Source organism: Asticcacaulis aquaticus (assembly GCF_028550415.1).
GTDB classification, from domain to species: Bacteria; Pseudomonadota; Alphaproteobacteria; order Caulobacterales; family Caulobacteraceae; genus Asticcacaulis; species Asticcacaulis aquaticus.
In genome coordinates, this window is the sequence record NZ_JAQQKX010000009.1 from 111501 (window position 1) to 169171 (window position 57671).

53 protein-coding genes (2 of these 53 cut by a window edge) are annotated in these 57671 nt (G+C 62.0%); 19 read left to right on the forward strand and 34 right to left on the reverse strand.

Going from position 1 to position 57671, the window contains the following annotated elements:
• Positions 1–270, reverse strand: partial view of an ABC transporter permease gene (locus tag PQU92_RS12140; RefSeq protein WP_023461465.1) — the 5' end (the start) only. The gene continues 861 nt to the left of window position 1, outside the view; only the first 270 of its 1131 coding nucleotides appear in the window; its start codon is at positions 268–270; its stop codon lies off the left edge, out of view.
• 349 nt (positions 271–619) lie between these two features.
• Here PQU92_RS12140 and flgF point away from each other — a divergent pair, with 349 nt between their 5' ends.
• The 5 genes from flgF to PQU92_RS12165 all read left to right on the forward strand — a co-directional run bounded on the left by flgF (position 620) and on the right by PQU92_RS12165 (position 5064).
• Entirely contained in the window at positions 620–1369 is a 750-nt protein-coding gene (gene flgF / locus PQU92_RS12145) for a flagellar basal-body rod protein FlgF (protein WP_272748485.1), read from the forward strand.
• Positions 1370–1382: 13 nt separating this feature from the next.
• Positions 1383–2171, forward strand: coding sequence for a flagellar basal-body rod protein FlgG (flgG, locus tag PQU92_RS12150; protein ID WP_272748486.1), 789 nt, complete (start codon positions 1383–1385; stop codon positions 2169–2171).
• 11 nt (positions 2172–2182) lie between these two features.
• Positions 2183–2947, forward strand: a complete 765-nt coding sequence (gene flgA / locus PQU92_RS12155; protein ID WP_272748487.1) for a flagellar basal body P-ring formation chaperone FlgA — start codon at positions 2183–2185, stop codon at positions 2945–2947.
• Positions 2948–2956: 9 nt separating this feature from the next.
• On the forward strand, positions 2957–3679 hold the full coding sequence (gene flgH, locus PQU92_RS12160) for a flagellar basal body L-ring protein FlgH (RefSeq protein WP_272748488.1): 723 nt from the start codon (positions 2957–2959) through the stop codon (positions 3677–3679).
• Between the two features lie 74 nt (positions 3680–3753).
• A complete protein-coding gene (locus PQU92_RS12165; protein WP_272748489.1) occupies positions 3754–5064 on the forward strand; it encodes an O-antigen ligase family protein in 1311 nt (436 codons plus the stop codon).
• A 195-nt stretch (positions 5065–5259) separates the two neighbouring features.
• On the opposite strand, the gene PQU92_RS12170 is transcribed toward PQU92_RS12165, so the two are convergent.
• Positions 5260–6336, reverse strand: a complete 1077-nt coding sequence (locus PQU92_RS12170; RefSeq protein ID WP_272748490.1) for a quinone-dependent dihydroorotate dehydrogenase — start codon at positions 6334–6336, stop codon at positions 5260–5262.
• Positions 6336–6845: a SixA phosphatase family protein gene (locus tag PQU92_RS12175; RefSeq protein ID WP_272748491.1), complete on the reverse strand. Its 510-nt coding sequence runs from the start codon at positions 6843–6845 to the stop codon at positions 6336–6338. The genes PQU92_RS12170 and PQU92_RS12175 overlap by 1 nt, the downstream gene beginning before the upstream one ends.
• Before the next feature lie 370 nt (positions 6846–7215).
• Between PQU92_RS12175 and PQU92_RS12180 the strand changes: the two genes are divergently transcribed.
• Positions 7216–9459 (forward strand): outer membrane beta-barrel family protein, encoded by a 2244-nt coding sequence (locus PQU92_RS12180; protein WP_272748492.1) that lies wholly within the window; start codon positions 7216–7218, stop codon positions 9457–9459.
• 68 nt (positions 9460–9527) lie between these two features.
• Here the strand turns inward: PQU92_RS12180 and PQU92_RS12185 are convergent, their stop codons facing one another.
• Positions 9528–10283 carry a class I SAM-dependent methyltransferase gene (locus PQU92_RS12185; RefSeq protein WP_272748493.1) on the reverse strand — a complete coding sequence of 252 codons (756 nt, stop codon included), beginning with the start codon at positions 10281–10283 and terminating at the stop codon, positions 9528–9530.
• 75 nt (positions 10284–10358) lie between these two features.
• On the opposite strand from PQU92_RS12185, the gene gloB reads away from it, so the two are divergent.
• Positions 10359–11105 (forward strand): hydroxyacylglutathione hydrolase, encoded by a 747-nt coding sequence (gloB, locus tag PQU92_RS12190; protein ID WP_272748494.1) that lies wholly within the window; start codon positions 10359–10361, stop codon positions 11103–11105.
• 35 nt (positions 11106–11140) lie between these two features.
• On the opposite strand, the gene PQU92_RS12195 is transcribed toward gloB, so the two are convergent.
• The 3 genes from PQU92_RS12195 to PQU92_RS12205 form a co-directional block, all read right to left on the reverse strand.
• On the reverse strand, positions 11141–11932 hold the full coding sequence (locus PQU92_RS12195) for a DUF4908 domain-containing protein (protein WP_272748495.1): 792 nt from the start codon (positions 11930–11932) through the stop codon (positions 11141–11143).
• 221 nt (positions 11933–12153) lie between these two features.
• Complete coding sequence (phbB, locus tag PQU92_RS12200) at positions 12154–12879, reverse strand: acetoacetyl-CoA reductase (protein ID WP_272748496.1); 726 nt, start codon at positions 12877–12879, stop codon at positions 12154–12156.
• 148 nt (positions 12880–13027) lie between these two features.
• Positions 13028–14221, reverse strand: coding sequence for an acetyl-CoA C-acetyltransferase (locus PQU92_RS12205; RefSeq protein WP_272748555.1), 1194 nt, complete (start codon positions 14219–14221; stop codon positions 13028–13030).
• A 411-nt stretch (positions 14222–14632) separates the two neighbouring features.
• On the opposite strand from PQU92_RS12205, the gene phaR reads away from it, so the two are divergent.
• Positions 14633–15265, forward strand: coding sequence for a polyhydroxyalkanoate synthesis repressor PhaR (phaR, locus tag PQU92_RS12210; RefSeq protein ID WP_272748497.1), 633 nt, complete (start codon positions 14633–14635; stop codon positions 15263–15265).
• Between the two features lie 75 nt (positions 15266–15340).
• Entirely contained in the window at positions 15341–15595 is a 255-nt protein-coding gene (locus tag PQU92_RS12215) for a hypothetical protein (RefSeq protein ID WP_272748498.1), read from the forward strand.
• A gap of 199 nt (positions 15596–15794) precedes the next feature.
• On the opposite strand, the gene PQU92_RS12220 is transcribed toward PQU92_RS12215, so the two are convergent.
• Both PQU92_RS12220 and PQU92_RS12225 read right to left on the reverse strand, forming a co-directional pair.
• Positions 15795–16247 carry a hypothetical protein gene (locus PQU92_RS12220; RefSeq protein ID WP_272748499.1) on the reverse strand — a complete coding sequence of 151 codons (453 nt, stop codon included), beginning with the start codon at positions 16245–16247 and terminating at the stop codon, positions 15795–15797.
• A 99-nt stretch (positions 16248–16346) separates the two neighbouring features.
• Positions 16347–17078 carry a glycosyltransferase family 2 protein gene (locus tag PQU92_RS12225; protein ID WP_272748500.1) on the reverse strand — a complete coding sequence of 244 codons (732 nt, stop codon included), beginning with the start codon at positions 17076–17078 and terminating at the stop codon, positions 16347–16349.
• 148 nt (positions 17079–17226) lie between these two features.
• Between PQU92_RS12225 and PQU92_RS12230 the strand changes: the two genes are divergently transcribed.
• The 3 genes from PQU92_RS12230 (at position 17227) to PQU92_RS12240 (ending at position 21701) form a co-directional block, all read left to right on the forward strand.
• A complete protein-coding gene (locus PQU92_RS12230) occupies positions 17227–18966 on the forward strand; it encodes an ArnT family glycosyltransferase (RefSeq protein ID WP_272748501.1) in 1740 nt (579 codons plus the stop codon).
• Positions 18967–19028: 62 nt separating this feature from the next.
• Positions 19029–20510, forward strand: coding sequence for a DUF1800 domain-containing protein (locus PQU92_RS12235; protein ID WP_272748502.1), 1482 nt, complete (start codon positions 19029–19031; stop codon positions 20508–20510).
• Between the two features lie 3 nt (positions 20511–20513).
• Entirely contained in the window at positions 20514–21701 is a 1188-nt protein-coding gene (locus PQU92_RS12240) for a DUF1501 domain-containing protein (protein WP_272748503.1), read from the forward strand.
• A 181-nt stretch (positions 21702–21882) separates the two neighbouring features.
• On the opposite strand, the gene PQU92_RS12245 is transcribed toward PQU92_RS12240, so the two are convergent.
• The 4 genes from PQU92_RS12245 to fumC all read right to left on the reverse strand — a co-directional run bounded on the left by PQU92_RS12245 (position 21883) and on the right by fumC (position 24992).
• Entirely contained in the window at positions 21883–22218 is a 336-nt protein-coding gene (locus PQU92_RS12245; protein WP_303657378.1) for a DMT family transporter, read from the reverse strand.
• Positions 22219–22494: 276 nt separating this feature from the next.
• Positions 22495–22725, reverse strand: a complete 231-nt coding sequence (locus PQU92_RS12250; RefSeq protein ID WP_272748504.1) for a hypothetical protein — start codon at positions 22723–22725, stop codon at positions 22495–22497.
• Between the two features lie 204 nt (positions 22726–22929).
• Complete coding sequence (locus PQU92_RS12255) at positions 22930–23601, reverse strand: phytanoyl-CoA dioxygenase family protein (protein ID WP_272748505.1); 672 nt, start codon at positions 23599–23601, stop codon at positions 22930–22932.
• Positions 23598–24992: a class II fumarate hydratase gene (gene fumC, locus PQU92_RS12260; protein WP_272748557.1), complete on the reverse strand. Its 1395-nt coding sequence runs from the start codon at positions 24990–24992 to the stop codon at positions 23598–23600. The genes PQU92_RS12255 and fumC overlap by 4 nt, the downstream gene beginning before the upstream one ends.
• A 429-nt stretch (positions 24993–25421) precedes the next feature.
• On the opposite strand from fumC, the gene PQU92_RS12265 reads away from it, so the two are divergent.
• On the forward strand, positions 25422–26354 hold the full coding sequence (locus PQU92_RS12265) for a hypothetical protein (RefSeq protein ID WP_272748506.1): 933 nt from the start codon (positions 25422–25424) through the stop codon (positions 26352–26354).
• Positions 26355–27029: 675 nt separating this feature from the next.
• Positions 27030–27632 (forward strand): hypothetical protein, encoded by a 603-nt coding sequence (locus PQU92_RS12270; protein ID WP_272748507.1) that lies wholly within the window; start codon positions 27030–27032, stop codon positions 27630–27632.
• A 180-nt stretch (positions 27633–27812) separates the two neighbouring features.
• On the opposite strand, the gene PQU92_RS12275 is transcribed toward PQU92_RS12270, so the two are convergent.
• Positions 27813–29657 carry an ABC transporter ATP-binding protein gene (locus PQU92_RS12275; RefSeq protein ID WP_272748508.1) on the reverse strand — a complete coding sequence of 615 codons (1845 nt, stop codon included), beginning with the start codon at positions 29655–29657 and terminating at the stop codon, positions 27813–27815.
• A gap of 91 nt (positions 29658–29748) precedes the next feature.
• On the opposite strand from PQU92_RS12275, the gene PQU92_RS12280 reads away from it, so the two are divergent.
• Complete coding sequence (locus PQU92_RS12280; protein WP_272748509.1) at positions 29749–30174, forward strand: MAPEG family protein; 426 nt, start codon at positions 29749–29751, stop codon at positions 30172–30174.
• A 51-nt stretch (positions 30175–30225) separates the two neighbouring features.
• On the opposite strand, the gene PQU92_RS12285 is transcribed toward PQU92_RS12280, so the two are convergent.
• Positions 30226–31056: a hypothetical protein gene (locus PQU92_RS12285; protein ID WP_272748510.1), complete on the reverse strand. Its 831-nt coding sequence runs from the start codon at positions 31054–31056 to the stop codon at positions 30226–30228.
• 93 nt (positions 31057–31149) lie between these two features.
• Between PQU92_RS12285 and PQU92_RS12290 the strand changes: the two genes are divergently transcribed.
• From PQU92_RS12290 to PQU92_RS12305, 4 genes are all read left to right on the forward strand, one after another.
• Positions 31150–32019 carry a 50S ribosomal protein L11 methyltransferase gene (locus PQU92_RS12290; RefSeq protein WP_272748511.1) on the forward strand — a complete coding sequence of 290 codons (870 nt, stop codon included), beginning with the start codon at positions 31150–31152 and terminating at the stop codon, positions 32017–32019.
• A 61-nt stretch (positions 32020–32080) separates the two neighbouring features.
• Entirely contained in the window at positions 32081–33013 is a 933-nt protein-coding gene (locus PQU92_RS12295; RefSeq protein WP_272748512.1) for an SHOCT domain-containing protein, read from the forward strand.
• A gap of 69 nt (positions 33014–33082) precedes the next feature.
• The gene (locus PQU92_RS12300) at positions 33083–34906 is read left to right on the forward strand and encodes an aminopeptidase P family protein (protein ID WP_272748513.1); all 1824 of its coding nucleotides are present in this window, start codon (positions 33083–33085) and stop codon (positions 34904–34906) included.
• A gap of 118 nt (positions 34907–35024) precedes the next feature.
• Positions 35025–35279 carry a hypothetical protein gene (locus PQU92_RS12305; protein WP_272748514.1) on the forward strand — a complete coding sequence of 85 codons (255 nt, stop codon included), beginning with the start codon at positions 35025–35027 and terminating at the stop codon, positions 35277–35279.
• Between the two features lie 306 nt (positions 35280–35585).
• On the opposite strand, the gene ligA is transcribed toward PQU92_RS12305, so the two are convergent.
• The 19 genes from ligA to ruvB all read right to left on the reverse strand — a co-directional run.
• The gene (gene ligA / locus PQU92_RS12310) at positions 35586–37670 is read right to left on the reverse strand and encodes an NAD-dependent DNA ligase LigA (protein ID WP_272748515.1); all 2085 of its coding nucleotides are present in this window, start codon (positions 37668–37670) and stop codon (positions 35586–35588) included.
• A 190-nt stretch (positions 37671–37860) separates the two neighbouring features.
• Positions 37861–39570, reverse strand: a complete 1710-nt coding sequence (gene recN / locus PQU92_RS12315; RefSeq protein ID WP_272748516.1) for a DNA repair protein RecN — start codon at positions 39568–39570, stop codon at positions 37861–37863.
• A 49-nt stretch (positions 39571–39619) separates the two neighbouring features.
• Positions 39620–40525 carry an outer membrane protein assembly factor BamD gene (locus PQU92_RS12320; protein ID WP_272748517.1) on the reverse strand — a complete coding sequence of 302 codons (906 nt, stop codon included), beginning with the start codon at positions 40523–40525 and terminating at the stop codon, positions 39620–39622.
• Between the two features lie 108 nt (positions 40526–40633).
• On the reverse strand, positions 40634–41527 hold the full coding sequence (gene lpxC / locus PQU92_RS12325) for a UDP-3-O-acyl-N-acetylglucosamine deacetylase (RefSeq protein WP_272748518.1): 894 nt from the start codon (positions 41525–41527) through the stop codon (positions 40634–40636).
• Between the two features lie 304 nt (positions 41528–41831).
• Complete coding sequence (gene ftsZ / locus PQU92_RS12330) at positions 41832–43481, reverse strand: cell division protein FtsZ (protein WP_272748519.1); 1650 nt, start codon at positions 43479–43481, stop codon at positions 41832–41834.
• A gap of 478 nt (positions 43482–43959) precedes the next feature.
• Positions 43960–45243, reverse strand: a complete 1284-nt coding sequence (gene ftsA / locus PQU92_RS12335) for a cell division protein FtsA (protein ID WP_438263823.1) — start codon at positions 45241–45243, stop codon at positions 43960–43962.
• Positions 45244–45409: 166 nt separating this feature from the next.
• Positions 45410–46291: a cell division protein FtsQ/DivIB gene (locus PQU92_RS12340; protein WP_272748521.1), complete on the reverse strand. Its 882-nt coding sequence runs from the start codon at positions 46289–46291 to the stop codon at positions 45410–45412.
• Positions 46292–46503: 212 nt separating this feature from the next.
• Positions 46504–46833 carry a HepT-like ribonuclease domain-containing protein gene (locus PQU92_RS12345; RefSeq protein ID WP_272748522.1) on the reverse strand — a complete coding sequence of 110 codons (330 nt, stop codon included), beginning with the start codon at positions 46831–46833 and terminating at the stop codon, positions 46504–46506.
• Positions 46833–47129: a nucleotidyltransferase family protein gene (locus tag PQU92_RS12350; RefSeq protein WP_272748523.1), complete on the reverse strand. Its 297-nt coding sequence runs from the start codon at positions 47127–47129 to the stop codon at positions 46833–46835. Before PQU92_RS12350 ends, PQU92_RS12345 begins: the two co-directional genes overlap by 1 nt.
• Positions 47130–47195: 66 nt before the next feature.
• On the reverse strand, positions 47196–49106 hold the full coding sequence (gene ftsH, locus PQU92_RS12355) for an ATP-dependent zinc metalloprotease FtsH (RefSeq protein ID WP_272748524.1): 1911 nt from the start codon (positions 49104–49106) through the stop codon (positions 47196–47198).
• Between the two features lie 80 nt (positions 49107–49186).
• Complete coding sequence (gene tilS, locus PQU92_RS12360) at positions 49187–50518, reverse strand: tRNA lysidine(34) synthetase TilS (protein WP_272748525.1); 1332 nt, start codon at positions 50516–50518, stop codon at positions 49187–49189.
• An 11-nt stretch (positions 50519–50529) separates the two neighbouring features.
• Positions 50530–51423, reverse strand: coding sequence for a tetratricopeptide repeat protein (locus PQU92_RS12365; protein ID WP_272748526.1), 894 nt, complete (start codon positions 51421–51423; stop codon positions 50530–50532).
• A 197-nt stretch (positions 51424–51620) separates the two neighbouring features.
• Positions 51621–52184: a peptidoglycan-associated lipoprotein Pal gene (gene pal / locus PQU92_RS12370; RefSeq protein WP_272748527.1), complete on the reverse strand. Its 564-nt coding sequence runs from the start codon at positions 52182–52184 to the stop codon at positions 51621–51623.
• Between the two features lie 272 nt (positions 52185–52456).
• Complete coding sequence (tolB, locus tag PQU92_RS12375) at positions 52457–53776, reverse strand: Tol-Pal system beta propeller repeat protein TolB (protein ID WP_438263822.1); 1320 nt, start codon at positions 53774–53776, stop codon at positions 52457–52459.
• Positions 53777–53802: 26 nt separating this feature from the next.
• The gene (tolA, locus tag PQU92_RS12380) at positions 53803–54609 is read right to left on the reverse strand and encodes a cell envelope integrity protein TolA (RefSeq protein ID WP_272748528.1); all 807 of its coding nucleotides are present in this window, start codon (positions 54607–54609) and stop codon (positions 53803–53805) included.
• A 2-nt stretch (positions 54610–54611) separates the two neighbouring features.
• Positions 54612–55085, reverse strand: a complete 474-nt coding sequence (locus PQU92_RS12385; protein WP_272748529.1) for an ExbD/TolR family protein — start codon at positions 55083–55085, stop codon at positions 54612–54614.
• Positions 55086–55100: 15 nt separating this feature from the next.
• A complete protein-coding gene (gene tolQ, locus PQU92_RS12390; protein WP_272748530.1) occupies positions 55101–55808 on the reverse strand; it encodes a protein TolQ in 708 nt (235 codons plus the stop codon).
• 269 nt (positions 55809–56077) lie between these two features.
• Entirely contained in the window at positions 56078–56572 is a 495-nt protein-coding gene (gene ybgC / locus PQU92_RS12395) for a tol-pal system-associated acyl-CoA thioesterase (RefSeq protein ID WP_272748531.1), read from the reverse strand.
• 129 nt (positions 56573–56701) lie between these two features.
• Positions 56702–57671, reverse strand: the 3' portion of a protein-coding gene (gene ruvB / locus PQU92_RS12400) for a Holliday junction branch migration DNA helicase RuvB (protein ID WP_272748532.1). The gene runs 77 nt beyond the window's last position; the window shows 970 of its 1047 coding nt (coding positions 78–1047); its start codon lies off the right edge, out of view; the stop codon is at positions 56702–56704.

Consider the following 57671-nt stretch of genomic DNA (forward strand, 5'->3'; position numbering starts at 1 on the left):
GACGTTGAACGGCGTCGCCTCGACGACCTCGCTATGCTGGAACAGCAGCGGGATATTGCGGCGCGGCTGGCTGGTGCCGAGCCCTTCGGAATCCGGCGGCAGGATCATGATATGCGCCGGCGAGCGGTCGATCGTGGCGCTGAAGTTCTTGCCGATGCCCATGAACATGCCGACCAGCGCCAGCACCAGCAGACCGGCCACGGCCAGCGCGATCACAGCGGCCATATAGCGCCGCCATTCGTAGATCAGCGTGGATAACGCAAGTGACATAAAACAGGTGTCCCCAAACAGGCTTTCGGGGAGGCAACGATCCGCGATCTAAAGATACAGATGGCACCCCGCCCCTCGTCCCGCCACCTTGGATAGTTTCAATCCATACGTCCAATTAAATCGCTGTAACCCAGCCGCCATCTTCCGGAATTGAGCGGTCTGTCATCTGAAAGCCCCAGACGGAGTCGCGGCAGAATCTGCCGCCCTTTCGCCACGCCGAATTCGAACACCCATCATTATTCATTATTTTCAACGTATTACGATTTTTTATCCATCTGGCACGGCTCTTGCTTCTTGAAAAACATGGTTAACGCCGTCGCTTGAGACGCGTCATGAAAGGAGAGCCCGCATGGATAACGCTACCTACGTCGCCTTGTCGCGTCAGCTCGTCCTGCGCCGCGAACTGGACGTCACCGCCAACAATCTCGCCAATATGAACACCAGCGGCTACAAGTTCGAGCAGCTGCTGGTCGAGGCCGAGCCCGGCAAGCCCGCCTATAACCTGCCGATCCGCGCCCCCGCCAACTTCGCCTTCGACAAGGGCATCGGCCGCGACTTCTCGCAAGGCGCGTTCATCCAGACCGGCAGCGATTACGACCTCGCTATCGAAGGCGAAGGCGCGTTTTTCGTCGTCAATGGCCCGAACGGCCCGCTCTATACCCGCGACGGGGCCTTTACCGTCAATCAGGAAGGCGTCCTGACCACGCAGGAAGGCCTGCCGGTGCAGGGCGACGGCGGTGAAATCCGCCTGAACGCCGAATTCGGCGCGCCGAGCATCTCCGCCGACGGCATCGTCTCGCAACGCTCCGCCGACGGTACGATCCGCGTCGGCAAGATCAATGTCGTGCGGTTCGCCAATCTGTCCGACGTCGAAAAGCGCGGCGACAACATGTTCGCGGCGACCACCAACGCCACCCCCGACCCGGCCGCCGATGTCCGCATCCGTCAGGGGATGCTTGAGGCATCGAACGTCAACGCCCTCAGCGAAGTCACCCGGCTGGTCGAGATCAACCGGTCCTACGCCTCGATCTCGAAGGTCATCGACCAGAATCAGGAACTCAACCGCAGCGCCATCGAGCGTCTGGGCCGAGTGGCCTAAGGAGTAAGAACACATGCGTGCTTTAAGAACCGCCACCACCGGCATGGCCGCCCAGCAGATGAACGTCGACGTCATCTCGCACAACATCGCCAACATGAACACGGTCGGCTACAAGAAGCAGCGGGCCGAGTTCCAGGACCTGATGTATCAGAATGTCGAGCGCATGGGCGCGCAGTCGTCCGAAGCCGGGACCGTCGTGCCCACCGGCATTCAGATCGGTGCCGGTGTGAAGACGGGCAGCGTCTATCGTATCCTGACGCAGGGCTCGGTCACCCGTACCGACAATTCCTACGACCTGATGATCGACGGTCGCGGCTATTTTCAGGTGCTGATGCCGTCGGGCGAAACCGCCTATACGCGCGCCGGGAACTTCGCCATCAACGATCAGGGGCAACTGGTTACCGACGATGGCTACCTCGTCCAGCCGCAGATCACCCTGCCGCAGGACACCAAGGAATTCACCGTCTCCAAGACCGGTCAGGTCTCGGTGACTCAGGACGGCGTCACCGCCCCCACCGTCATCGGTCAGCTTCAGCTCGCCACCTTCTATAACGAGGCCGGCCTTGAGGCCATCGGCGACAACCTGTTCCTCGAATCCGGCGCATCGGGCGCGGCGACCATCTCGGCCCCCGGCGACACCGGATACGGGACGCTGTTGCAGGGCTATACCGAAGCCTCGAACGTCGACGCGGTGTCGGAAATCACCGCCCTGATCGTCGCCCAGCGCGCCTATGAAATGAATTCGAAAGTCATCACCACCGCCGACGAAATGCTGTCGGTGGCCGGCAGCCTGCGTAACTAGGGAAATACCTGATGCACCGTTCGGTTTACATGCTGATGCTGGCTGGCGCGGCCACCGTGTTCGCCGCCGGTCACACCGCAGCGCAAGACGCCGTCACCCTGCGCGCGCCGGTCACCGACGCCGACGGTCGCGTCACGCTGGGCGACCTGTTCGATGGCGCCGGCAAGGCTGCGGACGTGGTCGTCGCGCAACGCCCGGGCCAGACCATCGTGCTCGATGCCGGACAGGTGCAGGCAAAGGCGCGTCAAGCGGGCCTGTCGTGGAGCAACCCTCAGGGCCTGCGCCGCATCATCGTCTCCGGCGGGTCCGAAGGCGTATCGAATACGCCAGCCAAGGCGCAGGCCGGGGCCACGAAAGACGTCCTCGTCTTTACGCGCACCATGAGCGCCGGTGAAATCGTCAGCGCTGACGACATCGCCTTCAAGCCGGTGCAGGCCCATATGGCGTCGGGCGCGCTGATGCTCGATCCGCAAACGGCCATCGGCAAGAGCGTCCGCCTGCCTGTCCGTGAAGGCGGCATCGTGAAGACGTCGGACCTCGCCTCGCCGATCGTCATCAAACGCGCCGAACTGGTCAAGGTGACCTGGGCGATGAACGGCATCAGCCTGAGCATGACCGGTCAGGCGCAAAAGGACGCGGCCATCGGCGACATCGTCATGGTGCAGAACCCTCAGTCGAAAAAGCTCATCGAGGCCGTCGTCACCGGTCCCGGCACGGCGGTCACCGGCGAAGCCGCGCTGGCGCTGCGTTCCGACAAACTCTATTCCAGCCGATAGGTGAACAGTATGCGTATCCCCTCCCTCGCCGCCCTTGTTATCGCCGCCGCCTCGCTTACCGCCTGTGCCAGCGTCAACGAAGCCGTTTCCGGCCCGCAGCTCAATCCGATGGGCTATCCGGCGCAACTGGTGCCGCAGCAGCAGGTCTATGCGCCTACCCCGCCCGCCGCCTCGGCCAATTCCCTGTGGCGCAGCGGTGCCAAGGCCTTCTTCAAGGATCAGCGCGCCCGCAATGTCGGCGACATCCTGACGGTGCAGGTCGATATCGACGACAAGGCCCAGACCCAGAACACCACGGCCCGCTCACGCGAGAGCGATTACAACGCCTCGATCCCCAAGGTCTTCGGGCTGGAATCGTCGCTGGGGAAAATTTTGCCGAGCGAGTATAATGCGTCGAACGGCTTGTCGACCAATGGTTCGGCGAACTTCAGCGGCTCGGGCAGCGTCAATCGCGCGGAAAAGATTTCCCTGACCATCGCCGCCGTCGTCACCGGCGTCCTGCCGAACGGCAATCTGATCGTGCAGGGCTCTCAGGAGGTGCGCACCAACCGCGAAGTGCGCGAACTGACCGTGTCGGGCATCGTGCGGCCCGAGGATATTTCGTCGGCCAACACCGTCCGCCATGCTCAGATGGCCGAGGCGCGTATTTCCTACGGCGGCCGCGGCGACGTGACCCGGATGCAGGCCGCCCCGGTAACACAGAACCTGATGGAAAAGTTCTCGCCGTTTTAATCCCCCTCTCCCCGTAAACAGGGAGAGGGCAAACCACGGTAAGCTTTTTTACCTTTTGCCTTTACCCTAAGGCCATGCCCGCCACGCCCGCCTACGAAGATGACGACTATGTCGCGCCCGCCGCGCGGCGAAGCCTCGTGCCATCGACGCAGGATGCCCCGCTGGACGGGCTGGCCCTGTGGATCTATCGCGCCGAAATTCTGCTCGCCTGTGTTTGCGTTTTCATGTTCACCGAGGCCCTGTGGGCGCCATTGTTCGCGCCCAATCAGGAAAACGGCGGCGACGTGGCCTGGATGCGTTTGCTCTGGCTGCCGGTCTATGGCCTGACCCTGATGCTATGCGCGCTCAGGGCCGACAAGTTCCTGCGCATTTTACCGGCCCTGTTCATGGGCGGGCTGCTGATCGGGCTTTGCTATGCGTCGGGCTGGTGGTCGATCGACCCGGCGGTGACCAGCCGACGGTCATTGGCGCTCGCCTTTACCACCCTGTTCGGGCTTTATCTGGGGATGCGGTTCAAGGGGCCGGACCTGACCCAGATCGTCGCGCTGACCTTCACCGTTCTGGCGGTGGGCAGTATTCTGGCGGCGTTGTTCTATCCCACCATGGGCGTCCACCACGACATCAATGCCGGGGCCTGGCGTGGGCTGTGGCACGAAAAGAACCAGATGGCCTCGCTGATGACCTTCGGCTTCGTCGCCGCCTGCGCCAGCGCCTTCATCGTCCCCGAACGCCGCACGGCGTGGATCGTGGCGGCGGCCCTGATCTTCTTCCTTGTCGTCATGTCGCGGTCGAAAACGTCGCTGCTGGCCTGTATGCTCAGCCTGTTCGCCATGCCGGTCCTGATGGCGCTGAAACGCGGCGGTATCCTCAGCGTCCTGTTCGTCTGGGCCGCCGCGACAATCTCGCTGATCGGTGGCACGATCTTCTTCCTGATGCCCGAAGCGATCTTCAAGGCGCTAGGCAAGGACCCGACGCTCACCGGCCGCACCGAAATCTGGGAGTCGCTGCTGCGCCTGTCGGACAAGCGCCCGTGGCTGGGCTATGGATACAAGGCCTTCTGGGGACCGGACTCGGTGCCCAACAAGATCGTCAAGATGGAGACGCACTGGGACGTGCCGTCGGCGCATAACGGCTGGCTCGATCTGCTGGTGCAACTGGGCTGGCTGGGCGTCATCCTGTTCGGCAGCGTTCTGGCCATCACCTTCTTCTGCGCCCTGTTCCGCTTTGCGCGGGTGAAGGACGGGTTCTTCTCGGTGCTGACCCTGTGCCTGTTCAGCTTTCTCATCCTATCGGAGAGCTTTATTCTGGGGCAGAACAATCTGATCTGGGTGTTGTTTGCCTGCGCGATGGCACGGCTGACGGCGAACCGGTTGCAGGATTCATAGCGCCTACTCCCCCGGCGTGCCGGGGGAGGTGGCATTTGCGCAGCAAATGACGGAGGGGGGCTCGCGTAAGCATCGCGAATAAATCGGCTGGCCCGATGTGTATCTTACGGCGGCTAAGCAGGCCCCCACCACCACATCTCACTCACTGCGTTCGTTCGTGCGGTCCCCCTCCCCAACACGTTGGGGAGGTATGATTCAGGCGTCGGTTCCCACGGCCTGCGACACATGCGTGAAGCCGTCGCGCAACAAAAGCGTGATCAGATCGCGCTTGATCTCATCGACCAGACCCGGCCCTTTGAACACCATCGCGGAGTACAATTGCACCGCCGAGGCCCCGGCCCTGATCTTGGCATAGGCGTCCGCGCCCGATGCGATCCCGCCCGCGCCGATCAGCAGCAACCGCCCCTCCGATACCTGCCGCGCGGTACGCAGCGCCGCCGTCGACAGTGCAAACAGGGGCGCACCCGACAGGCCGCCGGTCTCGCCCTTCTGCGCCGATTGCAGGGTTTCGGCCCGCTCGATCGTCGTGTTTGACACGATCAGCGCATCGAGCCCGTGCGCCATGGTCGATTGCACCGTGTCGGCGATTTCGTCCTCAGTCAGATCCGGGGCGATCTTGAGGAAGATGGGATAGTTCTGCCCCGTCACCCGCACCAGATCGGCGCGCGTCGCGGCAATCTGCGCCAGAAGCTCATCCAGATGCGACTTGCCCTGAAGCGCGCGCAGGCCCGGCGTATTCGGCGAGGAAATATTGGCGGTGAAATAGCTCGACAGACCCCACAGACGCTTAAGCCCCGTGACGTAGTCGGCCATGCGGTCAGTCGCGTCCTTATTGGCGCCGATATTGGCCCCCAGCACAGGCCGGTTCGACCGTCCGACATAACGCTCCAGATGCCCGGCGAACACGTCGAGCCCCTTGTTATTGAAGCCCATACGGTTGATCACCGCCTCGTCCTCGCTCAGGCGGAACAGACGCGGGCGCGGATTGCCGTCCTGCGGCAGGGGCGTCACCGTGCCGCATTCGACGAAGCCGAACCCGGCGCGCGACATGGCCAGCGGCACGTCGGCGTTCTTGTCGAACCCGGCGGCCAGCCCGACGCAGTTGCGCGCCGACACGCCACCGCCGTTGCAGGGAAATTCGACCGTCAGTTCCGGCGGATCGTAGGACGACTGCGGTCCTAACCCGGACTTCAGCGCGAGAATCGTCGCCGCGTGGGCGTCTTCCGGATCAAGGCCGTGCAGGGCCTTGGTGGCCAGTTTATAGATATCCATTATTCCGCACCGATAAGGTCTTTGGGCTTGAGCACGCCGTCGTAGAGCGGGCGGCCCGCCACATCGACGTCGAACACGGTCGCCGCCGCCGTCGGATAGGTGCCGCGCACCTTGTCGATCTCGGTCATTGAGGCCGCGCCCTCGGTCATATAGTCGAGGATCAGGTACTGGATGCCCGGATTGTGCCCGATGACCAGCAGGCAGTCGCCCGCCTCTTCGTGCGCCTCGACCAGACGGCGCAGGTCGTTGGCCCCGGCATTGTACAGATCGTCGCGACGCTCGACGGGGATTGGCCCCAGCACAGCGCTCACCGCATCGAAGGTCTGCGACGTGCGATGAGCCGAGGAGACCAGCGCGAAGTCGGGCTTCAGACCCCGCGCTTTCAGGGCTTCGGCAACCGCGGTGGCTTCACGTATCCCGCGCTGCATCAGGTCGCGGTCGAAATCCTCGCCCGACTCCGCGTCCTTTTCGGCCTTGCCGTGGCGCATGACGATCAGATGCTTCATCATATCAACTATCCTTATTCCCGCGCATATGGCCGCGACTCCATGCGGGTTTCAAGCCTGTTTTATATGCGTTTTATAAGGCCGTGCGACAGAGCTGATTTACCAAGTAATAAAGCCCCTCCGCCCAAATGCAGCCCGCGCGCAGACCTTACATTGCGAAAAAAACTTACCGATATGTAATCTATCGACACCAAAAAGCCTTTGTGGGGCGGTGCTTTATTACGCTTCACATTACAAAAACTTAAATCCCGCCCCGCTTCACATAAATCCGACAAAACTATATAAGGCAGGTAACGACGGGGGCGGTAAAAACGCGCGTAAAACAGTTTTGCGCCCTCCCGGCACCTTATTTCGTTTTACAGAGACCGCTTCCATGTCCTCCTCCAAACTGTCCACCCTGGCCTCCACGGCCAGCTTCGCCGTTCTGGCCTCGCTCCTGCTGGCGTCCGGCACACAGGCCCAGACGGCTCAATCTGATCCCAAGGCCGACCCCAAGGCTGAGGTAAAGACCGAGGCGAAGAAGGCCGACGAGGAAACCACCACGGTCACCGTAACGGGCGCCAAGGCGCAGAACCGCATCGACCGTCAGGTCTATGACAATACCAAGAACGCCGACGCCGCCGTCGGCACGGCGGGCGACACCCTGAACAAGGTGCCGGGCGTCACGGTCGACGCCAACGGCAACGTCGCCCTGCGCGGCAACACCAATGTTCAGGTCTATGTCGACGGCAAGCCCTCGGCCATGATGTCGGGCGACAACCGCGCCGGCGCCATTCAGGCCATGTCGGGCGGCGACATTGCCTCGGTCGAGGTCATGAACCAGCCGGGCGCGCAGTTTTCCTCCGAAGGGTCGGGCGGCATCATCAACCTTGTCATGAAGAAGAACCGTCGTCCGGGCGGCTACGGTTCGGCCAATGTCGCCGTCGGCGACGGACGCTATAATGGCGGCGTCAGCGGCAGCTATACGGCGGGCAAGGTGTCGGTCAATGGCGGCATCAACTACCGCGAAGACGGCGGCACCGGCAAGCAGACGCGCCGTCAGCGCGCGCTCGACGCCAATGGCAACACCACCTCGCGCACGGAATCGAACACGCTGGGTTCGGCCAAGTTCAAAAATCTGGGCGTCAATGCGGGCGTCGATTTCAATCTGGACGACACCAATACCCTGAGCGCCGCCGTCTCGTACAGCAAGCGCGACGTCACGATCACCGGCGCCGGCGACAACGCGACCTATAACGCTGCCGGTGTGGCGACGCGCAAATATACGAACTTCCTGCGCGCCGAAAGCCCCGGTCAGGACCAGAGCCTGGCCCTGACCTGGAGCCACATGGGCAAGCTGGCGGGCGAAACGCTCAAGGCCGACCTGCGCATCAGCCGCTCGACCGGCGAGAACGTCACGACCAACGCCTTCAGCTACACCCTGCCCAGCGTGTCGACCGCCACCGATCGCAAGACCTCGGCGCGCGACCTGTCGAGCGCCGTGTTCAGCCTCGATTACAACCGCCCGATCGGCACCGACCAGCTGACCACCGGCATCCAGATCACCCGCGACGACAGCGATGTGCGCAACGAATCGACCGGCACCGGTGCCGACGGCCTCGGCAATGCGCTGCTGACCAACGCCTTCCAGTACAAGCAGACCCTCGCCGCCGCCTATATGACCTATCAGAAGCCGTTCGGCGAAAAGTGGGTCGTGCTCGGCGGGCTGCGCATGGAAAACCTCGACCTCGACACCTATCTGGTCAATACCGGCACCTACACCAATATCAACTACACCAAGTACAGCCCCAGCCTGTTCGCGACCTATCTGATCTCGGACACCGCCAAGCTGCGCTTCTCCTATGCCCGCCGCCTGCAGCGCCCCAGCCCGCAATCGCTGAACGCCGCCCTGACCTATAACGACCCGACGAACGTTACCCAAGGCAATCCGAACCTCAAGCCGCAGGAAACCGACTCGTTCGAACTGGGCTACGAAGTCGCCAAGGGCAAGATCAACTACCAGATCCGCGGCTATTACCGCGACAATCAGAACGTCATCACCCAGACCAGCCGCTTCCTGACCGGCAATGTGCTGCTGACGACGCAGGAAAACGGTGGCGAGAGCCAGGCCGGCGGTATCGAGTTCAACTTCAACGGTCAGATCACGCCCAAGCTGAACCTGACTCTGGGCGGCGATGTGGCGCATACGGAACTGACGACGCCGTCCACCGGTTCGCAGGAAGCCGATTCGCTCAACGGACGCGTGAACTTCACCTACACCCTGACGCCGAAGGATTCGTTCCAGGTCTTCTTCTTCTCGCGCGGCAAGACCCTCACCGGTCAGGGCTATACCGAGCCGTTCGGCATGGGCAACTTCACCTATGTCCGCAAGCTGACCCCGAAGGCGAGCCTGACCCTGACGGTGCGCGACCCGCTCAATACCGGCAAGTCGGTCACCTATACCCAGACCAAGACCGTCTATTCGGAATCGAGCCGCAGCCAGCAGGCCTCGGTCATCTATCTCGGTCTGCGTTACAACTTCGGCGGCGCGGCGCCGGCCAATGCCAACCAGCCGCAGATGCGCATCATGGGCGGCCCCGGCGGTCAGGGCGGCGGCCCGCGCCCCGGCGGCTTCTAAAGAGATGAGCCTCAGATTCGTGGTCTGATGCTCTATGTAAAACGCCCGGCCTCATCCGCCGGGCGTTTTTATGTTTGCGTTCTGCCGGCCACCGGCTGAGCGGGTTGCGGCACCGGCACCCCCAGCGCGTCGCGCAGATCGTCGATGACCGAGGTCGCCGTGCCGCGGATATTGGAGCGGATGGCGCGCTTACCCGCCTCCATCAGGATCAGTCCGCCCGGATAGGGCCAGATGCGCGGTGCCCAGGTCTCGAACGTCTGGGCCCAGCGCAGGAAAGACCGCATCGGCGGCACGAACAGGGCGTGCGACCAAGCCAGCGGCTCAAGCTCCGCCGCGCGCAGCAGGTTTTCAAGCTGCGAGCGCGAAAAGGGCTGACCATGGCCGAACGGCGTCTTTTCGGCGTGGGTCCACAGGCCGCCGCGCGCCGCCACCCCCAGAATCAAGCGCCCGTTGGTGGTCAGCAACCGCGAGGCCTCCATCAGGACGCCTTCGGGATTGGGGGCTTCCTCAAGCCCGTGCATGATGAAGATGCGGTCGAACATCGCCGACGGGAACGGCGTATAGTGCTCATCGACCAGCACGCAGCGGCTTTTCAGGCCCTCGGGCCAGATTTCCGCGCCCTGCGCCGCCGGCATGGCCGCGATGACGCGCCGGGCCTCGGCCGGGAACAGGTCCAGCCACGGCGTCGTATAGCCCAGCCCCAGAACGTCGGCGCCCGTCAGGTCCGGCCATGCCTCGTTGAGCTTTGCGGCGACCATGCGCCGGGTCACCGCCCCTTCGGGGGTCGAATAGAAACGGCTCAGTTCGGAAACGGTGCGACGCAACAGTCAAACCTCGGCAAAGGCGGTAGTGTTCCCTATATATAGGATAGATTCAGCCTGCGATCAGAGGAAATCGTCGTGTCCGGTTTGCAAATTCACCGCCTCCCCGCCCTGAGCGACAATTACGGCTTCCTCATCCGCGACACGGCGTCAGGCAAGGTCGCCTGCATCGACACGCCGGACGCCGGGGCCATCGCGGCTGAACTGTCGCGGCTGGGCTGGGGGCTGGACTATATCCTCAACACCCATTGGCACCGCGACCATGCGGGCGGCAATCAGGCGCTCAAAGATCAGTTCGGCTGCGCCATCTACGGCCCTGAGGAAGTGACGAAGATTGCGCCGCTGGACCATGTGCTGACCGGCGGCGACCGGTTTGCGTTGGGGGAAACCGTGTTCGACGTGCTCGACCTGAAAGGCCATACGCTGGGCCATATCGGCTACAGCGCGCCTAAGGAAAAGGTTGCCTTTGTCGGCGACTGCCTGTTCCCGCTCGGTTGCGGGCGGTTGTTCGAAGGCACGCCGGACGACATGTGGGGCAGTCTGCAACGGCTTATGGCGCTCGATGCCGGGACGCGGCTCTACAGCGCCCACGAATATACGCTGTCCAATCTCAAATTCGCCGAAAGTTTAGGGACGTTTGCCGCGCTCGACGCCCGCGCTGCATGGGTGCGTCAGCAGCGCGATCGGGGTGAACCGACCGTGCCGAGCCTTCTGGCGGACGAAATCGCGACCAATCCGTTTCTGGTCTATCCGTTGCAGGAAAGCGGTTTTGCGGCTCAGGCCGCCCGATTCGGCGAGATCAGAAAGCTGAAGGATCAGTTCTGATTTTCGCTTTTTTCTGGTTTTCGCTCTCTCAGGCGTCAATGCCCGCTGGTCAGGACCTTGGTCACCATCTTCGACGAGGGACGACCGCCCCATCCGCGCTTGAGATCGAGCTTGAGGACCAGCACATTGCCCTCGACCTTGGCGCTGGGCGGGCGGCCCTCGATCAGGCGCACCTGCTGCACCGGCGCCAGAAGCTGACGGCCCTTGCTGGTGGCCGACATCTCGACCATCGCGTCGGCGGTCACCGTCGCGGCATCGGCAAAGAGGAAATCGGCGCCGGGCGTCTGCACGTCGGCCTCGAAGCGGATCAGCCGCGTCAGGGCCGCCGAGGCGCGCTTGGAGGTACGCACCAGATGCTGGAAAAGTTGCGTCGGTGACATATGCCCCGGTTCAAACGCGTCGGCGCGACCGGCCACAGCGACCGGGTCGCCGGTCGGGCGATCCTTGGAAAACAGGATCATGCCGCCCCAGCGCGTCGCCTTGAGTACCGGCTCGCCCAGATCGTTCTTGAAGATGATGTCGCCCATCGGGCCGGGCGTCGGCGTCAGGGCCCACACCTCATTATCGCCGTCGAACTGGATGAGCGGATTGCGCTGACTGCGGTCGAGGACAAAGCCCTGCCCGCGATCGGTGGTAAAACGGGCCACCGGCGGCGCGCTGGTGGTGCGGCCGTCATTGCCGCCGCCCGGCCCCAGCAGCGAGTCCCTCAGCGCGCGCTCGGACTGCGCCACGGCCTCAGTCGGGGCCATGCCCGCCAGCGGCAGACACAGAGCCAGAATCAACAGGCAGAGATTACGCAGGAACAGGGGGCGGAGAACCAGGCGCAACGATTTTAACCCACGATATGTCATTGACCCGAGAAGTAGGGGCTGAAAGGGGCGGAATTTGGACGCGGATAAGATGATTGAAGGGCACGCGGCGTTGCCCGAAAAGCCTGTGGCGGTTTTGCCACAAGATCGCCCGCGATTGACAATCGCTCGTGGCAAAAGCTTGTGAAAAACCCCTCCCGGCGGCACCGGAAGGGGTATAATATAACAGGTTCAGTAACTTAGGACGCCATGTGCTGACCACCGTTGACCGCAATGGTCGCGCCGGTGATGAAGCTACCCATGTCCGACGCGAGGAAGGCGACGATTTCGGCGACTTCTTCCGGCGTGCCCAGACGACCGACGGGAATGCCCGACACGATCTTGTCCAGCACCGCCGGGGCGATGGCCGAGACCATTTCGGTCGAGGTATAGCCCGGCGCCACGCAGTTGACCGTGATACCCTTGGCCGCCGATTCCAGCGCCAGAGCCTTGGTGAAGCCGATCACGCCCGCCTTGGCGGTCGAATAGTTGGCCTGACCGGCCTGACCCTTCTGACCGTTGATCGACGAGATATTGATGATGCGGCCATAGCCGCGCTCGCGCATGCCCTCAATAACCGGACGGGTCATGTTGAACATCGAATCGAGGTTGGTATGGATGACTTCCTGCCATTGCTGCTGGCTCATCTTGTGGAAGAAGCCGTCGCGGGTGATGCCGGCATTGTTGACCAGCACCTCGACCGGCCCCAGCGCCGCTTCGACCTCGGCCACCGCGCGCTGGCAGTCTTCGAAGCTGGCCACCGAGCCCTTGACGACGAAGACGTCGAGTTCTTCGGCGACCTTTTTGGCCGCTTCTTCGTTACCGGCATAACCGGCCGCGACCTTGAAACCGGCGTCCTTGAGACGCTTGACGATGGCCTTGCCGATACCGCGGGTGCCGCCGGTGACGAGTGCTACTCTGCTCATTAGTGTGTTTCCTGTTTATTATGACCGGCCCCCTGAGCCTTTCAGGTGAGCCGAAAATTATTAGCTCTTGAGAACCGGAGCGCAGCGTACTTCAGTACGTGAGCACCGGCTCGCAGAGAGATGATGATTTGCAGGCCGCCTGAAGGGCTCAGGCGACCGTCTCGACCGTGAGGGCGACGCCCATCCCGCCACCGATACAGAGGGTTGCGAGGCCCTTGAGCGGCTTACCGGCCTCTTCGGCGCGGCGGTTCAGTTCGAACAGCAGGGTGGTCAGGATGCGCGCGCCCGAAGCCCCGATCGGGTGGCCGATAGCGATGGCGCCGCCGTTGACATTGACCTTCGACGTATCGAGACCCAGTTCCTTGACGACGCACAAAGCTTGCGCCGCAAACGCTTCGTTCGATTCGATCAGGTCGAGGTCGTCGATGGTCCAGCCCGCCTTTTCCAGCGCCTTTTTCGAGGCCGGAATCGGACCGGTGCCCATGATCGCCGGGTCGACGCCCGCCGTGGCCCACGACTTGATGCGGGCCAGCGGCTTGAGACCGCGCGCCGCGGCTTCATCCGCCGACATCAGGACCAGAGCGGCCGCGCCGTCATTGAGGCCCGAGGCATTGGCGGCGGTGACCGAACCGTCCTTGGTGAAGGCCGGCTTCAGACCGGCGACACTCTCGACCGTTGCGCCGTGGCGGATGAATTCGTCCTTGTCGACGATGGTGTCGCCCTTGCGGCCCTTGATGGTGACGGGGGCGATTTCGGCATCGAACTTGCCGGCCTTCTGGGCGGCCTCGGCCTTGTTCTGCGAGGCGACGGCGAATTCGTCCTGCGCCTGACGGGTGATCTCCCACTTGGTGGCAATGTTCTCGGCGGTCTGTCCCATGTGGTAGTTGTTGAACGAGTCCCACAGGCCGTCGACGATCATCGTGTCCTTGAATGAGATATCGCCGAACTTCTGACCGTTGCGCAGGAAGGCCGCGTGGGTCGCCTGCGACATGCTTTCCTGACCGCCCGCGATGACGATCTTCGAGTCGCCCAAGGCGATTTGCTGGGCGGCCAGCGCCACGGCGCGCAGACCGGAGCCACATATCTGGTTGAGGCTCCAGGCCGGGGTGCCCTGATCGAGACCCGCCTTGATCGCCGCCTGACGGGCCGGGCCCTGCCCCTGCGCCGATTGCAGCACCTGCCCCAGAATCACTTCGTCGATGTCGGCGGGCGTAAGACCTGAGCGTTCCAGCGCCGCCTTGATGACGTGGGCCCCCAGTTCAGCCCCCGATAGCGAGGCCAGGCTGCCCAGAAACGATCCCACGGGGGTGCGGGCCGCCGCCACGATCACCACGTCCGACACAGAATTCACCGACATTGAAATTTTCCTATCATTATGACCCACCGGACATCCTTTGGAATCAGCGCCTTGCGCGCCTGCCCGGCCATGAAACGCAGGCGAACCTGCCCCAAAGGCATGACGGTGTCACGACACAAAATGTGTTTAATCCGAACTGAACACGTGATTTTGACCACAAATTCCTTCGCACCTGCACACGCTTCACGGTTGATTTACCGCTTTGTGCGACCGCACAAAGGATAAGCACTTGAACATTTGCAAAAATAGCCATTTATTGGAATCAAGCGTTCCGCATAAGCACAAAAAGCCGCGGAAAGAGCCCTTCGTTTCGCTGTTGCGCCCATTTTCATGTTGCGCAACATGACTGCGAAACGGCAGGGCAAGACACAACCCAACAGGGGGAGCAGGACGAATATGACCGAAACCAAATCCAAGTCGAAGCGCGCCGAAGGCGAACGCGTCGTCATCAAGAAGTACGCCAACCGCCGCCTGTACAACACCGCCACCAGCTCCTATGTCACGCTTGACAACCTGTCGGACATGGTGCGTCAGAACATCGACTTCGTGGTCTATGACGCCAAGACCGGCGACGACATCACGCGCGGCGTGCTGGCCCAGATCATCTTCGAAGAGGAGAGCCGCGGGCAGAACCTGCTGCCGATCCAGTTCCTGCGTCAGCTGATCTCGTTCTATGGTGACTCGATGCAGAACCTTTTGCCGACCTATCTGGAAATGTCGCTCGACGGTTTCGCCAAGCAGCAGGAGCGTTTTCGCTCGCAGTTCTCGCAGGCCTTTGGCGGCGCGCCCAGCCTCGGCTATTTCGACGAGCAGGTGTCGCAGAACCTGGCCATGTTCGACCGCGCCATGCGGATGTTCTCGCCGTTCTCGTTCGCCCCGGGCGCGACCCCGGATGCGACTACTGCACCCGCTCCCGCTGCGGCCCCGGCCCCGGCAGCACCCCCTAAGGACAGCGATCAGGTCTCCGAACTGCGCGAACAGATCGAAGCCATGAAGGCGCAGATCGATCAGCTGGCCACGCGCAAATAGGCTTTTAACGAACTTGCTGTATAGTATGCGGACGCAGGGTCTAACCTGCGTCCGTTTTCACATCCGGAACCCCGCATGTCCGATAAGCCGAACCTTCCCGTCCCCGCCGGTCCCGTGATCGATCACGCGATCCCGCGCGCGCGCCGGGCGAACAAGGCCTATGAGAACGCCGATTATGCGGCGCAGGTGCTGGGCGGCGGCGAAAAGCGCGGCCTGCGCGGCGGGCCGGAAACGCTCGACCGGGCAAAAAGCACCTATCTGAAGTCGGAATATTCCGGGCCGAACGATCGCCGCCCGGCGCCCGGTCGCATCAAACAGGAAAAAATCTAGGGTTAACCGCGCTTAACCAAACGGCACGGGTCTTGCAGCGCTTTTCGCACCTATTGCGGAGCGTCCCATGCCTACCTTGTTGCCGATTTTGATGAAAACCTTCGACGTGCTTCTGGTGGCAACCATTTTCACTCTGTTTGCGTAATCTGCTCCAGGTTACGGGTGCGGGGGCGATGCCCCTGCAAACTCTGGAACGCGCTTACCCGAACTCGAAGTCTTTCCGCGCCGTGACGATGGTCACGATAAACCCGGCCAGCACGTCGAGCAGCGTCATGGTGGTCAGCAGGAAAAAGACCGACGTCCCGAACGGGCGAAGCAGCAGGAATTCGACCAGGCACAGGATGAACAGGATCATCGACAGCGAGTGGTTGACGATGGCCACGCTGTCCGACCGCGTCGATTTCAGCATCTCGAAGAACAGCATGATCAGGCCGACGAAGACGACGACGTCGCCCATATCGACAATCCACTTCGTCCCGGCAGACGGCATGGGAATCTGGAACAGGATGTGTTCGAGCCCGTTATAGGCCGAGTTCGGATCGTTGCCGAACATATGGAACAGCGCCACCAGATTATAGACCGCTACGGGGATCAGCAGCATCGGGAAGGCGGTGAGAAATCCAGCTTCCTTCTGCGGGGGGGCACCGGCCATTTGTTTCTTACCTGCGTGGGCGACAACGGAAGTGGTTAATACCGCGTTTCGTTCTTCCTGCCTAGACTTGTCCGTCGCCATGTCCCCTCACGCAGCAATTTAAACTTCGGTTGTGTTCCCCGGATGACGGTAGCGGCGGTTCAGCCACATCACGCCCGGCAAATCCGACAGGGCGACCCACAGCCGCCCGATATTGGTATATTTCGACTGACCCGTCGTGCGGGGGCGGTCATCGACCGGTTCGAACAGGCTACCATAGCCTTCGCGGTTGACCAAGGCCGGGATATATCGGTGCATATTGTCGAAATAGGGCAGACGCAAAAAGACCTCGCGACGAATGGCCTTGATGCCGCAACCGGTGTCGTTCGACCCGTCATTGAGCATCTTCTTGCGGATGCCGTTGGCCCAACGCGAGGCCCATTTCTTGGAAGAGGTGTCCTGACGACGGCGGCGTTCCCCGGCGACGAGGCCGACGTCCGGACCGGCTTCCAGCAGACGCTTCGCCACGTTCAGCACGTCGGCGGCCGGATTTTGCCCGTCGCCGTCCAGCATGGCAATGATCTCGCCCTTGGCGGCGATCACGCCAGTGCGGACCCCGCCGGACTTACCGACGTTATTCTGGTGGTGAACAACGCGCAGATTCGGCAGACTGGCCTTGAGATCGGTGAGGATGCTCAGGGTGTTATCGCTCGACATGTCGTCGACGAAGATCAACTCGTAGGCGTCCTGACCCAGACCGTCGTTAAATACCGCTTCCAGTTCCCGCGCGACTTGTACGCACGAGCCTTCTTCGTTATGAACGGCAACAACAACGGACACGGTTATAGGCATTGGTCAGGCACTCGGTTTAGCAAGGAATTGCTTGAGAGAATTGGAGTCTGGCGTCTTAACAGGTTTGGGTTTAAGCGTAAACAGAACACTCGGTTACGGTTTTTTTCAGCCGCGTGCGCGTCTTTTTACCGGTATTTTGGCAGGTTTTATGTCTTCAAACGTCTTCAACAGCCTGACAAAGGGCATGCGCGGTGCGTGGCTGGCGGCGGTCGTCGCCTTTCTGGTCGGTCTGCCCTGCGCCATGCTGATTCCGCCGCTCGATCGCGACGAATCGCGCTTCGCTCAGGCGTCGAGCCAGATGCTGGAGACGAAGGACTTCATCAATATCAGCTATCAGGACGGCCCGCGGCACAAAAAGCCCGTCGGTATCCACTGGCTGCAGGCGGCCTCGACCGCCATAACGTCCAATGTCTCTGAACGCGATATCCTGTCCTATCGCTGGCCGTCGCTGTTCGGCGCGGCGCTGGCGGCCTTTTCGATGGTCTGGGGCGCGGGGATGCTGCTGGCGCGCAAGCGTGAGGACGATGAGGTGGTCGACGGTTTCGATGCGAAACAAACCGCGCTGATCGCCGGACTGACCTTCGGTGTGTCGTTCCTGCTCTCGTCGGAAGCCTTTATCGCCAAGACCGACGCGGTTTTGTGCGGATTTACCACCCTCTTCCTGATGGCGCTGGCGAAAATCTACGTCACCTATCGCGACCGCACCGACCCGACCGAAAAGCCGAAACTGACCAAGTACAAGCTGATCTTCTGGCTGTCGTTTGCCGCCTCGATCCTGATCAAGGGCCCCATCGGCCCGCTGATGTTCGTCGCCACCGCCGGGGCATTGGCCGGGTGGGACCTGCGCACCAAAGAGCTTAAGGACACCGGTCGCCTCGACTGGCTCAAGCACCTCGGCTGGGTCTGGGGGCTTTTGATCACGCTGGTCATGGTCGGGCCGTGGGCCATCGCCATTACGATTGCCACCGACGGCGCCTTCTGGGGTACGGCTATCGGTGATGACTTCGCCCCCAAGCTGGTCTCGGGCTCCGAAGGTCACTTCGCATGGCCGGGCCTGCATACGCTGCTGCTGCCCCTGTTGTTCTTCCCCGGCACCTTCCTGCTCGGCGGGGCGCTGCAAACGGCGTTCACGCGCTACAAAGACCCGGTGGTGCGCTTCGCCATCTGCTGGTTCCTGCCCGCGTTTCTGGTCTTCGAGGCCTCGCCGACCAAGCTGGCCCACTATCCGCTACCGACCTATGGCGGTCTGGCCCTGCTTGCCGCTATCAGCCTGTCGGTACCGCTGAAGACCTGGGCCAAGTTGACCAATGTCGCGCTGGGCCTGTTCGCCGGGGCGCTGATTACGCTTATCTCGGTCTATGGCCTGACCGAATACGGCAATGCGTCGATCGTACCGGTGGTGACCATCACCTCGGCGGCCGCCCTGCTGGTGTCAGGCCTCGGTGCGCTGTTCCTGTGGCGCAACCATAAGCTCACCGGCCTGATGTGCCTGCTGGGCGCGGGCGTCGCCGCCCACCTCGGCTTCGTCACCATCCTGTCGCAGCTCAAGCCCCTGTGGATGTCGCGCACGCTGGAACAGACCCTGGTCGATACGCGCCTCGATCCGCGCGAAGGCCTGCACCCCGGCCCGGTCGCGACGCTGGGCTATGCCGAGCCGAGCTTCGTCTTCGCCATGGGGACGAAGACCGAACTGGCCGACACCGCCGATCAGGCCGCCGCCGCACTCCGTCAGGGCCGCCCAGTCTTCGTCGAAGGCCGCCATGATGCGGAATTCAAAAAGAGCCTCACCGCCGCCGGGCTCAAGGCCCGCACGGTCAAGGTCGTCAAGGGCTACAACTATTCCAACGGCGACGACGTGACGATCACGCTTTATCAACTTCAACCGTAGGACCGTAGGGTTATCGCGAAAGGCGGCGTATCATCTTTGTAACAATAAGATGAGGATGCGCCATGACACCGGAAACACGGGCCGCCATCGCCTTCAGCCGCTTCGGGCTGGGCGTCACACCGACAGGCTATGGCGGCGCGCTCGGCGACCCGCAGGCCGCACTTAAGGCCGAACTGAAAGCGCCCAAGGCCCTGTCGGCGGAGCTGTCGCCGATCCAGAAAGACCTGAGTTTTTCGACCGCCCTGCCCGGTTCGCCGGAACTGCTGGTGCAGATCCGCGACTATAATCAGGCGCGCCGGATGATGCGCGAAAAGGCCGCTGAGGCCGAAAAACCCAAAGCGACGGACAACGCCATGTCAAATGATATGGCGGGGGGCATGTCAAATGACATGGCCAAGCCCGATCCCAAACGCCAGATGGCCGACGACAGCCAGAAACTGCCTCAGGCGGTATTGCAGGCCGAAGGCAAGGCGCGGATCGATGCGTGGATGAATGCGCCCGTGGGTTTCCACGAACGGCTGGTGATGTTCTGGGCCAACCATTTCGCGGTGTCGGTCGACAAGGGCATCCCCGTCCGCGTCCTCGCCGGGGCCTATGAGCGCGAAGCCATCCGCCCGCACGTGACGGGGAAGTTCCGCGACCTGCTGCTGGCGGCCGAACGCCACCCGGCCATGCAGACCTATCTCGACAATGACGCGTCGGTCGGCCCCAACTCTCAGGCCAACCGCAACGCCAAGCGCGGCCTCAATGAAAATCTGGCGCGTGAAATCCTCGAACTGCATACGCTGGGGGTGAATGGCGGCTATAGTCAGGCCGACGTGACCTCGTTCGCCAAGGTCATCACGGGTTGGGGCGTCGCCCGCACGCCGCGCGCTCTGGCCGACGGGGACAGCTTTCAGTTCAATGCCCGCGCCCACGAACCGGGTGCGCATGTCGTCCTCGGGAAGACGTACAGCGACGACGGCGAGCGGCAGGGCGTCCGCGTCCTCGAAGACCTTGCCCGGCATCCCGCCACCGCCAAACACATCGCCACCAAGCTGGTTCGCCATTTTGTTGCCGATCAGCCGCCGCCCGCGCTGGTCGATCGTCTGGCCAAACGCTTTACCGAGACCGATGGCGACCTGAGCGCGGTCTATACGGCGCTGATCGATGCGCCGGAAAGCTGGGAAGCGCCCCGCACCAAGTTCCGTTCGCCGCAGGAATATCTGATTGCTCTGCTGCGCGCCACGGGTTCGCCCCTGCCGCCGCAGCGCCTGTATCAGACCCTGCGCGCCATGGGTCAGCCCCTGTGGCAGCCGCCCGGTCCCAACGGATTCAGCGATATGGCCGCTGTCTGGGCCACGCCCGAAGGCCTCAGCACGCGCCTCGATGTGACCTATCAGTTCGCCGACCGCTTCGCCGCCAAGACCGACCCGCGCGAATTTGCCGAGTCCCGCCTGAGCGGTCTTATCACCGATGCCACGCGCAAATCCGTCGCGCAGGCCGAAACCCGCGCACAGGGCCTGTCGATCGTCCTCCTTTCCCCCGAATTCATGAGGCGCTGAACCATGCAAAATCGCCGCCATTTCCTCGTCACCACCACCGGCCTGTTCGCCTCGGCCTTCCTGCCCGCCACGGCGTTTGCGGCAGGCCGCGATCCCCGCCTGATCGTCATCATCCTGCGCGGCGCCATGGACGGCCTCGCCGCCGTACCGCCCGTCGGCGACCCCGACTTCGCCGCCCTGCGCCCGCCCGTCTTCGACGGCGATCCGCTGAAACTCGACGGCTTCTTCGGACTCAATCCGGCCATGCCCAATCTGGCGCGGATGTATCAGGCGAAACAGGCGACCCTCGTCCACGCCTCGGCGACGCCCTACCGCAACCGCTCGCACTTCGACGGTCAGGACGTGCTGGAGTCCGGCCATGAAAAGCCCGGCTTCGCCGATTCCGGCTGGTTGAACCGCCTGCTGACGACGCTCGGGACGTCCGACAAACTCGATGCCGCGCAGCTTAAGGCCACCAAGGGCCTGTCGGTCGGCACCCTGACGCCGCTGGTCATCCGTGGCGAAGCGCCCCTGCTCGGCTGGGCCCCGTCGCAGTTGAAAGACGCCGATGCCGACCTGCCGCCGCGTCTGCTGCGGCTGTACGGTGAGACCGATCCAGCCCTGATGCAGGTGCTGCATGAAGGGATAGAGACCGGCAAGATCGCCGGTGGCATGAAGGACATGGGCGGCGGTGGCGGCGGTCAGACCAAGGCCATGCTCGACATGGCCAAGGGGGCGGCGGCGCTTATGGCGCGCGACGACGGCCCTCGCGTGGCGGCCATGGCGTTTGACGGCTGGGACACCCACACGGCGGAACAGCGCCGCCTGACGCAATTGCTGGGCGGGCTCGATGCGGCGCTGGCGGCGCTGGAAAGCGGTCTTGGGGCCAAATGGAACGACACAGTGGTGCTGGTGGCGACCGAATTCGGCCGCACGGCGCGCTTCAACGGCACGCAGGGCTCCGACCACGGTCAGGCGACCGCCGCGTTTCTGGCGGGTGGCGCGGTCAAGGGCGGGCGGGTCGTCGCCGACTGGCCCGGCGTCAAGGCCTCGGCCCTCTACGAAGGCCGCGACCTTACGCCCACCACCGATCTGCGTGCGGTCGTCATGGGCGTCGCCCGCGACCATCTGGGGGCCGATGTGCGCCGGTTACAAACAGACGTGTTTCCGGGAGCCCTCGGCGTCAAACCGGTGGACGGGTTAGTAGTGTAATTCTTCATACCTCCCCAGCTTGCTGGGGAGGGGGACCGCACGAACCACGAAGTGGTGAGATGTGGTGGTGGGGGCTCTTGCTAACTTACGACGGTCGCCGTGGAAACTCCGCAAGACACCTCACCTTCCGGCCTTCGGCCTCCCTCCTCCCCGCACTAAAGTGCAGGGAGGTATAAGAGACCTACCCCGCCGTCGCCTTCAGCCCGATGATCGCGACGAGCAGCATGCCCAAAAATAGCAGCCGCATCGGCGTCACGGCCTCGTGGAACAGCACGATGCCGAGGATCGCCGCGCCCAGCGCCCCGATCCCGACCCACACGCCATAGGCCGTGCCGATCGGCAGGGTCTGCGCGGCTTTGGCCAGCAGGAACATGCTCCCCGCCAGCGTTGCCAGCACGAAGGCCGATGGCACGGGTCTGGTAAAGCCGTGCGTATATTTCAGCCCGATGGCCCAGCAGATTTCCAGCAAACCGGCGATAATCAGATAGACCCACGGCAGGGGTATGAACGTCGTCATGACGCGCTCCTTCAGTAAGATAACGATGTCAGGGAGCGTCGTCTTGTCTGTCCGGCTTATTTTGCCGCGCGTCTGTATCCCAAAACCGCCACGAAAGTATCAGGCCACTTTTGGGGATGCGCTTAATCCGGTCCCGGTACGGCGCGTCTCGTCGGGAGCGACATCCTTATAGCGCCCCCTCCCCTGAAAATAAAGCCTTGAAACGCCTCGTCAATTCGTCGGGCGACACACCACATTACATTCCGTTTAAGAATTACAATAATTTCATTAAATAAATCAAATGATTAAAACGAGTTCATGACGTTCATTTAATTTGAAACCATCACGGCCCTCAGGCATATCGCTTTCACCGGCGGCACACACACCGCCCGACACAAGCAACCTTAAAGGAATATTCAAATGCAAACCGCCCTGACCCCGACCCTCTTCCTGAGCTTTGCCGCGTTTCTTACCGCCGCCCTTCTTCTCATCTAACCGATTATTCAAAAACCCAAAGGACATCACCATGACCACCTATATGACCGCCATCGGCTTTCTGTCGTTCGCCGCCTTTGCGACCCTTGCCCTGTACGTCATCTGAACGTCCCTCACCGAGACCTCAGTTCAGCGTACACAAAGGGAGACAGCCGATGCGCCACGCACCGCTGCCATACAAAGCCAAACGGACGGAAGATCGCTCTTCTGTCCGTTTTGCACTTTGTATGGGACGGCTCAGACCCCGCGCCAGTCGAGTCCACCCGGCAGAGCCGTCGCGGCGTAGTCCACCTGCAACACCCGTCGGCGGCCCGGACTTTGCGATCGTTCCGACATGTGCAGGATCGGCGTCGCATAGGCCCAGACATCACCGGCCCTCGCAAGGCACGTCAGAACCGGACCACTTTCCGCCACACGCGAAGCCTCATCCGCGGCGACAAACCCCAGACGATGCGAGCCTAGTGCCACCTTGAGCGGCGCGTTGCTCTCATCGCAGTCATCCAGATGCAGCCGCAGGGTCACCATGCCGTTCAACACCGACATCGGCGGCGCGACGTGCAAAATCCCGTCTTTGGTAGACCATGGTCCGAAACCTTCGACTTCGATGCGTTCACGCACGGCAATGGTTCGGTCCTGATGCCAGCCCAGATGCCAGTTCGTAGCGGGAGATTTATCGAAGATGATGGCCCGTACCGGCCGCGCGGCCTCCCCGATCAGACCTGCAGCAATGCGTCCTAACGCGCCCGTCGCTTCCAATAGTGTGTTGCCTTGCGTCAGACGTTTACCGGGACGACCGGCGATCTGTGCGTCCAGGTCATCCCTCAGCGAGTCGATGATCTCTGACGCAAGAACGGCGCGATGAAGCACCGCGCCGTCCCTGGCAAAGTCCAGATTGTCGAGCGTAATCAACCCGGCGAGACCATGTTTTCCGGGCGGACGAACTGGTCGAACTCCTCGTTGGTCAGGTAACCGCCGCCGACGGCCTCTTCGCGCAGCGTCGTGCCGTTCTTGTGCGCGGTCTTGGCGATCTTGGCGCAGGCGTCATAGCCCAGACGGCCGTTCAGCGCCGTGACCAGCATCAGCGAGTTCTCGACGCCCTTCTTGATATTGTCGATGCGCGGCTCGATACCCACCACGCAGTTGTCGGTGAAGGACACCGCCGCATCGGCCAGCAGACGCACCGATTGCAGGAAGTTATAGGCCATAACCGGGTTGAAGACGTTCAGTTCGAAGTGACCCTGCGAACCCGCGAAGGTCAGGGCGGCGTGGTTGCCGAACACCTGCACGCAGACCTGAGTCAGGGCCTCGCACTGGGTCGGGTTGACCTTACCCGGCATGATCGACGAACCCGGCTCGTTTTCCGGCAGGGCCAGTTCGCCCAGGCCCGCGCGCGGGCCAGAGCCCAGGAAGCGGATGTCGTTGGCGATCTTGAACAGCGAGGCGGCGACCGTATTGATGGCGCCATGCGAGAAGACCATGGCGTCGTGGGCGGCCAGCGCTTCGAACTTGTTCGGCGCGGTCGTGAAGCCGAGGCCGGTGATGGCGGCGATCTTTTCGGCCACGCCTTCGGCAAAGCCGATCGGGGCGTTGAGGCCGGTGCCGACGGCGGTGCCGCCCTGGGCCAGTTGCATCAGCTTCGGCAGGGTCTGCTCGATGCGCTCGATACCGTTGGTCAGTTGTTGCGTATAGCCCGAAAACTCCTGACCGAGCGTCAGGGGCGTGGCGTCCTGCGTATGGGTGCGGCCGATCTTGATGATCGCCTTCCACGCCTCGGCCTTGTCGTTCAGGGCGTTGCGGAGCGTCTGCAGCGCCGGCAGCAGGCGGTGCGAGATTTCCTCGGCGCAGGCCACGTGCATGGCGGTCGGATAGGTGTCGTTCGACGACTGCGACATGTTGACGTGGTCGTTAGGGTGGACCGGCTTCTTGGTGCCCATCTCACCGCCCAGGATTTCAATCGCGCGGTTCGAGATGACCTCGTTGGCGTTCATGTTCGACTGCGTGCCCGAACCCGTCTGCCACACGACCAGCGGGAAGTGCGCGTCGAGCTTGCCTTCGATGACTTCGTTGGCGGCCTGAACGATGGCGTTGGTGAGCGTCGCATCAAGCTTGCCCAGCGCGTGGTTGGTTTCCGCCGCCGCGCGTTTCACGATCCCGAGCGCCCGCACGATCGGCAGGGGCTGCTTTTCCCAGCCGATCTTGAAATTGCCGAGCGAACGCTGGGCCTGCGCGCCCCAATAGACGCTGTTCTCGACTTCGATCGGGCCGAAGGTATCGGATTCGGTACGGGTGGTTTTGGTCATCTTAGGTGGCTCCACGCTTGCGGGGGTGTCCACCACCGGCGGCACGGCGACCGCCTTTTTCGACTTGGACTTTTTCTTACCGAACAACCAGCCGAACATGGAAACACCCCTCCTGAATTTCACCGAGGTTCAGTGGAACATTTGACCGGAAAGTGCAACGGTTTTTAGGGGGAGGAAGAGGTGGTTATGTTTTTGGTATGCGCAATCCCATGGCACACCAATCCACAACATCAATCAAAGTCGCGAAATTTTTTAAGCTTCAAGTTATAGACGAAATGTTGAAAACAACGTCGGATTGTGCAATTTTGTGAAACGACTCGCGCTGTGAGTTCGCGTCGGTTAAAAATCAAGGGCAACAACAGATAAAATCTGCGAATTTAATTACAGCTCACGCTAAAGATATGCGTTTAATTAAATAGGAAAGATAAAGTGGCTAAGCGGAAGCAGGAGGAAGCAACTTGTAGCTTTCACTATTTAGTTCGCGAAAAACGTGTGGAGGGTAAAGATCCAGAAATTGTTCCGTTTACAGATGAACAGTTTAAGGAATTTTGCGACATACTTTTAGCGCAGCCAAAAATTGATTTAAGTGATGATGAAACATGCAAGAGACTTAAAACTACAAATCTTGCACCAGTAGAAATGTGTGAGAAAGTAGATGATCGCACAGTTTTTGGTCGGTTCCGGTCACTGTATTCAGGTCACGCATATGACAACACTGACGTTGGAGAAATTCCAGATAGCAGCGTAAGTCTGCGGCCTTTCTTTTTCCTTGCATATCTTTCTGAAAGCGGGCGCATATATGTAGGCAGTCAATACCTTGGCCAATTCGGAGGCTACATGGGACTGTTTCAGACTCTACGGCTATTACTCCCGGAACCAGTTGTATCTATTTCGTTTCGACATGACGCTACATCTTACAAAGATGCCAAACCAAAAGAAGTGCGTGTCAATTTCTCACGCAAACCTAATGAAATTACCGGGAGTAATAAATTTGGCCAGCGTGGCGCAATGACATTTAAAAGCAATTCCAATAGCGACATTGAATTTAACGATACAGTAACAACAAAACTTCTAGCCAAAATTGGCCAACCTAATGCGGTAATAAAGAAGGCAGTGGCAGATATGTTATCAGGCAATGAAATTCTAGCGCTTCGTGATGAGGACATTGAGGACTGCACTGTCATCGCTACAGTAAATGGGAAAAAGCAAACAATCAATATCATTGAAGCTGGGCATTTTGCCACTCGCTTTCCGCTAGAAATTGCGGAATACATTAAAGGGCATCCAGACAGAGTCAAATCCAAAGCTGCAATGATGAAGCTGCTGAAAGATCAAATTATATCTCGAACCGAGCATGTTTAATGTCCGAGAAATAATTCGAAATAACAATTCGACCTTTTACGACTTCAACACTCATAAAAGGCATAGTCAAAAAACACGCCTATTAATCACATGCATTTCGGCATTTATCGCATCAATTTTGTGTCCGAAAGTTTCAGATAATTTACTTGCTGGATTTTTAGCCGTTCAATCAATTCTCCTGGGATTCACCGTGAACGTAATGTTCTTTTTTCTGGGAAATCCCGAAAAAGAAATACCAGAGTCTCAATCAATTGAGGCTCAATTGCGCTCACAGCGACTTCGCGACTTATATCACGAACTTTTTTATAATGTATCGTATTTCAATCTCATTGCGATCGCATCCATTATAGTCGCAACCGCATTACTTTTACCAACACCCATAGTTCCGGAATATATGAGGAGTTGGCCGCTTATCGAAGCTTACGTTCTTTGGCTTGATAAATCCTCGATCGCTCCGACTATTAGCACGGCTTTCCGTAATGGAATGATGTTTGTATTTTACACAATAGCAATTGAGGTCATTTTTTCAATCGCTCGTCTAATTGGCAGAACGTCTTTTTATTTCGAACGAAAAATAGGACAAGTACGTAGGAAAGATGATACAAAGTAGCTTAACTACGAATACCGCGCAATCAAATCTATCCCCGCCCGCTCAACCCCGTGCATCCTATTCGCATGGCCTTGGACACGCGCACCCCTGACGAAAAACTGAGCCCGGAGGCACGGCGCGGACATTTGCGCGCCTTTGCCGACCGGATGCTGCTCAGGACGGTGGCGCTGGACGATCCCGAAGACCTCTCCGGTGTCGAACGCGCCGTGCGCGTGGTCGCTGTCATCGAGCGCATCTACAGCCGCTGCGACCGCGACGAAGGGCAGGCCCCTGATCCGCACAAGCTGCAAACCGAACGCGCACGCCATCAGGCCAAGGCCGTCAAGGCCCGCGTGCATCTGGCAGGGACGCTGGAATGGGGCGAAAAGCGCCGCAAGGCGCTGGGGCCGTGGTGGGACGCTGCCGGAACGGCGGTCGAGGCACCGGTCAAGTTGGAAACGCCGGTGGAGGTGCGTGCGGCTGAGGCGGTGGTTCCGGTGAACGCGGTTGCGTCTAAGGCGGCGGATGAGCGTCCGAAGACCTTACCGGGGCTCACGCCTGCGGCTGAGGCGGGTTATGTCGATTATACGGATGCGATCCTCAAGGCGCGGTCGGCATTGGGGTTGCGCGATGTGTCGGTGACGGAGATTGCGGATACCGAGAAAAGGCCCCCACCACCCCGAGCCTGACGGCTCGCGGTCCCCCTCCCCGCAAGTGGGGAGGGGGACCGTCCGACGAAGCGTTAGCGTAGGCGGATGGTGGTGGGGGCTTTGCTTGAGCGGAAACAAGATGCGGGCTGAACTTCAAGAGCCCCCTCACCCGGCGCTTCGCGCCACCCTCTCCCCATAGGGGCGAGGGGATTCACGCGATTAATCGGCGATAAACCCGCCCGTTTGTCTGGCCCATAACCGCGCATACAATCCGCCCTGCGCCAGTAGTTCCGCGTGGGTGCCGGTCTCGATAATCCGCCCCTTGTCCATCACCACCAGCCGGTCCATCCGCGCGATGGTCGACAGCCTGTGCGCGATGGCGATCACCGTCTTGCCCTGCATCAGATCGAGCAGGCTTTCCTGAATCGCCGCCTCGACCTCCGAGTCGAGGGCCGAGGTCGCTTCATCGAGCACGAGGATCGGCGCGTCTTTCAGCAGAACGCGCGCGATCGCGATGCGCTGGCGCTGGCCGCCGGAGAGTTTGACGCCGCGTTCACCGACCTGAGCATCCAACCCTTCACCGCCCTTGCCGTCGTTGAGGCCGGGGATGAAGCTCCAGGCGTGGGCGCGTTCCGCCGCTTCGATGATCTCGGCCTCGGTCGCGTCGGGGCGGCCATAGGCGATATTGTCGCGGATCGAGCGGTGCAGCAGGGAATTGTCCTGCGTCACCATGCCGATGCGGGCGCGCAGGGATTCCTGACCAACGTGCGCGATGTCCTGACCGTCGATGGTGATACGCCCGTGGCTCAGGTCGTAGAGCCTGAGGAAGACATTGACCAGCGTCGATTTCCCCGCCCCCGACGGGCCGACAACGCCGATCTTTTCGCCGGGTTTCAGCGTCAAATCGATGCCGTCGAGCGCGACCGGCCCGCCCTCGCCGGCGCCGTAATGGAAGCGCACATCGTCGAAACGGACCTCGCCGTCGCTGACGGTCAGGTCACGCGCATCGGCGGCATCGGTGACGCTGTGCGGGCGGGCGATGGTCTCCATGCCGTTCTGCACCGTGCCGATATTCTCGAACAGGCCGGTGATCTGAAACATGATCCAGCCCGACATGTTGAGCAGCCGGTTGGTCAGAGCGGCAATCATCGCAATCGCGCCGACCGTGATGGCGCTGATCCCCCACAGCCAGATGGCCAGCACGCCCATGCTGATCAGAAGCGCCGCATTGATCACGGCGACATAGGCCTCCAGCGACGAGATCAGCCGCTGCTGGATCTGCCAAGTGGTATTGTTGTGAAGCAGGCCTTCGCGGACATAGTCGTCCTCGAAGCGCGTATTGGCAAACAGCTTGACGGTCTGGATATTGGTGTAGCTGTCGACTGTGCGCCCGACAAGCGAGGAGCGCGCTTCGGAGCCGGCCTTCGACGCCTCGGCCAGACGCGGGATGAACCACCAGCAACCGACGGCATAGAGCCCGCCCCACAGGACCAGTGGTCCAATCAGGCGCAGGTCGGCCTCGACGAACAGATAGACGGCGCTGACCACATAGACGACCAGATAGAGGAAGGTATCGAACAGGCTGGTCAGGGTATTGCGCAGCGCGCCCGCCGTGTCGATGACTTTTGAGGCTACCCGTCCGGCATAATCGTTGCTAAAGAAGCTTAAGGATTGGCGCACGACGTGGCGGTGCGACTGCCAGCGGATGAGCGAGGAGAAGTTGGACTCGACCGCCTGACGCAGGATCAGCGAGTGGAACATGATGGTCAGGGGCCACGCCAGCCCCAGCATCAGCAGCATCCGCACAAAATCCGACCCGTGCCGCACCCACAGATCGGCGGGCTTCGTCGTGGTCAGGATGTCGATGACCTCGGCGATGTAGCGGAAGACCATGACCTCGGTCAGGGTGGCGAGAAAGCCTGCGACGATCAGGACGATGAACACCGGCCAGGCCTGAACGATGAAGCCCCAGTAGAAGCGCCACAGATTATCGGGCGGCGTCCCTTCGGCATAGGTGCGGAACGGGTCGATCAGGGCTTCGAAGCGGCGGAACAGGAATTTCATGGCAGTATCTTGGCGCTCGGCGGGTCAGGGGGTGTCAGTAGCGCAAACCGCCGCATCGTGCCATGCTGCGCCAAAGATAAAGAGGAACACCATGCCCAATAGCTTGCTTATTCTCTGGCCGGTCGGCGCGCTGGCCGCCCTGACCTTCGTCATGCTGGCAGGGATTTTGGTCACCCGCATCGGCGCGGTGCGACGGCGTGAGGTTTCGCCGCGCGACTTCGCTCTGGGTGAATCGAAGCGCGTACCGGCGCGTTTGACTCAGATCAGCCGCAACTATGCCAGTTTGCTGGAACTGCCGGTGCTGTTCTATGTGATTTGTCTGCTGATGATCGTGACCAAGACCGTCTCGGACGTGCAGTTGGTGCTGGCGTGGCTGTTCGTCGCGTTCAGGGTCGTGCACACTATCATCCATGTGACGATCAACCATATACTGTTCCGGCTGTTCGCTTTCGGCAGTTCGGTGACGGTGCTGGTCGTGATGTGGGTGCTGTTTTTCGTGAGGCTGGGGAGCCAATAAAAAACGCGGACGTTGCCGCCCGCGTTTTTCAAACGATCTTTGAAAATCAGCCTACTTCTTGCCGAACAGCCAGTCGAAGAAACCCTTCTTCTTGACCTCGGTCTGGGCCTTGCGGACCTCGGCCTGAACCTTTTCGGCCTCGACCTGAGCCTTCGCGACGGCTTCTTCGACGGCTTCCTTGGCGTCGGCCAGAACCGGCTTGGCCTTCTCGACGGCCTCGTCGATCTTCACCTTAGCGGCCGCAGCGACATCCTCAACCTTGGCTTTCGCCTCGGCGATCTTCGGCTTGGCGGCCTCGACGGCGTCTTCGATCTTGTCTTTCGCGGTATCAACCGCCGTGTCGAGCTTGGCCTTGGCGTCGGCGACGATCGGCTTGGCCGCTTCAGCGGCGTCCTCGATCTTGTCCTTGGCGACGCCGACGGCGGCCTCGGCCTGAGCCTTGGCCTTTTCGAGCACGGGTTTCGCCTTCTTCACGGCCTTGTCGACCTCGGCCTGAGCGGCGTCGATGGCCTTGGCCGCCTGAGTCTTGGCCTTGGCGACGGCAGGGGCAGCCGCCGCCTTGACCTTGGTCGCCTTGGTCGTCGCCGCAGCGGCCTTCCTGGCTTGCGTCTCGACGGTCTTTTCGACCTTTTCGACCTTGGCCTTGGCGACCTTGGTGGCCTTTTCGATCTTGGCGGTTACGGTCTTGGTCGCCGCCTCGGCCTTCTTGGTTGCCGCCGACGCGGTCTTGACGGCCTTCTTGGCGGTCGCCTCGGCAGCCGCGACGGTCTTTTCAGCGGTCGCCTTCACGGCCGGCGCCTTGCGCGCGATCGTCTTTTTCACGCCCGCATCCGCTGCAATCTCGTTGACCTGTGCCTTGGTCGTCTTTTTTTCCGTCGCCATCACTTACTTTCCCATTGGCGTAAGGGGCCCCTTACGCGTAAAGACGTTTGAAATTTTTTCGTCACATCGAATCGGACGTTTCGTATAGCCGTCATGACTTATAATCCACAACAAATCATAGCAAAAGGCCCTCGCCAAGTCGCCGAAACCGCCGCCGAGGCCATCGACGGCGACGCCTGGCTGGAAGGCGCGACCTATTCGATCCTCGAAGAGGACGAAGACCGCAATATCTGGCGCATCGACGCCTTCCCGACGACCGAGGAAGAAGATCAGCGTTTACAAGAACTTTTGAGTGAATATCCGGAACTGACCGTCACCGCCGATCAACTGGCCGATGCCGACTGGCTGGCCATGGCGCTGTCGGGTCTGCCACCGGTGCGCGCCGGTAGATTCTTCGTGTACGGCATTCACGACCGCGGCAAGAAGCCCCTCAATGCCGTCAATCTGCGCATCGAAGCGGGGGCGGCCTTCGGCACCGGGCACCACGGCACGACCGTCGGCTGCCTGTGGGCCTATAACGATCTGCTGAAAAAGCAGCGCTTCGAGCGCGTGCTGGATGTCGGCGCGGGCACCGGCGTTCTGGCCATCGCCGCCGCCAAGACCGGCACGAAGTTCGCCGTCGGCACCGATATCGACGCGATCAGCGTCCGCATTTCGAATGAGAACGCCAAACTGAACTCGGCGGCGGCCCGCTTCGTCTGGGCCAATGGCCTGGATCATAAGGACGTGCGTAAAGACGCGCCTTATGACCTCGTCTTCGCCAATATCCTCGCGCGTCCATTGGTAGGTTTGTCGCAGTCGATCAAGACCGCGCTTAAGCCCGGCGGCACGGTGATCCTGTCGGGTCTGCTGCGCACGCAGGAGCGCTTCGTCAAGGCGGCCTATCTGTCGAAGGGCTTTCGCGTCGTGCGCCGCCTCCACCGCGATGCGTGGTGTACGCTGGTTTTAAAGCGCGGCGGGTAAAACCCATCGGAATTTTGCAGGCTCCGGTTTAGGTTTTTGGGCTCAAACCGGAGCCTTTTGCATGAGCGATACCCACCTGACCGAACTGGAGCGCCTGGCCGCGCTGCGCCGCGACGGCGCCCTGACCGAAGAGGAATTCCAGCGCGAGAAAGCCCGCCTGCTGCACGACGGTCTGCCGCCGGTCAGGCCCGCGCCGGAAACCGCTCCCGTTCGGCGGCGGCGCGGCAGCTTTTTCGGCTTCCTGTTCAGCCTGTTCTTCATCGCCCTGATCCTGATCGCCATCTGGCTGTTCGTCAAAGGCCGCGACATAGATACCCCCGCCGCGCCGGACAGCGATACGATGTCGGCCTCGATATCCACTTCCGCCCCGGCGGCGACCGTCACCACCCTTTCGCCCGATCAGCAACTCCGCAAAGCCAGCGAGGCGGCGTTTAAGGGCCAAACCACCCTGCGCGCCTCTGAGAACGTCACCTATACGCCGAAGCACCTGATCGCGGCACCGTTCGGTCCGGTCCTGATCAGCGAGGGTAAGGTCGACAATCCCGGCCACGCCAGCGCGGGTAAGATCGCTGTCCATTACCTCAAACCCGAAGGTGACCATTTCACCGTGACGAAAGCCTTTCTCCCCGCGCTGGAAAGCGGCAGCTTCGGCGCGGTCGCCGGGACGCAGATACGCAGCGAATTCGCCAGCAACCCGACGCTGGAAACCGATGGCGGCGGCACATGGCAGGGCTATACCTGTTCATGGACGACCCTGACCGAACTGACGCCCGACGGCCCGGTGGCCCGCGCGACTGTACCGATGGTCTATAGTAACAGCGGCGCCACCGACGCCAACCCCGTCACTATAGAGGGCAAGATCACGAAGATCGTCGCCAATGCCTCGTTCGATGTGACCTATGGCGGCACGCGGTCCTTCGTCGATCACTATGTGCGCAAGGGCGAGACCTATGTGCTCGATACGGGCCGGGCCTCGACCATGGAGACGTGTTGAACCGGTTCAAGTACCGTTTGAAACCATCCGACAAAGGTCTATATAGGGACGAGATTCAGGAGCCTCTACATGACCGCCGACACCGTCTTTCAGACCTATCACGTCACCACCACCCCGGCGCAGGGCGTGACGAATGTGGCGGCCTTGCGGGCACAGTTGACCGCTCTGGGGCTCGACGGTCTGCTCGTCCCGCACGAGGATGAGCATCAGAACGAGTATCTACCCGACGCCAACGAGCGTCTGGCCTGGGTGTCCGGCTTTACCGGTTCGGCGGGCGCGGCGGTGGTCATGCAGGACTCGGCGACCCTGTTCGCCGACGGTCGCTACACCCTGCAATCGCGCGAACAGACCGACCCGTCGGTGTTCGATGTCGTCGATTTCACCGCCACGGCCATCGCCGACTATATCGCGGAGCTGCCGTCGGACACGGTGCTCGGCTACGATCCGGCCCTGCACAGCCCCAGCGCTTTGCGTGATTTTGAAGCCGCCGCGAGCCTGTCCGGCGTCACGCTCAAGGCCGTGGCCCCTAACCCCATCGATCTGGCGTGGACGGATCGTCCGGCCCAGCCGGTGACACCGGTCGTGCCGCAGCCGCTCGAAAACGCCGGCGTATCGAGCGCCGACAAGCGCGCCGAACTGGCCGCCCATCTGAAGGCGCAGGGCGTCACCGCCGCCCTGATCACCGCCCCGTCGTCGATCGCGTGGCTGTTCAATGTGCGCGGCGGCGACGTCATCCGCTCGCCCCTGCCGCTCGGTCAGGCGATCCTGCGCGACGACGGCTCGGCTGAATTGTTCCTTGAGCCCGCCAAGGTCACCGAGGGCCTCGGCGAATGGCTCGGCAACGAAGTCACCCTGCTCACCCCCGCCGATATCCCGGCCTCGCTCGGCGCGCTGAGCGGTCAGGCCGTCCTGATCGACCCCAACCTGTCTTCGGCCTACTGGCTCAATGCGCTGAAACGTGCGGGCGCAAGGCCCGTCCCCGGCGACGATCCGTGCCTTGTCCCGCGCGCCTGCAAGAACGCGGCGGAAATCAGCGGCACCACCGAGGCCCATATTCGCGACGGCGCGATCCTCAGCGAATTCCTCTACTGGGTCGCCACGGAAGCGCAAACCACCCTGCCCTCGGAAATCGAGGTGGCGCAGAAGCTGGAAACCTTACGCATCGCCTCGGGCGTCGTGAAGGATCTCAGCTTCGACACCATTTCTGGCTTCGGGCCGCACGGGGCTCTGCCCCATTACCGCGTCAATGAGACCAGCAATATCCGCATCGCCCATGGCAACCTGCTGCTGGTCGATTCCGGCGGGCAGTATGTCGACGGTACGACCGACGTGACGCGCACCATGGCGATCGGAACCCCCACCACCGAACACAAACGCATGTTCACCCTGGTCCTCAAGGGTCATATCGCTCTGGCCACGATCCGTTTCCCGGCGGGTACGACCGGCACGCACCTCGATGTGCTGGCGCGGCAGTTCCTGTGGAACGCCGGTTTCGACTACGACCACGGCACCGGCCACGGCGTCGGCGTCTATCTCGGCGTCCACGAAGGCCCGCAGCGCATCGCCAAGGCGCTCAACCGATACGCCCTGCAACCCGGCATGATCGTCTCGAACGAGCCCGGCTTCTACAAGGCCAACGATTTCGGCATCCGCATCGAGAACCTGCAATACGTCACCGACGCCGCGCCCATCGACGGCGGCGAGCGCCCGATGCTGGGCTTTGCCAACCTGACCTGGGCCCCTATCGACCGCAGCCTGATCGAGGTGGCGCTGCTGACCGAAGCCGAGCGCACCTATATGGACGATTATCATGCCAAGGTGCTTGAGCTTCTGACGCCGCGCGTAAAGCCGGACGTTGCAAACTGGCTGAAAGCCGTCTGCGCTCCACTCTAGGTTAAGGTTGAGATAACCAGCTTACGCCGCCTTTATCTTTGTTCCTCCGGTCTCCGACTTACCTCTTATCCCCGACTTCGTAAGGTGGAGTAAGTTCGTAGCGTTCCGGAGGGACATCATGCCTGCCACAGCTCATATCGACGGCGTCTTCCAACCTGCCACTGACCGTTTCGGTGACTTCACCGTCGGCCACACGCCGCACAGCGTCGTCACCCCGACCGCGCCGCATGTCAGCCACCGCCTGATCGGCCTGGGTTTCATCGCCGGTCTGGTCGCCTTCTTCGGCGCGCTCAGTCTGCTGGATCAGGCGCTGTTCGCCGAACCGGCCCTGAATGCGCAGGAGCAGGCCTATTTCGCGCAGGCCTACGATTGAGGTCGATGCGCAAAGCCGCCCTTGCCCTGCTGACGATGTCCCTGCTCTGCATGAGCGCCTGTTCGACGCCGTGCGACAGCCAGCGTGGGGGCAGCCAAAAGCCGGGCACCTGCTGGCCCGGCTATTCACCGAAAAGCTTAATCCCCTCTACCTGAGGGTATAGCGCAGCGAAAGTATAGCTTTCGCAAGCGATGGGTGGTCGAGCATAGCGAGACCGGGTGAGGGGGAACTGCTGATTCCGCGCTCGCTCTAACCATTTCCCCCTCATCCGGCCTATCGGCCACCTTCTCCCTCAGGGAGAAGGGATTACGAAATAAACGCCAGCCACTCGTCCTCTGTCATGACCTGAACGCCCAGTTCGGCCGCCTTCTTGAGCTTTGAGCCCGCGCCGGGCCCGGCCACCACGATATGCGTTTTGGCCGATACCGAGCCCGCCACCTTGGCCCCCAGCCGTTCGGCCTGCGCCTTGGCTTCGTCACGCGTCATCTTCTCCAGCGTGCCGGTAAACACGACCGTCTTGCCCGAGACCGACGAGTCGGCGGCGACGGCTTCGGCGTCCTGCACTGCCACCTGTTTGCGGAACCGCTCATAGATGCCGATATTGTGGTCGTTGCCGAAAAACTCGATCAGGGCCGCGACCAGAGACGGCCCGACCTGATCCATATTGGCCAGGGCCTCGCGCGTCGCCTCATCATCCGCCAGACCGCGCATCGCTTCATGGAAGGCGGCCTCAGAGCCGTAGGCGCGCGCCAGCAGCCGCGCCGTCGTCTCGCCGACCCCCTTGATGCCGAGCGCCGCGATGAAGCGGTCTAGCGGCAGGGTGCGGCGGTCCTCGATGGCGGCGAACAGGTTGCGCGCCGAGGTCTCGCCCATGCCTTCGCGATTGCGTAGCGGCGTCAGGGACAGCTTGTCCCGCGCCTCCAGCGTGAAGATGTCCGCCGGTTCGCGGATCAGGCCCTCCTCGCTGAATTTCTGAAGCTGCTTTTCCCCCAGCCCCTCGATATCGAGTACCTTACGACTGACGACGTATTTAAGATATTCGACGCGCTGATGCGGGCAGGCGTGATCGCCCGTACAGCGCCGCGCCACACCTTCCTCGCCCTTGAGGTTGGTTTCGCGCACCACCTCGGTTTTCAGCGGGCACGGACAAAGGGAGGGAAATTCATAGGGTTCGGCGGTCGCGGGGCGCTCACTCAGTTCGACCCCGACGATCTGCGGGATCACGTCACCGGCGCGCTGCACCCGGACCAGATCGCCGATGCGCACGTCCTTGCGCGCGATCTCATCCGCATTGTGCAGGGTCACGTTCGACACCACCACGCCGCCGACCGTCACCGGTTCCAGCCTTGCCACGGGTGTTAGAGTGCCGATACGCCCGACCTGAATGTCGATGGCCTTGAGGTGAGTCAGGGCCTGTTCGGCGGGGAATTTGTGCGCGATGGCCCAGCGCGGCGAGCGCGACACAAAGCCCAGCCGGCGCTGATAGTCGAGGCGGTCGACCTTGTAGACCACACCATCGATATCGTAGCCCAGCCCGGAGCGGTCGAGCATGATGGCGTCGTAAACCTTGAGCAGACCTTCGGCATTTTCGACGCAGGCGGAACGCGGATTGACCTGAAAACCCCACTCGCGGAACCTAGCCAGCGCCTCGGTCTGGGTGGCGACGAAATTGGGGTCCGATATCTCGCCCCAGGTATAGGCGAAGAAGCGCAAGGGCCGTGAGGCAGTGATCTTGGCATCCAGTTGCCGCAGCGCGCCCGACGCCGCATTGCGCGGATTGGCGAAGGTCTTGGTCCCCTCCTCCACCGCCTTGGCGTTCATGTCGGCAAAGGCCTGCAAAGGGTAATAGACCTCACCACGGATCTCGATGCGTTCGGGGTGACTGGTGCCGCTCAGGACGTGCGGGATGTCGGCGATGGTGCGGACGTTCTCGGTGATGTCCTCGCCCGTGCGACCGTCACCACGCGTCGCCGCCCGCGTCAGCGTGCCATTGACATAGAGGATCGAACACGACACGCCGTCGATCTTGGGCTCGGCGGCAAAGCCCAGCGCCTCGTCGTCGGGCAGACGCAGAAAGCGGCGGATACTCTTCTCGAAATCGGCCACGTCGGCGGCGGCGAAGGCGTTGTCGAGCGACAGCATCGGCACGCCGTGGGTGACCGGCGCGAACTTGGTGCTGATCTCGGCGCCGACCTGCTCGGTCGGGCTCTCGACCGTATGCAGGTCGGGATAGTCGGCCTCAAGCTGACGCAATTCGCGCTCCAGCGCGTCGTAGTCGGCGTCGGAGATTTCGGGCGCTTCCTGATTGTAGTAGAGATCGCGGTGATGCTTGATCTCTGTCGAAAGCTGTTCGTGGTGCGCGCGCGCGGTGTCAGGTGTCTCGGTGGTCATTTTCTTATCTTCCCCCTCTCCCTGAGGGTATAGCGTCAGCGAAAGTATAGCTTTCGCCAGCGTTGGGTGGGCGTAGCCCAGGTGAGGGGGAAAGGTTAGAATGAGCCGTGGACGAGCAGTTCCCCCTCACCCGGCCTTGCAGTCCACGGCACGGGCCGCCCCGCCTCTCCCTCAGGGAGAGGGAAAAGTTTTACCCCTTCACCAGTGCAATGGCCGCCGCACGGGCTTCGGGGGTGATCTCGGCACCGGACAACATCCGCGCCAGTTCTTCAAGCGTCTCGTCCTTCGTCAGTTGCACGACACGCGACCGCACGCCCTCGCCCGTATCGGCCTTGGACACTTTCAGATGCTGATCGCCGCGTGCCGCCACCTGCGGCGAGTGCGTGACGACGATAACCTGAGACGCCGCCGCCAGTTTACGCAGACGCAGGCCCACCGCATCGGCGACCGCGCCGCCGACGCCCTGATCGACCTCATCGAAAATCATGACGGGACCACGTGTATCTTCGCCGCCACGGGTGGCAAGCGCGGCTTTCAGGGCCAGAGCAAAACGCGCCAGTTCGCCGCCCGACGCAATGGCTGCCATGCCGCCCCACTCTGCCCCCGGATTGGTGCGCACTTCGAAGGCCACGACGTCACCGCCATTGGCCGTGTATTTTTCGGGTTCAAGCGACCGGATCGCCACTCGAAACGCCGCCTTGTCCAGTTTCAGGGGCACCAGCTCGGCCATCACCGCGCGGCTCAGCTGCTCGCCCGCCGCCGCGCGTTTGGCGCGAAGAGCCTCGACCGCCGCGTGGAAGGCCACTTCTGCCGCCTTGATCTCGGTCTGGAGCTTGCGCAGTTGCGCGTCGGCGTCCTCGATCTGGCCCAGCGACTGCGCCATCTTCGCTCGCGTCGCCGGCAGGTCCTCGACCAGTACGTTCAGCTTGCGCGCCATGGCCCTGAGCGCGAACAGGCGCTCCTCGACCTTGTCCAGCTTGCCCGGTTCGACATCCAGCGCATAGCCCGCCGCGTCGATCAGGGCGATGGCCTCGTCCGCCGCGATCAGGGTGCGATCCAGCGCCTCGGCGGCTTGGGACAGGGCCGTCAACACGGCATTGCCCTCGGTCGCCCCGGCCTGCTGGGCGCGCGTTCGGGCGTGATCAAGCGCGCGGAAGGCCTTGGCCAGACGCTGCGACAACTGGTCGCCGCCGATGGTCGTCCGCGCCTCGTTGATATCCTCCAGCGCCCGCTCGGATGCCCCCAGCAGCGAGCGTTCCGAGGCCAGTTGCGCCTCTTCGTCCGGCTGCGGGTTCAGGCGGTCTAACTCCTGTAAACGCAGGGTCAGTTCCTCGATTTCGGCGGCGGCGTTTTCCGATTGCCGCTTGAGGTCGCGATACTGATCGCGCAGGCCCTTCAGCGTGCGATAGGCCGCCGAGGTCGCCGCCAGCGCCCCTTCGCAGGCACCATAAGTGTCGAGCATGGCCCCGTGCGTACGCGGATCGAGCAGGCCGACCGTCTCGTGCTGACCGTGGACCTCCAGCAGGCTGTCGCCCAGCGCCTTCAGCACGGCGACCGACACGGACTGGTCGTTGACGAAGGCTTTGGAGCGCCCGTCGCGGCTGACCACGCGGCGCAGCAGCAGCGGCTCACCGACGGCCAGCGCCAGCCCCTTGTCTTCGAGGAAATCGTAAAGGGGATGCTCCGTGCCCAGCTCAAATTCCGCCGTGACCGAAGCCTGCGGCGCGCCACTGCGGATCAGGCCCGCGTCGCCGCGCGCACCCGTCGCCAGACCCAGCGAATCGAGAATGATGGATTTACCGGCGCCGGTTTCCCCGGTCAGCACCGACAGGCCGGAGCGGACATCGAGGTCCAGCCGGTCGACAAGCACGACGTCCTGAATCGAAAGGCGTGTAAGCATGGAGTCCCTGATACCAAAAGGCCTTCGGTTTTCACCGAAGGCCATCAGATTACATCGGGTTGATGCGGCTTAGCCAGCTTTTTTTCTCTTTTTGTTCTTTTTTCGCCGGTTTATCCGTGGTGCGTTCCGCGATCGGCAGCGGTTTGACGTCCATGGCCTGACCGCGCTCCTTCATCAGCTTGTAGGCGGCGGCGTACCAGCGGTCACCGGGGTAGTTATAGCCCAGCACGGCGGCGTTGCGGTTGGCCTCATCCGTGATGCCCATCATCAGATTGGCCTCGACCAGACGGTACAGGGCTTCCGGGGCGTGGCTGGTCGTCTGATACTTGGTGATGACCGTCTTGAAACGGCCCAGCGCCGCCAGAGGCTGGTTGTCGGAGAGGTAATACCGCCCGATTTCCATTTCCTTGCCGGCCAGCTGATCATAGACCATGTCCAGCTTCACCTGCGCGTCGCGGGCATATTCGGTGCCCGGATAGCGCTGAACGATCTCGCGCAGATAGGACTGCGCCGTTTCGGTATAGGCCTGATCGCGGCCCACATCGACGATCTGCTCGAAATAGTTGATCGCCCGCATGTAGTAGGCATAGGGCGTCAGGGTCGAGCCGGGATAAAGCTTGATGAAGCGTTCGGCCGCTGCGGTCGATTCCGCATAGTTGTTCGCCTGATAATTGGCGTAGATTTCCATGACGATCGAGCGGCGCGACCATTCCGAATAGGGATGCTGACGCTCGACCTCTTCGAAATAGTCGATGGCCTCGTTCCAGCTCTTCTGGTCGAGGCGGGTCATGCCCATATTGTAGAGGGATTCGACCGGGCGCTCTTCATAGACCAGACGCGTTTGCGGACGGCCCTTTCCGGCGCAGCCGGACAGCGCCGTCGTCGCGGCCAGAGCGGCCAAGGCAATGAGGCCCGCTTTCTTGAGAGAAGAGGTCGACTTGGAGATGGCCGGCACGGTGTATCCTCACTTCATCGGGCGATCGCACCCGACAGGCTTAACGATTTATGGAGGATAGCTCTACAATAGGCATTAGCAAACGCCAACTGCTTTTCGTGAGCAGCCTTACCCCGCCTGTTGCAGCGACGGGGCGCGGGTCACCACGCGGTAGGCCTCCGGTTGCGACAGTAGTTCGCGAACGAGGGCATTATTAAGGCCGTGGCCGGCACGAATTCCTTCAAACCTGCCAAGAATGGGCATGCCCAGAACGTACAGGTCGCCGATAGCGTCCAGCGCCTTGTGACGGACGAATTCGTCGACGAAGCGCAGGCCTTCGGCGTTCAGGACGCGGTCGCCGTCGATGACGACGGCATTGTCCATCGAGCCGCCGCGGGCCAGACCGGCGGCGCGCAGGGCCTCGACACCTTCGATGAAACCGAAGGTACGGGCGGCAGCCAGTTCCGTGCGGAAGCTGTCCTCGGTGATGACCAGATCGACTTCCTGATGGCCGATGACGGCCGACTCAAAGTCGATTTCGAAGTGCATTTCAAAGCGATCGGCCGGGGTCAGCGAGGCGCGCTTGTCGCCTTCGATGACCGTCACCGGCTTCAGGATTTCGATGAAGCTCTGCGGCAGGAACTGACGGCGGAAACCGGCCTGATCGAGCAGTTGCACGAAGGGCAGCGACGAGCCGTCCATGATCGGCACTTCCGGACCGTCCATTTCGATCTGCGCATTGTCGACGCCCAGCGCCGACAGAGCCGCCATCAGGTGCTCGATGGTCGAGACCGAAACGCCGTCGGCATTGGTAATGACGGTGCCGAGACGCGTCTGCGTGACGAGGTCGGCACGCGCCGGGACGCGGTTGTCGCGATCGGTAATGTCGGTGCGCACGAAGACGATACCGGCACCGGCCTGAGCCGGGCGCACGGACAGACGCACACGCTGACCGGTGTGCAAACCGACACCGGCGCAGATGGCGGGAACCGCAATCGTATGTTCGTGATGATCAGGCGACATGTACGCAAAACCTAAATAAGAGACGCGGAATCCTTCCGCATGGGTCATCTTATACCCCCGCACGGGGGGTGGGCTCAACTAAACATGAATTACGGTTTGTAACGCTGAAAATAAGGCCAATTAAGGCTTTGCGGCCACAGGTCGGTCAAAATCGTTGAGGAATTATTACTGTGTTTACCGTAAAGCGCATCCCGAAAAGTGTGTAGCGGTTTTCGGATAAGATGCGCGTTAAGCAAAAGCCTTAAACATGAAAAAGCCCGCTGTTTCCAGCGGGCTAGATCAGTATTTATCGTTCGTATCCGGCTTAGTTTGCAAGGCGGCGAAGAAACGACGGGATCTCAAGATCGTCCTCCACCTCCGCAGTTTGTTGCGGCTCGACGCGCGGTTGAGGGGCCGGTTGCGCTTGCGGTGCCGGGGCATAGGACTGCGGCTGAGGGGCCGGCTGACGATAGTCAGGGGCCGGCGCTTCGTTACGCTGACGGTTCGGGAACAGGCCGCGCCACAGGCCGCCACGGTTGTCGTCTTCGGCGAGCGGGCGCTGTTGCGGCTGCGGCGCGCGAATCGGCTCCTGCGGGCGCACAGTGCCGTAACCGGCGGCCGGACGTTGCGGAATTTCACGCGCCACCGGGGCGGCGGGGATATCGAACTCGTCCTCGACCGACGGATCGACGATCTTGGCGATCACGCGCGGTTCCGGCTGCGGCTGGTATTGCGGCTGCGGTGCGGGGGCCTGAGCGGTCACCGTCGGTTCGTCAAACAGGTTGGGACGCGGCGTAGAAATGGTCGGCTCCGGGCGCAGTTCCGGCTGAGGCGCGGGCGTGTGTTGCACTGGTGCAGGTTGAGGTGCCGGTTGCGGCGCGGCAGCTTGCACGGGTTGCGCTGCCGGAACAGACTGAGCGGTGCCCGGACGGCCCGGCGTGATATAGACCGACTGACGCGGGTTCTGCGACACGGACGGCTGCTGAACCGGCGGCTGCTGCTGGGCGGCGGCGGAGTCCATGCCGGTCGCGACGACCGAAACGCGCAGCTTGCCTTCCAGCGTCGGATCGAAGGCCGCGCCGAAGATGATATTGGCGTCCGGATCGACTTCCGACGAGATGGCGTTGGCCGCTTCGTCAACTTCGAGCAGAGTCATGTCGAGACCGCCGGTGACGTTGACCAGCACGGCCTTGGCGCCCTTGAGCGAGGTTTCGTCCAGCAGCGGGTTGGCGATGGCGTTCTGAGCGGCTTGCAGGGCGCGGTCGTCGCCCGAGGCTTCGCCCGTGCCCATCATGGCCTTGCCCATTTCGGACATGACCGAGCGCACGTCGGCGAAATCGAGGTTGATCAGGCCCGGCAGGACCATCAGGTCGGTGATCGAGCGGACGCCCGAATGCAGGACCTGGTCGGCCATGCCGAAGGCTTCGGCAAAGGTCGTGCGCTCGTTGGCGATACGGAACAGGTTCTGGTTCGGGATGACGATCAGGGTATCGACATAGCGTTGCAGCTCGGCGATGCCCGCATCGGCCAGACGCATACGGTGACGGCCTTCGAACATGAAGGGCTTGGTCACCACGCCGACGGTCAGGATGCCGCGTTCACGCGCCGTCTTGGCGATGATCGGGGCCGCGCCGGTGCCGGTGCCGCCGCCCATACCGGCGGTGATGAAGACCATGTGCGCGCCTTCGAGGTGCTCGGCGATCTCATGCGCCGACTCTTCGGCGGCGGTCATGCCGACTTCGGGATGCGCGCCCGCGCCGAGGCCCTGCGTCAGGGAGACGCCCAACTGCACGCGGCGGTCGGTCTTGGCGAACTGAAGCTGCTGGGCGTCCGTATTGGCGACGACGAATTCGACGCCTTCCAGACCGGCCTCGATCATGTTGTTGACGGCGTTGCCCCCGGCACCACCGACTCCGAACACAACGATACGAGGCTTGAGTTCCGTGGCGCGCGGCGCCGAAAGATGAATAGCCATGTGATCAGACCAACCTTCTATTACCCCCGGGCGGGGAACCCTGTCATCGGGCGTCAAAGCTTTCGCTAATTCTTCGACCTTGGCGCTTTCATTGAGAAGCTCCATCAGACATCGAATATGCTTAATGAATAGTTACCGGATAACTTGAGTCGCGCCGTTTTGAAGGGGGAAAGATAATAAAATTTAACAAAAGTTACCAACTTATGAATCCTGCGCGACGATTGAGTCGAAGGTGAGTCAAAAATGACTCACAATACCGGTCAAGTTCGCCATTTTGCTGACAAAATGGTTAACGCCGCTTCACCATTATGCGCAAAATCCTTAACGCCAAATCATCCACAGGCTACCGCAGACCGATCACAGATGCGCGATCAGGCCACGCCCTTAGCTGTGGATGAATACGGTAGGTGTGGACAGGCCGAACGCAAAAACGCCCGCTGAACCAGCGGGCGTTTTTGCGTAGCGAAACCGAGTTGTCTCAGAGGTTTTGGCGCAGCCAGTCCATGACACGGGTGACGATCGGGCCGGTTCCGGCGCTGGCGGTGTCCTTGGTCGACAGGCGCGCGGTCATGATCTTGCGCGCCGGGACGACGTCGCGCGGGCCATAGAGCGTGCGCAGAATGACGCCCGCGCAGGCCGAGAAGGCCGGACCGGCGGCGGCATCGGCCAGATGCGGCACGCGCTTGGGCTTGCCCAGACGGACGGGACGATCAAAGACGCGCACGGCCAGTTCGCGAACGCCCGCCAGTTGCGACGCGCCGCCGGTCAGGACGATGCCTGCACCGGGATCGATCATGACACCAGAGGCCTTCAGCTTTTCGCGCAGCAGTTCGAAGGTTTCCTCGACGCGCGGCGCGATGATGCCTTTCAGGATCGAGCGCGGCACGGAGATGGGCGCGGCCCCCGCGTCGTCACCGCGTGGCGGCGCTTCGACCATTTCGCGGTCTTCGTTGGCCGAGGCGATGGCCGACCCGTGCAGGGTCTTGACGCGCTCGGCACCGGCCAGAGTGGTCGACAGGCCGCGCGCGATATCGGCGGTGACGTGCGCCCCACCGACGTTCAGGCAATCGACGTGGATCAGCGAGCCGTTGCAGAAGACCGCCGCCGTGGTGCACGACGCGCCCATATCGATGCAGATGGCCCCCAGTTCCTTCTCGTCCTCTTCCAGCGCGGCCACCGCAGCGGCCAGCGGCGCCGAGACGATGGCCTGCACCTCAAGGTGCGCCATGGCGACGCACTGCATAATATTGTTGAAGACGTTCTCGTCGATGGTGACGACCAGCAGTTCCAGCCCCAGCGCGCGGCCCGTCAGGTTGCGCGGATCGCGCACCCCGCCCTGCCCGTCGACTGACCACGACACCGGCAACAGGTGGATGGTGCGGCGGTTGGGGAAGCGTACCTGCGCCAGACCCGAGGCAATGGCGCGGTTGAGGTCTTCGTCGGAGACGGGTTTCAGGCCCAGCGACACCTGCGCGAAGACGCGATGCGAGGCGGTCTGCGCCCCCGGCACCGAGACGCGAACGCCCTGCACCGAAACATTGGCCATGGCTTCGGCGCGTTCGACGGCCTGAGCGATGGCGGTGGCGGCGGCTTCCATGTCGATGATGCCGCCAGCGCGGATGCCGCGCGACTGCACGTAACCGACGCCCGCCACGCGGATCGAATGGTCGGAGGTGCGCACCCCGTCCGGCTTCATGATGAAGCAGCCGATCTTCGACGCGCCCAGATCGAGCGAGGCCACGATGCCCGGCGTGACCGCCATGCGCGGCGTCGTATCAGGACGGGCATGGTTCTTGCCGCCCGACTTGGCGATGTCCTTGGCCAGTTTACGATCTTCGAGACGCGACATGGGAACTTCCTAAAGCGATATGCCGAAAAGTGTGAGCGGTTTTCGGCGGCAATATCGCGACCAAAAACCTGAGGCGTAATCAGGAGTTTTCAAAGGGTTTGACGACCAGGGCACCGGGGTCGCGCAGGTCGATGACCGCCAGCCCCTGATCGAGGATGCGCTGCTGGCTGATAAGGACGTCGAGGCGGTTGAGCGCGTCTTCCTGATCGAGGGCCGGCAGCTTGATGATGGTGTTGTTCTTCAGGCGGATGTCCCAGCGGCGCGTGTCGACGCGCACATAGGCCCAGACGCGCGATTGCAGGTCCGGACGCGCCTGCAGCAGTTGCACGATCTCGGACGCGGACTCATTGGCCCCCTCGCCGACCAGCAGCGGCAGGTCGCGGAACTGCGCTTCATGCGCTTCGGGGATGACCTGACCGGTGTCGTCGATGACCTGGGTCTTGCCCTGAAACTGCCAGACGGCCAGACGCGGGCGCTCGGTGACGGTGATGATCAGCTGATCCGGCAACTGACGGCGGACGACGGCGGACTTGACCCAGCCGATGGATTCGACGTCGGACTTGACCTTGTTGAGGTCCATCAGGGCGATCGGCTGACCGCGTTCGAATTTCAGTGCGCCCTTGATGTCGCCGCGCGCCACGTCGGACACGCCTTGAAGGCGGACATTCTGCAGATTGACCCCGATCGCCGCGATGCGTCCGTCGGTGAAATTGACGATACCGGTGCGAAGGGTTTCCGCCCGGCCGCCGGTTAGCAGCACGACGCTCATCAGCATACCAATACCGCCGAAAGCCAACCACGCCGTCAGCTCGTTCGGCATGGGCACGCCGCCGATCAGGCGCAGCTTGCCGGTTTCGCGCGCGCCCGAACGTTTCGGTGCGGATTTGGCGGGAGCCTTGCTTTGCGGAGCGGCCATGCCTGAATTAGGCTGGCGACGACCCCCTCTGACGACGGCGGGCATATTCTGTCCTTGCTTCGTGGTACGATGGCACCCTCTACACGGACCGCCGCCACCGGCTCATTCAGGGCCAATGCGGGCGGACCAAACGCAGGATGCTAAGCGCCCCAGAAAACCAGAACGGCCTTAACAATGTGATAACGGAATCGAGTCCGATAAGGTTTTCATCAACCATGTTTGCAGGTGCGTCATAAATAGCGGTGATAGGTGGGCACCTATTCAAATTGGCGCAGAGCGTCTTCCAGATCACTCAGCGCGTCCTGAACGATATTCCAGATAATCAGAGGTTCAGTCCGCTGATATTCATGTCGCAGGACATTGCCGATAGCCGCGATGTGCGGCCACGGAATATGCGGGTTTGCCGCCTTCCAGTCTGCCGGCAGGGACCGGCTAGCCTCGGAAATGATTTCCAATCCTCTTTCCGTGGCGCGTTGCAACAACCACGAACCACAGTAAGTCTCGAAATCAACGCCGTTCAAGGTTTCACGGATACCGGTTATGGCATCGCGCATATCATCGACCCGCGCCTTAACCGACCGCGCCATCAGAAGACCTGTATGGCCGAGCGCTCAATGTCCGATCGAAAGCGCGGATGCAGGCTGTTGCGCGTCATAAGGTCGACGCTTCGACCTGTCTGATCCTCTACAAGCCGCTTCACATCCATCAAATCAAAGAGATTGAAGCGGGGATCGTCAAAATCCAGAAACAGGTCCACGTCGCTGTCGGCAGACGCTTCATTGCGCGCATGTGATCCGAAAAGAAACAGATGCGCAACCCCCTTCCGGCGCATATCAGGCGCCAGATTATTCAGGGTTTCAATAAGGGCGTCGTATCCGGACATCGGCGCAATATGCGCTGAAATCGGGTAAAAGAAAAGCGGACAGGTTTCCCTACCCGCTTTCGTGTCTTAAGCCTGTTCCTTGACCTCAGGTACGCCGGTATCGGGCACGACCGGCACAGGGACCGGATCGTCGGTCGTCGGCACCGCCAGATGCGTGGCGTTTTCGATCAGTACGCCGGTTTCCTCGTCGCGGATGATCTCTTCGCCACGCAGCACCTTCTCGATTTCTTCACCGGTCAGGGTTTCGATATCGAGCAGGGTTTTCGCCAGACGATGCAGCGCCTCTTCGTTTTCGGTCAGGATGCGCTTGGCGTCGTCATACCCGGCCTGAACCAGACGGCGGATTTCCGAGTCGATGGTCTGAGCAGTGACTTCCGACACGTCGCGGCCAAAGGCCCCGTGCTCATCCTCGGAGTCCTTGTAATTGACCAGACCCAGCTGGTCCGAATAGCCCCAGCGGGTGACCATGGCTTTGGCCAGACGGGTCGCCTGCTGGATATCCGAAGACGCACCGGACGTGATCTTTTCCTTGCCGAAAATGACCTCTTCGGCGACGCGGCCCGCCATCAGGATAGCCAGACGCGACGTCATCTGCACGTAGTTCTGCGAATAACGGTCGCCTTCCGGCAACTGCATGACCATGCCCAGCGCGCGACCCCGCGGGATGATCGTCGCCTTGTGCACCGGATCGGCTTCGGGGGTTTTCAGCGCCACGATGGCGTGGCCCCCTTCGTGATAGGCGGTCAGCTTCTTCTCTTCTTCCGACATGGCCATCGACTTGCGCTCGGCACCCATCAGGACCTTGTCCTTGGCGTCTTCGAAGTCCTTCATGGTGACCAGCTTGCGGTCCTTGCGCGCCGCCATCAGCGCCGCTTCGTTGACCAGGTTGGCGAGGTCGGCCCCCGAGAAGCCCGGCGTACCGCGCGCGATAACCTTGACATCGACATCGACGGCCAGCGGCACATTGCGCATATGGACGCGCAGGATGGCTTCACGACCGGTCAGGTCGGGGTTCGGCACGGTCACCTGACGGTCGAAACGGCCCGGACGCAGCAGCGCCGAATCCAGCACGTCCGGACGGTTGGTCGCGGCGATAATAATGATGCCTTCCTGCGCCTCGAAGCCGTCCATCTCGACCAGCAACTGGTTGAGGGTCTGTTCGCGCTCATCGTTACCGCCGCCATGACCGGCGCCGCGATGGCGACCGACGGCGTCGATTTCGTCGATGAAGATGATGCACGGCGCGTTCTTCTTGGCCTGTTCGAACATGTCGCGGACGCGCGACGCGCCGACGCCGACGAACATTTCGACGAAGTCCGAACCCGAGATCGAGAAGAAGGGCACACCCGCTTCACCGGCCACGGCACGGGCCAGCATGGTCTTACCGGTACCCGGAGGGCCGACCAGCAGCGCGCCCTTGGGAATCTTGCCGCCCAGCTTCTGGAACTTGGTCGGGTCTTTCAGGAAGTCGACGACCTCCTGCAATTCTTCCTTGGCCTCGTCTACACCTGCCACATCGGCGAAGACGACCTTGTGCTTGTGCTCGGTCAGAAGGCGCGCCTTCGACTTGCCAAAGCCCATGGCCCCGCGGCCGCCGCCCTGCATCTGGCGCATGAAGAACAGCCAGATACCTATGATCAGAATGATCGGCAGGAGCCCGGACAGGAGCGAGACCAGAAACGGCGTGGTGACCGTCTTCATCTTGACCTTGACGCCCTTGGAATCGAGCCAGTCGGCAGTATCGCTGTTCGGATACGGCGTGACGACCTTGTACTTCTGCTTCTGGGTATCGATGATCAGGGCCTGATCGCGATCGAACTCGGCCTCGGCAATCTCACCCTTGTTCACGCGCTCCTTGAGCACGGAATAGGTCATTTCCTTGGGCGCCGCCGAATAGGTGTTCTTGCTCACCACCGCATAGCCGACCGCCAGAATGGCGAGCAGGATACCGACAATCGTCAGTGCACGAAAATTCATTCCCTAGCCTTTTCAACAGGGCCCCGAACCGGCGACCCGAATAACTGTTTTCCCTATATAGGGGTGCTTTTAGCGGCGCGCTACAGGTTCGACAGCGAAATCTCGTTCCGAACCTGTCCCAGCGCCGCCCCCAGTGCCGCCCTAAGACGCGCTGACACAAGACAATGCAAATCCCCTGCCGCCATGAGCCTCGGGGTATCCCCGGAGAGCACAATCGGCAGGGACGCCCGTGCCACCGGCGGCAGATGCGCGATTTTTTCACGATCGGCGCGCTGCAAACGTTTGGCGTGGCCGCGCAAGGGCCTGATTTCGCCCCCTTGTGCATAAGATAGCAATCGGAAACGTCCGTCCCAGATATCGCCCACGACCGCCGGGACCGTGCCATTGCGGGTCATGTCGCCCGGCTCGCGGCAGATCAGCACGCCGTCGCGTGTCACTTCGATCCGCGCCCCGCACAGGGTGAACACCGTGCGTCCGGCGCTGATGCCGTCAAGGATCGCCGCAACCTCACGCGCCGACGGCAGTTTTTCGCCGCCGCCCGCGCACACGATCATGGCCGCCAACCTGTCGGCAGGTGGAACCTCACTGAGTTGAAACGCGCCTACGTGGATCAGGTGATTTGCCCCCTCCGACGGGACTTCGCCCGCCACCTCCCCCGTACGCTGCGCTACAGGGGAGGAGATATGCGCGATCATCCTCCCCTGCGAAGCGGGGGAGGTGTCAGCGCGCGTAGCGCCGCTGACGGAGGGGGCACTCGCTTGTAAGACCTGACGCACCTTCGCGCGCAGATAGGCGGGGTTATCATTGGCCGGGTCGTCGATATAGGGCACGCCAGCCGCCGTCAGCCAGGCGCGCAGCCGCGCCCGCGCCACACCGATCAGCGGACGGAAATAGAACACCCCCTCCCCTTCGGGCCAGAACGGCGACGCAGACCACAGGCGTGGCGTGCCGACGGTCGAGCCTTCGGCGCGCATAGCCTCGGCCTCCGCGCCGTCATCGGCATTGTGACCCAGACAGAGCACCTTAATCCCCTTGGCGCGGGCGGCTTTCAGAATAAGGTGATGTCGTGCCCGTCGCGCCGCCGCCTGCACACCGGTTGCGGGCTTATCCCCCGTCCAGTGCAGGGCGGTGAAGGACAGGCCCAAATCGGCGCCCAAATCGGCACAAAGATCGGCGACGCCCTGCGTCCAGTGCGCACTGGCCGGATTGAGGCCGTGATCGACACAAAAGACTTCTAACGGCCTTTTACCCCACAGGGCCAGCAGCATCAGAAGCGCCACGGAATCTCCGCCGCCGGACACCGCCACCCCAATGGGCGTTTCCGGCGCGCCATTCATATATTCCGGAAACAAAGAAAGGCTGGCGGCAACATCGGGAAAGTCCCCCAGAGTCGCGGCCAGCCTTTGCTTCATATCTTCAGGATTTAAGCGCACTTGCCCTTGGTCGCCAGCGCCTTGGCCTGCGACTTGATCGGCGCCGACGCCGTTGCCGCATAGCGCTTGTTGAATTCGGTCAGGGCGACGCAGGCCTTGGGCGCATCGGTATTGCCGAGAGCCGCGGCCAGCTTGACGGTGGCTTCCGGGGCCCAGCTTGTCTTGGGCCAGCCCTTGAGCGAGGTGGCATAGGCCGCGACCGAGCCCGACACGTCGCCGCGCGTCGAACGGATCTGACCCAGACGGAACCAGGCTTCGGCGGCCTGAGGCGCAGTGGCCCATTTGGTGGTGAATTCGGTGAAGGCGCGCTCGGCGTCTTCCATGCTGCCATTGGTTAGCAGGGCATAGGCCTGATCGAAGTCGCCCTCGGCGGTGCCCGTGGTCGGCGGGGGCGGCGGCGGACCGGCCAGAGCGGCGTCGATGTCTTTCAGGTGCGCGTCCTGCAGATCGACGCGCTTGGTCAGGGTATCGAGGCGCGCTTCCAGCGCCTGATTTTTCTGCGCCAGCTGAGTATTGGCGTAACGCGCCTCTTCCAGCTGACCGGTCAGGGTGGTGATCTGCTGCGCCTGATCGTCGACCTTGCGCGACAGGTTGGCCACGGTCGCCTGCAGGGCCACGACCTCCGGGTCCGGCTCGATCAGGGCCGGCGGGCCCGGGTTTTTCGAGTTACGGCCTTCGTACTTGCTGATGGCGTTTTCCAGCTTGCGCACATTGCGGTCGAGGCGCTCAAGACGCTTCTTGTCCCACTCGATCGGCGGCCCCTTGTCGGCCTCGTCCTGATCTATGGAAAAGAGTTGAGCCTGCGCGGGAACCGCAACCGTCAAGGGCATAGTCACCGCGAAGCTCAGGGCCAGTCCGGCCAGTGCCGCTTTGTACTTGGTCATGGTCATCCTAAACATGCTCACCGCCGTCCCCTCGACATACCCGCTACGCCGTTTTGGCAAAGGTTCCTGAAAATGTGTAACGGCGGGATTTTATATTGTCGAGCCTAGTTGTCCAACCCGGCGAAATTAAGACTGATGAGTCCATTAAAAAAGGGCCGGTTCGCACCGGCCCTTCCTGTCTGTCGCTGCCGGAAAGCTTACTTGGCGCCTTCGGTCAGGGTCGTGTGACCGTTACGGTTTTGCGCCCAGCCTTCTTCGTTGGCCGCCGTATTGATCGGGTTTTCCTTGCCGTAGGAAATGGTGGCGATACGTGCCGGGACCACGCCCTTGGAGGTCAGGTACTGCGACACGGCCTCGGCGCGGCGAGCACCCAGAGCGAAGTTGTATTCGCGCGTGCCGCGTTCGTCGGCATTGCCTTCGATGCGGATCTTGACGGCCGGATAACGGACCAGCCAGGCGGCCTGCTTGTCGAGGATTTCCTGAGCGTCGGCGCGGATCGACGACGAGTCCAGATCGAAGAAGACGCGGTCGCCGACATTGACGACGAAGTCCTGCTGCGAGCCCGGCACCACGCCGACCGGGGCGATGGGCTTTTCGATCGGATCGGCCTTCGGCGGCACGTAGGGCGCGACCTCTTCCTTTTCGACCGGCTTGGTCGGGGTGACGACCTCTTCCTTTTTCTTGGTGGTACAGGCGGCCACCGACGCGGTGACAAAGGTCACCAGCATGAGTTTCGTAATCGTCTTCGCGGAGATGGACATAAGAAATCCCTTCATCACTATATTAAATTTGGTCCGATCACCGAAAAATACGGTCACCGAAGGTTCAAACTCTACAAATGCCGTGGCGGGACTGAGCCCCCTCCACACCTATAGTTACAATTTGTAACACGCACATTACGGCCATATTGCGGCGCACACTAGATTCTATTGAGACCATCGTTACGCTCAAAAGCCAATAACAAAGGTGTTATTCTGTTATTTTCCGCATCCCTTTTTTACGGGGTGCGGCTTTTAGGACGCCTTATTGGCCCCTACTTGAGCCTAGGCGACCACGCCGGATCGGACGCACCACCAGGATAAGGAACCGCCCGCTCGATGCGGCCCGTCACCTCGACGGTCCACAGCGACGGCATCGCCCCCGGCGGCTCACGGAAGAACATGATGTAGCGTCCGTTAGGCGCCCAGGTCGGGCCCTCTTCGAGGAAGGACGAGGTCAGCAGCTTTTCGCCCGAACCGTCCGGATTCATCACGCCGATCGAGAAGCGGCCGCCGGCCTGCTTGGTAAAGGCGATCAGATCGCCCTTTGGGCTGAACACGGGCGTCGAATAGATGCCGCCGCCGAAAGAGATACGGCGCACGCCCGACCCGTCGAGGTTCATGGCGTAGATCTGCGGCGAACCACCCCGGTCGGAGTTGAACACGATGGTCGAACCGTCCGCCGAGAAGGACGGCGAGGTGTCAATGGCCGGTTCGCGTGTCAGGCGCTTGGTCGAGCGCGAGCGCAGGTCCATCAGATAGATGTCCGTATTGCCGCCCTGCGCCACCGAGAAGGCCAGCTTGGTGCCGTCGGGCGAGAAGCGCGGTGCGAAGACCATGCCCTGAATCTGGCCCACCGATTCCTGACGGCCGGTTTCGATGTTGAAGATGTAGATGCGGGCGCTGTCGTCGCGCAGCGCCATATAGGCCACTTCCTGCGAGTCGGCGGAGAAGCGCGGCGTCATCACCTTGTACGAGCCATCGGTCAGGTAGGACGGATTGGCCCCATCCTGATCCATGATGGCCAGACGCTTGACGCGCTTGCCACGGGCGCCGCTTTCGGCAACGAAGACGATGCGCGTGTCGAAATAGCCCTCTTCGCCGGTCAGTTTCTCATAGATGGCGTCGGCGATCTTGTGCGCGATGCGGCGCCAGTTTTCCGGCGTCGCCGTCAGCGACATGCCCAGCAACTGCTTTTCGGAGAAGATGTCCCACAGGCGGAAATCGACCTGCAAACGCCCGCTGGCGTCGACGGTGGCCAGACCGTTGGCCAGGGCCTGAGCATTGATCGTCTTCCAGCTGGCATAGGTCGGCGTCGCATTGACGTCGAGGTTCTGCTCGATGAAGGCGTTCGGATCGATCGGCTTGAAGAAGCCCGAACGCTCCAGATCGGCCATGACGACGCGCGAAATCTTGTCGCCGAGATCGCTGCCCGAGGCGTTGATGTCGATGGCGATCGGCATGGGCTCGATGACGCCTTCGGTCACTTCGCCCTTCAGCGGCGTCTGGGCCACCGCGACGGTTCCGACCAGCGGTACGAACACCACCACGGCGGCGGCAAGCCAGATATTCAGACGTTTCATAAACGGTTTCATGACGTCTCCCTTAGAGCGCATCCAGATTAGCGGCCCTTACAGGCCAGGTCGCCACGGAAGGTAATTTCCAGCGGTCGGTTATAGAGTTCGTCGGGCAGGCCCGTAAACAGTTCGCCCTTTTTCACCGCGGCCTGCGCCCGCACGGCGGCGGCTTCCCACAGGGGATCACTGCGGCGGTTGCTCCAGTCCGGACCGCGAACGACGCGGCCATTGGGCGAGATGGTGAAGGTGATTTCCGGATTGACCTTGTCCGCCCCCGGCACGTCGCAGTTGGGCGACCACAGGCGTTGCAGCTTGGCCACCACCTGATTGAGCGCCACGCCAGCATCGACCTGCGCCGTGCCACGCTGCGACGATCCGTCGGTCGGCTTCGGCGACGGACGCGCCGGGGCCTTGGTGTTCGACTTCGGCGGCGACGACTTGGTCTGGCTCAGGGCGTCGAGGTCGAGCGTTTCAGGCTTCGGCTTCTGCACCCCCTTGGGGTCAGGCTTCTTCGGCGTTGGCTTGACCGGTTCGACCTTTTTCGGTTCCGGCTTTTTGGTGTCCTTCTTGACCTCCTGGACCGGCTGTTTCGGCGCGGGTGGAGTCGGTAGCGGATCGGGTTCCGGCTCAGGCACAGGCTCGGGCGGCGCCGGTTCCGGCACCGGTTCCAGCACGGCCTGTTCATCCTTCGGGGCAGCCGCCATGGCCTGTGCCGGAATTTCCGTGACCAGCTCGACCGGCACCGACGATACGGGCACGGCGTCAGGCAGGCTCTGCCAGTTCAGGAAGGCAAGCGCCAGCAGTCCCGCGTGCAGGAGGATCGATCCGACAAGGGCGCGTCCCATCTTCATGGTTAGGGCGCCACCTCGGATTTAGAGTCCGCCTTACCCACATTCTCGGTCAGCAGGTTGATCTTGACGAAGCCCGAGGTCGACAGGCGCGCCATGACCTTGGCCACCACCTCATAGGGGGCGGCCCCTTCGGCGCGGACATAGATCGGCTTCGACGTATCGTTATCGGTGATGGCCAGCAGACGCGGCGACAACTGCTCGAAGGTGGCGGCGTCGTCGCCGACATAGAGCGAGCCGTCCTTCTGGATCGAGACGGTGATCGGATCGCCCTCGTCCTTGAGGGCGGCCGCTTCGGTCTTCGGCAGCTGAATCTTGATGCCCGAGGTCAAAAGCGGGGCCGAGATCATGAAGATGATCAGCAGCACCAGCATGACATCGACCATCGGGGTGACGTTGATTTCCGACAGCGCCCCGCGCCGTCCCCGGCGTCTGCCGCGCCGTGTGCGTCCGGCGCCTCCGGCTGAACCCATGGCCATGGCCGTACCCTCCCCTTACCGTGCGCCGCCGAGCTTGTCGCCCAGACGGCGGGTGACCGACACCATCAGTTCGTCGGCAAAGCCTTCGAGACGGCCGGAGAAGCGCGCCACCTTGGCGTTGAACAGGTTGTAAGCGATATAAGCCGGAATGGCCGCGCCCAGACCGATGGCGGTGGCGAACAGGGCTTCGGAAATTGCCGGGGCGACGGTGGCCAGATTGGTGTCGCCCTGAGACGCAATGGCCGAGAAGGCGTTCATGATACCCCACACCGTGCCGAACAGGCCGACGAAGGGCGAGGCCGTGGCGACGACGGCCAGCAGGCTCAGCCCGTCTTCCATGGCATCGGCTTCGGTGGCGATGACGTGGTTCAGTTCACGGTCGATCTGCGCTACCAGAAGATCGCCCTGAGTGGCCGAAATCGTCTTGCCCTTATAGTCGCTCCAGGCCGAGGTGACCGCCACCAGCAGCTTCGGGAACGGGGCCGAAGGCTGGGTGCCATGCTTGGCGGCGATATCTTCCAGCGCCCGACCCGACGACAGTTCGGCCTCGAACCCGGCGGCTTCCTTGTTGAGCTTGCTCAGTTTCAGGGATTTGTCGATGATGATCGCCCACGACCACAGCGAGCCCAGCGCCAGCAGGATCATGACGCTCTTGACCACCCAGTCGGCGTGCACGAACAGATCGATAAAGCTGAGCGATTCAGCGACGGGGGCGGTTTCCATGGACGACTCCTCGAACGGTCTGGTGAGCCCTGAATTGGCATAAGGTACGACGCGACGGATAATGCACGACACGCCCTCGAACGAAGGCGATACCTTAACCATGCTCAAAAAATTTTAAAGGCGCAAAATAGACAAATGAAACGGGTTTACGACCGTGCGGGCGGCGCAAACCCTTATGGATTCACCATGCCCCAAATATGGCGACATTAATATGGCGAAAGCGGTGCAAATTTCCGGATAACGGAGATTGTAAGGGTTTACCCGGCCAATTAACTGGCAGCTGTGACATCACCGCGACGGTACTCGGGCAGGAATTTCGTCCGCACGATATCGAGCAGGCTTTTCGGCAGACGGCGCGGACGCGACGCCATGTCGATACAGACCAGTTGCAGTTTTCCGGCGCACAGAAGCTTGCCCTTGCACTCGATACGCTGCGTCAGATAGAAGCGCGCGCCCTGCCCGTAATCGATTTCGGAACGGACCCACAGGACGTCGTCGATGCGCGCCGGGGCCTTGTACTGCACGGTGACTTCGGCCACCGCGAAGGCCAGCGGGTCTTCGCCCTTGGCCAGTTCGGAGTGATGGATGTCGAGGCAGCGCATGAAGTCGGAGCGGCCGCGCTCGAAATATTTGAGGTAGTTGGCGTAATAGACGACGCCGGAAAAGTCGGTGTCTTCGTAATAGACCCTGATCGGCAGGGAATGGGTGCGTCCGTCGATAAACCCCGACAGCGCGCCTTCGACCAGATAATCGATATCCTTCATCCGTCGCCCCGCCTGCAAACACAAAAATACAGTTAGGGGAATCCTAACGCGGCGCAGAGGATTCGGCCATCTCTTTTTGCACCGCAAATCAAACCGTGCGGCAAAAGCCACAGGCTGTATCGTTATGGATCAGTTCTCGAACAGATCACCGGTCGAGGGGGCAATGGAACCGTTCGGCGGCGGCGTCAGGCCCAGATGCGTATAGGCCCGGGCACAGGCCATGCGGCCCCGTTGCGTGCGCTGGATAAAGCCCTGCTGCATCAGGTACGGCTCGATCATGTCCTCGACGGCGTCGCGCGCTTCGGCGATCGCTGCGGCGATGGTCTCAAGCCCCACCGGCCCGCCATTATAGTTTTCGATCATGGCGATAAGATAGCGCCGGTCGAGCTGATCCAGTCCCGATGGATCGACCTCCAGCCGCGCCAGGGCGCGCGCAGCGACCTTCTTATCGATAATCCCCGCCCCTTCGGCGGTGGCGAAGTCGCGCACCCGGCGCAGCAACCGACCCGCCACGCGCGGCGTCCCCCGCGACCGCGTGGCGATTTCCAGCGCCCCGTCTTCGCTCAAGGTCGCGCCCATCTTGCGCCCCGTGCCCATGACCACGCGGATCAGTTCTTCGGGCGTGTAAAACTCCAGCCGCAGCGGGATACCGAAACGGTCGCGCAGGGGCTGAGACAAAAGCCCGGCCCGCGTCGTCGCCCCCACCAGCGTGAACGGCACCAGATCGATGCGCACCGTGCGCGCCGCCGGGCCTTCGCCGATGATCAGGTCGAGCACATAGTCTTCCATCGCCGGGTAGAGGATTTCCTCGACCTGCGGGCTCAGGCGGTGGATTTCATCGATGAACAGGACGTCGTTCGGCTCAAGGTTCGACAGGATCGCCGCCAGATCGCCCGCCTTGGCGAGCATGGGCCCCGACGTGGCGCGAAACCCGACCTTCAGTTCCTTGGCCACGATCTGCGCCAGCGTGGTTTTACCGAGACCCGGCGGGCCGTAGAAAAGGACGTGGTCCAGCGCTTCCTTGCGCGCGCCGGCTGCCTGCACGAAGACCTTGAGATTGGCCTTGAGCGGCCCCTGCCCCACAAAGTCGTCGAAGGTC

What these genes read in the sequence shown, in the direction of transcription:
- flgF (WP_272748485.1), top strand. Translation starts at nt 620, where the DNA reads ATGGATAACGCTACCTACGTCGCCTTGTCGCGTCAGCTCGTCCTGCGC.
- flgG (WP_272748486.1), top strand. Translation starts at nt 1,383, where the DNA reads ATGCGTGCTTTAAGAACCGCCACCACCGGCATGGCCGCCCAGCAGATG.
- flgA (WP_272748487.1), top strand. Translation starts at nt 2,183, where the DNA reads ATGCACCGTTCGGTTTACATGCTGATGCTGGCTGGCGCGGCCACCGTG.
- flgH (WP_272748488.1), top strand. Translation starts at nt 2,957, where the DNA reads ATGCGTATCCCCTCCCTCGCCGCCCTTGTTATCGCCGCCGCCTCGCTT.
- PQU92_RS12165 (WP_272748489.1), top strand. Translation starts at nt 3,754, where the DNA reads ATGCCCGCCACGCCCGCCTACGAAGATGACGACTATGTCGCGCCCGCC.
- PQU92_RS12170 (WP_272748490.1), bottom strand. Translation starts at nt 6,336, where the DNA reads ATGGATATCTATAAACTGGCCACCAAGGCCCTGCACGGCCTTGATCCG.
- PQU92_RS12175 (WP_272748491.1), bottom strand. Translation starts at nt 6,845, where the DNA reads ATGATGAAGCATCTGATCGTCATGCGCCACGGCAAGGCCGAAAAGGAC.
- PQU92_RS12180 (WP_272748492.1), top strand. Translation starts at nt 7,216, where the DNA reads ATGTCCTCCTCCAAACTGTCCACCCTGGCCTCCACGGCCAGCTTCGCC.
- phbB (WP_272748496.1), bottom strand. Translation starts at nt 12,879, where the DNA reads ATGAGCAGAGTAGCACTCGTCACCGGCGGCACCCGCGGTATCGGCAAG.
- phaR (WP_272748497.1), top strand. Translation starts at nt 14,633, where the DNA reads ATGACCGAAACCAAATCCAAGTCGAAGCGCGCCGAAGGCGAACGCGTC.
- PQU92_RS12215 (WP_272748498.1), top strand. Translation starts at nt 15,341, where the DNA reads ATGTCCGATAAGCCGAACCTTCCCGTCCCCGCCGGTCCCGTGATCGAT.
- PQU92_RS12220 (WP_272748499.1), bottom strand. Translation starts at nt 16,247, where the DNA reads ATGGCCGGTGCCCCCCCGCAGAAGGAAGCTGGATTTCTCACCGCCTTC.
- PQU92_RS12225 (WP_272748500.1), bottom strand. Translation starts at nt 17,078, where the DNA reads ATGCCTATAACCGTGTCCGTTGTTGTTGCCGTTCATAACGAAGAAGGC.
- PQU92_RS12230 (WP_272748501.1), top strand. Translation starts at nt 17,227, where the DNA reads ATGTCTTCAAACGTCTTCAACAGCCTGACAAAGGGCATGCGCGGTGCG.
- PQU92_RS12235 (WP_272748502.1), top strand. Translation starts at nt 19,029, where the DNA reads ATGACACCGGAAACACGGGCCGCCATCGCCTTCAGCCGCTTCGGGCTG.
- PQU92_RS12240 (WP_272748503.1), top strand. Translation starts at nt 20,514, where the DNA reads ATGCAAAATCGCCGCCATTTCCTCGTCACCACCACCGGCCTGTTCGCC.
- PQU92_RS12245 (WP_303657378.1), bottom strand. Translation starts at nt 22,218, where the DNA reads ATGACGACGTTCATACCCCTGCCGTGGGTCTATCTGATTATCGCCGGT.
- PQU92_RS12250 (WP_272748504.1), bottom strand. Translation starts at nt 22,725, where the DNA reads ATGGTGATGTCCTTTGGGTTTTTGAATAATCGGTTAGATGAGAAGAAG.
- fumC (WP_272748557.1), bottom strand. Translation starts at nt 24,992, where the DNA reads ATGACCAAAACCACCCGTACCGAATCCGATACCTTCGGCCCGATCGAA.
- PQU92_RS12270 (WP_272748507.1), top strand. Translation starts at nt 27,030, where the DNA reads ATGGCCTTGGACACGCGCACCCCTGACGAAAAACTGAGCCCGGAGGCA.
- PQU92_RS12275 (WP_272748508.1), bottom strand. Translation starts at nt 29,657, where the DNA reads ATGAAATTCCTGTTCCGCCGCTTCGAAGCCCTGATCGACCCGTTCCGC.
- PQU92_RS12280 (WP_272748509.1), top strand. Translation starts at nt 29,749, where the DNA reads ATGCCCAATAGCTTGCTTATTCTCTGGCCGGTCGGCGCGCTGGCCGCC.
- PQU92_RS12285 (WP_272748510.1), bottom strand. Translation starts at nt 31,056, where the DNA reads ATGGCGACGGAAAAAAAGACGACCAAGGCACAGGTCAACGAGATTGCA.
- PQU92_RS12290 (WP_272748511.1), top strand. Translation starts at nt 31,150, where the DNA reads ATGACTTATAATCCACAACAAATCATAGCAAAAGGCCCTCGCCAAGTC.
- PQU92_RS12295 (WP_272748512.1), top strand. Translation starts at nt 32,081, where the DNA reads ATGAGCGATACCCACCTGACCGAACTGGAGCGCCTGGCCGCGCTGCGC.
- PQU92_RS12300 (WP_272748513.1), top strand. Translation starts at nt 33,083, where the DNA reads ATGACCGCCGACACCGTCTTTCAGACCTATCACGTCACCACCACCCCG.
- PQU92_RS12305 (WP_272748514.1), top strand. Translation starts at nt 35,025, where the DNA reads ATGCCTGCCACAGCTCATATCGACGGCGTCTTCCAACCTGCCACTGAC.
- ligA (WP_272748515.1), bottom strand. Translation starts at nt 37,670, where the DNA reads ATGACCACCGAGACACCTGACACCGCGCGCGCGCACCACGAACAGCTT.
- recN (WP_272748516.1), bottom strand. Translation starts at nt 39,570, where the DNA reads ATGCTTACACGCCTTTCGATTCAGGACGTCGTGCTTGTCGACCGGCTG.
- lpxC (WP_272748518.1), bottom strand. Translation starts at nt 41,527, where the DNA reads ATGTCGCCTGATCATCACGAACATACGATTGCGGTTCCCGCCATCTGC.
- ftsZ (WP_272748519.1), bottom strand. Translation starts at nt 43,481, where the DNA reads ATGGCTATTCATCTTTCGGCGCCGCGCGCCACGGAACTCAAGCCTCGT.
- ftsA (WP_438263823.1), bottom strand. Translation starts at nt 45,243, where the DNA reads ATGGCGGTCACGCCGGGCATCGTGGCCTCGCTCGATCTGGGCGCGTCG.
- PQU92_RS12340 (WP_272748521.1), bottom strand. Translation starts at nt 46,291, where the DNA reads ATGCCCGCCGTCGTCAGAGGGGGTCGTCGCCAGCCTAATTCAGGCATG.
- PQU92_RS12345 (WP_272748522.1), bottom strand. Translation starts at nt 46,833, where the DNA reads ATGGCGCGGTCGGTTAAGGCGCGGGTCGATGATATGCGCGATGCCATA.
- PQU92_RS12350 (WP_272748523.1), bottom strand. Translation starts at nt 47,129, where the DNA reads ATGTCCGGATACGACGCCCTTATTGAAACCCTGAATAATCTGGCGCCT.
- ftsH (WP_272748524.1), bottom strand. Translation starts at nt 49,106, where the DNA reads ATGAATTTTCGTGCACTGACGATTGTCGGTATCCTGCTCGCCATTCTG.
- tilS (WP_272748525.1), bottom strand. Translation starts at nt 50,518, where the DNA reads ATGAAGCAAAGGCTGGCCGCGACTCTGGGGGACTTTCCCGATGTTGCC.
- PQU92_RS12365 (WP_272748526.1), bottom strand. Translation starts at nt 51,423, where the DNA reads ATGACCAAGTACAAAGCGGCACTGGCCGGACTGGCCCTGAGCTTCGCG.
- pal (WP_272748527.1), bottom strand. Translation starts at nt 52,184, where the DNA reads ATGTCCATCTCCGCGAAGACGATTACGAAACTCATGCTGGTGACCTTT.
- tolB (WP_438263822.1), bottom strand. Translation starts at nt 53,776, where the DNA reads ATGAAACCGTTTATGAAACGTCTGAATATCTGGCTTGCCGCCGCCGTG.
- tolA (WP_272748528.1), bottom strand. Translation starts at nt 54,609, where the DNA reads ATGAAGATGGGACGCGCCCTTGTCGGATCGATCCTCCTGCACGCGGGA.
- PQU92_RS12385 (WP_272748529.1), bottom strand. Translation starts at nt 55,085, where the DNA reads ATGGCCATGGGTTCAGCCGGAGGCGCCGGACGCACACGGCGCGGCAGA.
- tolQ (WP_272748530.1), bottom strand. Translation starts at nt 55,808, where the DNA reads ATGGAAACCGCCCCCGTCGCTGAATCGCTCAGCTTTATCGATCTGTTC.
- ybgC (WP_272748531.1), bottom strand. Translation starts at nt 56,572, where the DNA reads ATGAAGGATATCGATTATCTGGTCGAAGGCGCGCTGTCGGGGTTTATC.